This window comes from Rhodanobacter sp. A1T4, from assembly GCF_014207185.1.
Lineage (GTDB): Bacteria > Pseudomonadota > Gammaproteobacteria > Xanthomonadales > Rhodanobacteraceae > Rhodanobacter.
In genome coordinates this window covers 173,015-230,416 of record NZ_JACHCP010000009.1, presented here as the reverse complement: position 1 = coordinate 230,416, position 57,402 = coordinate 173,015, and the positions used below count along the sequence as shown (strand labels likewise).

The 57,402-nt window shown below is 60.4% G+C and carries 54 protein-coding genes, 2 tRNA genes and 1 other RNA gene (2 of these 57 only partly in view); 49 read left to right on the top strand and 8 right to left on the bottom strand.

The features are described from left to right. The 9 genes from folC to HDE80_RS18255 form a co-directional block, all read left to right on the top strand. On the top strand, positions 1–922 hold the 3' portion of the coding sequence (gene folC, locus HDE80_RS18295; protein ID WP_184673248.1) for a bifunctional tetrahydrofolate synthase/dihydrofolate synthase. It extends 407 nt beyond the left edge of the window; only the last 922 of its 1,329 coding nucleotides appear in the window; the start codon falls outside the window, past its left edge; its stop codon occupies positions 920–922. A 70-nt stretch (positions 923–992) separates the two neighbouring features. Next, on the top strand, positions 993–2,024 hold the full coding sequence (locus HDE80_RS18290) for an SPOR domain-containing protein (RefSeq protein WP_184673246.1): 1,032 nt from the start codon (positions 993–995) through the stop codon (positions 2,022–2,024). An 82-nt stretch (positions 2,025–2,106) separates the two neighbouring features. Next, on the top strand, positions 2,107–2,772 hold the full coding sequence (locus HDE80_RS18285) for a CvpA family protein (RefSeq protein ID WP_184673244.1): 666 nt from the start codon (positions 2,107–2,109) through the stop codon (positions 2,770–2,772). Positions 2,773–2,786: 14 nt separating this feature from the next. Next, entirely contained in the window at positions 2,787–4,262 is a 1,476-nt protein-coding gene (gene purF, locus HDE80_RS18280) for an amidophosphoribosyltransferase (protein WP_184673243.1), read from the top strand. Positions 4,263–4,311: 49 nt separating this feature from the next. Then, a complete protein-coding gene (locus tag HDE80_RS18275; RefSeq protein WP_184673241.1) occupies positions 4,312–5,121 on the top strand; it encodes a ferritin-like domain-containing protein in 810 nt (269 codons plus the stop codon). A gap of 97 nt (positions 5,122–5,218) precedes the next feature. Beyond that, entirely contained in the window at positions 5,219–6,010 is a 792-nt protein-coding gene (locus tag HDE80_RS22395; protein ID WP_345776477.1) for a sigma-70 family RNA polymerase sigma factor, read from the top strand. 2 nt (positions 6,011–6,012) lie between these two features. Beyond that, the gene (locus HDE80_RS18265; protein ID WP_184673237.1) at positions 6,013–7,017 is read left to right on the top strand and encodes a FecR domain-containing protein; all 1,005 of its coding nucleotides are present in this window, start codon (positions 6,013–6,015) and stop codon (positions 7,015–7,017) included. A 166-nt stretch (positions 7,018–7,183) separates the two neighbouring features. Next, entirely contained in the window at positions 7,184–10,468 is a 3,285-nt protein-coding gene (locus HDE80_RS18260) for a TonB-dependent receptor (RefSeq protein WP_221437695.1), read from the top strand. 231 nt (positions 10,469–10,699) lie between these two features. Further along, positions 10,700–11,176 (top strand): hypothetical protein, encoded by a 477-nt coding sequence (locus tag HDE80_RS18255; protein WP_184673235.1) that lies wholly within the window; start codon positions 10,700–10,702, stop codon positions 11,174–11,176. A 423-nt stretch (positions 11,177–11,599) separates the two neighbouring features. On the opposite strand, the gene HDE80_RS18250 is transcribed toward HDE80_RS18255, so the two are convergent. Next, positions 11,600–11,676 (bottom strand) — tRNA-Pro (locus HDE80_RS18250). A 171-nt stretch (positions 11,677–11,847) separates the two neighbouring features. Here HDE80_RS18250 and hisS point away from each other — a divergent pair. The 3 genes from hisS to HDE80_RS18235 all read left to right on the top strand — a co-directional run bounded on the left by hisS (position 11,848) and on the right by HDE80_RS18235 (position 15,665). After that, positions 11,848–13,230 (top strand): histidine--tRNA ligase, encoded by a 1,383-nt coding sequence (hisS, locus tag HDE80_RS18245; protein WP_184673234.1) that lies wholly within the window; start codon positions 11,848–11,850, stop codon positions 13,228–13,230. Between the two features lie 96 nt (positions 13,231–13,326). Then, complete coding sequence (locus tag HDE80_RS18240; protein WP_184673233.1) at positions 13,327–15,243, top strand: aromatic amino acid ammonia-lyase; 1,917 nt, start codon at positions 13,327–13,329, stop codon at positions 15,241–15,243. 23 nt (positions 15,244–15,266) lie between these two features. Next, entirely contained in the window at positions 15,267–15,665 is a 399-nt protein-coding gene (locus tag HDE80_RS18235) for a DUF6165 family protein (protein WP_184673232.1), read from the top strand. 9 nt (positions 15,666–15,674) lie between these two features. Here HDE80_RS18235 and HDE80_RS18230 read toward each other — a convergent pair whose 3' ends face one another. Further along, positions 15,675–16,718, bottom strand: a complete 1,044-nt coding sequence (locus HDE80_RS18230; RefSeq protein ID WP_184673231.1) for a glycosyltransferase family 9 protein — start codon at positions 16,716–16,718, stop codon at positions 15,675–15,677. Positions 16,719–16,794: 76 nt separating this feature from the next. Between HDE80_RS18230 and HDE80_RS18225 the strand changes: the two genes are divergently transcribed. From HDE80_RS18225 to HDE80_RS18190, 8 genes are all read left to right on the top strand, one after another. Next, entirely contained in the window at positions 16,795–17,520 is a 726-nt protein-coding gene (locus HDE80_RS18225; RefSeq protein WP_184673230.1) for a 3-deoxy-D-manno-octulosonic acid kinase, read from the top strand. Then, the gene (locus tag HDE80_RS18220) at positions 17,517–18,275 is read left to right on the top strand and encodes an MBL fold metallo-hydrolase (RefSeq protein ID WP_184673229.1); all 759 of its coding nucleotides are present in this window, start codon (positions 17,517–17,519) and stop codon (positions 18,273–18,275) included. The genes HDE80_RS18225 and HDE80_RS18220 overlap by 4 nt, the downstream gene beginning before the upstream one ends. A 90-nt stretch (positions 18,276–18,365) precedes the next feature. Continuing rightward, positions 18,366–18,455, top strand: a tRNA-Ser gene (locus HDE80_RS18215). An 87-nt stretch (positions 18,456–18,542) separates the two neighbouring features. Next, an RNA gene (gene ffs / locus HDE80_RS18210) (signal recognition particle sRNA small type) lies at positions 18,543–18,639 on the top strand. A gap of 134 nt (positions 18,640–18,773) precedes the next feature. Then, complete coding sequence (gene dnaX, locus HDE80_RS18205; RefSeq protein ID WP_184673227.1) at positions 18,774–20,480, top strand: DNA polymerase III subunit gamma/tau; 1,707 nt, start codon at positions 18,774–18,776, stop codon at positions 20,478–20,480. Positions 20,481–20,495: 15 nt separating this feature from the next. Further along, complete coding sequence (locus HDE80_RS18200) at positions 20,496–20,819, top strand: YbaB/EbfC family nucleoid-associated protein (RefSeq protein WP_184604788.1); 324 nt, start codon at positions 20,496–20,498, stop codon at positions 20,817–20,819. 75 nt (positions 20,820–20,894) lie between these two features. Then, a complete protein-coding gene (recR, locus tag HDE80_RS18195) occupies positions 20,895–21,488 on the top strand; it encodes a recombination mediator RecR (RefSeq protein ID WP_184673225.1) in 594 nt (197 codons plus the stop codon). 20 nt (positions 21,489–21,508) lie between these two features. Beyond that, positions 21,509–21,853 carry a histidine triad nucleotide-binding protein gene (locus HDE80_RS18190; RefSeq protein ID WP_184673224.1) on the top strand — a complete coding sequence of 115 codons (345 nt, stop codon included), beginning with the start codon at positions 21,509–21,511 and terminating at the stop codon, positions 21,851–21,853. 69 nt (positions 21,854–21,922) lie between these two features. Here HDE80_RS18190 and HDE80_RS18185 read toward each other — a convergent pair whose 3' ends face one another. From HDE80_RS18185 to HDE80_RS18160, 6 genes are all read right to left on the bottom strand, one after another. After that, positions 21,923–22,507, bottom strand: a complete 585-nt coding sequence (locus tag HDE80_RS18185; protein WP_184673222.1) for a Slp family lipoprotein — start codon at positions 22,505–22,507, stop codon at positions 21,923–21,925. Between the two features lie 46 nt (positions 22,508–22,553). Continuing rightward, positions 22,554–24,536 carry a DUF3488 and transglutaminase-like domain-containing protein gene (locus tag HDE80_RS18180; protein WP_184673220.1) on the bottom strand — a complete coding sequence of 661 codons (1,983 nt, stop codon included), beginning with the start codon at positions 24,534–24,536 and terminating at the stop codon, positions 22,554–22,556. Further along, on the bottom strand, positions 24,533–25,486 hold the full coding sequence (locus tag HDE80_RS18175) for a DUF58 domain-containing protein (RefSeq protein WP_184673218.1): 954 nt from the start codon (positions 25,484–25,486) through the stop codon (positions 24,533–24,535). Before HDE80_RS18175 ends, HDE80_RS18180 begins: the two co-directional genes overlap by 4 nt. After that, positions 25,486–26,427, bottom strand: a complete 942-nt coding sequence (locus tag HDE80_RS18170) for a MoxR family ATPase (protein ID WP_184673216.1) — start codon at positions 26,425–26,427, stop codon at positions 25,486–25,488. The genes HDE80_RS18175 and HDE80_RS18170 overlap by 1 nt, the downstream gene beginning before the upstream one ends. Before the next feature lie 186 nt (positions 26,428–26,613). Then, positions 26,614–27,213: a Maf family protein gene (locus HDE80_RS18165; protein ID WP_184673215.1), complete on the bottom strand. Its 600-nt coding sequence runs from the start codon at positions 27,211–27,213 to the stop codon at positions 26,614–26,616. Next, the gene (locus HDE80_RS18160; RefSeq protein WP_184673213.1) at positions 27,213–27,665 is read right to left on the bottom strand and encodes a hypothetical protein; all 453 of its coding nucleotides are present in this window, start codon (positions 27,663–27,665) and stop codon (positions 27,213–27,215) included. Before HDE80_RS18160 ends, HDE80_RS18165 begins: the two co-directional genes overlap by 1 nt. A 188-nt stretch (positions 27,666–27,853) precedes the next feature. Here HDE80_RS18160 and HDE80_RS18155 point away from each other — a divergent pair, with 188 nt between their 5' ends. The 29 genes from HDE80_RS18155 to nuoN all read left to right on the top strand — a co-directional run. Further along, positions 27,854–28,333: a YceD family protein gene (locus tag HDE80_RS18155; RefSeq protein WP_184673308.1), complete on the top strand. Its 480-nt coding sequence runs from the start codon at positions 27,854–27,856 to the stop codon at positions 28,331–28,333. A gap of 71 nt (positions 28,334–28,404) precedes the next feature. Next, positions 28,405–28,599: a 50S ribosomal protein L32 gene (rpmF, locus tag HDE80_RS18150; protein WP_077441856.1), complete on the top strand. Its 195-nt coding sequence runs from the start codon at positions 28,405–28,407 to the stop codon at positions 28,597–28,599. Between the two features lie 164 nt (positions 28,600–28,763). Beyond that, on the top strand, positions 28,764–29,738 hold the full coding sequence (locus tag HDE80_RS18145) for a beta-ketoacyl-ACP synthase III (RefSeq protein WP_184604773.1): 975 nt from the start codon (positions 28,764–28,766) through the stop codon (positions 29,736–29,738). Positions 29,739–29,884: 146 nt separating this feature from the next. Beyond that, positions 29,885–30,832, top strand: a complete 948-nt coding sequence (gene fabD, locus HDE80_RS18140; RefSeq protein ID WP_184673211.1) for an ACP S-malonyltransferase — start codon at positions 29,885–29,887, stop codon at positions 30,830–30,832. 49 nt (positions 30,833–30,881) lie between these two features. Beyond that, positions 30,882–31,625: a 3-oxoacyl-ACP reductase FabG gene (fabG, locus tag HDE80_RS18135; RefSeq protein WP_184673209.1), complete on the top strand. Its 744-nt coding sequence runs from the start codon at positions 30,882–30,884 to the stop codon at positions 31,623–31,625. Between the two features lie 195 nt (positions 31,626–31,820). Then, positions 31,821–32,060 carry an acyl carrier protein gene (acpP, locus tag HDE80_RS18130; RefSeq protein WP_007805185.1) on the top strand — a complete coding sequence of 80 codons (240 nt, stop codon included), beginning with the start codon at positions 31,821–31,823 and terminating at the stop codon, positions 32,058–32,060. Positions 32,061–32,286: 226 nt separating this feature from the next. Beyond that, positions 32,287–33,525: a beta-ketoacyl-ACP synthase II gene (fabF, locus tag HDE80_RS18125; protein WP_184673207.1), complete on the top strand. Its 1,239-nt coding sequence runs from the start codon at positions 32,287–32,289 to the stop codon at positions 33,523–33,525. A gap of 53 nt (positions 33,526–33,578) precedes the next feature. Continuing rightward, complete coding sequence (locus HDE80_RS18120) at positions 33,579–34,937, top strand: aminodeoxychorismate synthase component I (protein ID WP_184673306.1); 1,359 nt, start codon at positions 33,579–33,581, stop codon at positions 34,935–34,937. After that, positions 34,937–35,764: an aminodeoxychorismate lyase gene (pabC, locus tag HDE80_RS18115; protein WP_184673205.1), complete on the top strand. Its 828-nt coding sequence runs from the start codon at positions 34,937–34,939 to the stop codon at positions 35,762–35,764. Before HDE80_RS18120 ends, pabC begins: the two co-directional genes overlap by 1 nt. Next, the gene (gene mltG / locus HDE80_RS18110) at positions 35,761–36,798 is read left to right on the top strand and encodes an endolytic transglycosylase MltG (RefSeq protein ID WP_184673203.1); all 1,038 of its coding nucleotides are present in this window, start codon (positions 35,761–35,763) and stop codon (positions 36,796–36,798) included. The genes pabC and mltG overlap by 4 nt, the downstream gene beginning before the upstream one ends. Positions 36,799–36,809: 11 nt before the next feature. Then, positions 36,810–37,451 carry a dTMP kinase gene (gene tmk / locus HDE80_RS18105; protein ID WP_184673304.1) on the top strand — a complete coding sequence of 214 codons (642 nt, stop codon included), beginning with the start codon at positions 36,810–36,812 and terminating at the stop codon, positions 37,449–37,451. Next, positions 37,448–38,383 carry a DNA polymerase III subunit delta' gene (gene holB / locus HDE80_RS18100; protein ID WP_184673201.1) on the top strand — a complete coding sequence of 312 codons (936 nt, stop codon included), beginning with the start codon at positions 37,448–37,450 and terminating at the stop codon, positions 38,381–38,383. Before tmk ends, holB begins: the two co-directional genes overlap by 4 nt. Further along, positions 38,383–39,348, top strand: coding sequence for a PIG-L family deacetylase (locus tag HDE80_RS18095; RefSeq protein ID WP_184673199.1), 966 nt, complete (start codon positions 38,383–38,385; stop codon positions 39,346–39,348). Before holB ends, HDE80_RS18095 begins: the two co-directional genes overlap by 1 nt. 202 nt (positions 39,349–39,550) lie before the next feature. Beyond that, entirely contained in the window at positions 39,551–42,436 is a 2,886-nt protein-coding gene (locus tag HDE80_RS18090; protein ID WP_184673197.1) for an EAL domain-containing protein, read from the top strand. 157 nt (positions 42,437–42,593) lie between these two features. Next, a complete protein-coding gene (locus tag HDE80_RS18085; RefSeq protein WP_184604848.1) occupies positions 42,594–42,941 on the top strand; it encodes a PilZ domain-containing protein in 348 nt (115 codons plus the stop codon). Between the two features lie 259 nt (positions 42,942–43,200). Then, the gene (gene ndhC, locus HDE80_RS18080; protein WP_184604757.1) at positions 43,201–43,557 is read left to right on the top strand and encodes an NADH-quinone oxidoreductase subunit A; all 357 of its coding nucleotides are present in this window, start codon (positions 43,201–43,203) and stop codon (positions 43,555–43,557) included. Continuing rightward, complete coding sequence (locus HDE80_RS18075; protein WP_184604755.1) at positions 43,548–44,105, top strand: NADH-quinone oxidoreductase subunit B; 558 nt, start codon at positions 43,548–43,550, stop codon at positions 44,103–44,105. The genes ndhC and HDE80_RS18075 overlap by 10 nt, the downstream gene beginning before the upstream one ends. A gap of 10 nt (positions 44,106–44,115) precedes the next feature. Then, positions 44,116–44,844 carry an NADH-quinone oxidoreductase subunit C gene (locus HDE80_RS18070; protein ID WP_184673195.1) on the top strand — a complete coding sequence of 243 codons (729 nt, stop codon included), beginning with the start codon at positions 44,116–44,118 and terminating at the stop codon, positions 44,842–44,844. Positions 44,845–44,846: 2 nt separating this feature from the next. Beyond that, complete coding sequence (locus HDE80_RS18065; RefSeq protein ID WP_184673193.1) at positions 44,847–46,100, top strand: NADH-quinone oxidoreductase subunit D; 1,254 nt, start codon at positions 44,847–44,849, stop codon at positions 46,098–46,100. Positions 46,101–46,118: 18 nt separating this feature from the next. Continuing rightward, positions 46,119–46,646, top strand: coding sequence for an NADH-quinone oxidoreductase subunit NuoE (nuoE, locus tag HDE80_RS18060; protein ID WP_184604750.1), 528 nt, complete (start codon positions 46,119–46,121; stop codon positions 46,644–46,646). Positions 46,647–46,649: 3 nt separating this feature from the next. Further along, positions 46,650–47,975, top strand: coding sequence for an NADH-quinone oxidoreductase subunit NuoF (gene nuoF, locus HDE80_RS18055; protein WP_184673191.1), 1,326 nt, complete (start codon positions 46,650–46,652; stop codon positions 47,973–47,975). Further along, complete coding sequence (gene nuoG / locus HDE80_RS18050; RefSeq protein ID WP_184673189.1) at positions 47,972–50,299, top strand: NADH-quinone oxidoreductase subunit NuoG; 2,328 nt, start codon at positions 47,972–47,974, stop codon at positions 50,297–50,299. Before nuoF ends, nuoG begins: the two co-directional genes overlap by 4 nt. Positions 50,300–50,304: 5 nt before the next feature. Next, positions 50,305–51,333, top strand: a complete 1,029-nt coding sequence (gene nuoH, locus HDE80_RS18045; protein WP_184604744.1) for an NADH-quinone oxidoreductase subunit NuoH — start codon at positions 50,305–50,307, stop codon at positions 51,331–51,333. A gap of 8 nt (positions 51,334–51,341) precedes the next feature. Next, positions 51,342–51,833, top strand: a complete 492-nt coding sequence (nuoI, locus tag HDE80_RS18040) for an NADH-quinone oxidoreductase subunit NuoI (protein ID WP_184604743.1) — start codon at positions 51,342–51,344, stop codon at positions 51,831–51,833. 8 nt (positions 51,834–51,841) lie between these two features. Continuing rightward, on the top strand, positions 51,842–52,492 hold the full coding sequence (locus HDE80_RS18035) for an NADH-quinone oxidoreductase subunit J (protein WP_184673187.1): 651 nt from the start codon (positions 51,842–51,844) through the stop codon (positions 52,490–52,492). Further along, positions 52,489–52,794, top strand: a complete 306-nt coding sequence (nuoK, locus tag HDE80_RS18030) for an NADH-quinone oxidoreductase subunit NuoK (protein WP_179481613.1) — start codon at positions 52,489–52,491, stop codon at positions 52,792–52,794. Before HDE80_RS18035 ends, nuoK begins: the two co-directional genes overlap by 4 nt. A gap of 4 nt (positions 52,795–52,798) precedes the next feature. Beyond that, positions 52,799–54,841 (top strand): NADH-quinone oxidoreductase subunit L, encoded by a 2,043-nt coding sequence (nuoL, locus tag HDE80_RS18025; RefSeq protein ID WP_184673184.1) that lies wholly within the window; start codon positions 52,799–52,801, stop codon positions 54,839–54,841. Between the two features lie 15 nt (positions 54,842–54,856). Then, positions 54,857–56,365, top strand: a complete 1,509-nt coding sequence (locus HDE80_RS18020) for an NADH-quinone oxidoreductase subunit M (RefSeq protein ID WP_184673182.1) — start codon at positions 54,857–54,859, stop codon at positions 56,363–56,365. A gap of 12 nt (positions 56,366–56,377) precedes the next feature. Then, positions 56,378–57,402, top strand: partial view of an NADH-quinone oxidoreductase subunit NuoN gene (gene nuoN / locus HDE80_RS18015; RefSeq protein WP_184673180.1) — the 5' portion only. 430 nt of this gene lie beyond the right edge of the window; the window shows 1,025 of its 1,455 coding nt (coding positions 1–1,025); the start codon lies at positions 56,378–56,380; the stop codon falls past the right edge of the window.

Sequence of the window (57,402 nt, the reverse complement as noted above, 5' to 3'; positions counted from 1 at the left end):
GTTTGCCCGCGCCGATCTGGATGTGGCCATTCTTGAAGTGGGATTGGGCGGTCGGCTGGATGCAGTGAACATCATTGATGCCGACGTATCCGTCGTGACGACGGTGGATCTCGACCATATGGACTGGCTGGGATCGGATCGCGACAGCATCGGTCGCGAGAAAGCAGGTATCGCGCGGGCGGGGCGACCGGTCATCGTTGGAGAACTGGATCCACCTGTCGGATTGCTTGATGCATTGATCGCCAGTGGCGCCGAAATAAGGCGCGCGGGAATCGATTTCACCGTGGAGCGTCTAGGCCCCGGCTGGCGCTGGCAGCATCGCGACGGTTTGGCGATGGCGTTGCCTGATCCTGCGCTGGCAGCGCCAGTGCAGTATGCAAATGCGGCGACCGCTATCGCTGCGCTGCACGCGTTGTTTGCCGATGATGCATCGATAACGCCAAAAGATTTGTTCGCTGCGGCGAGCCTTGGTCTGCGATCCGTTCGCGTGCCCGCCCGGCTGCAGTCGCTCGGTGGCGATCCGGCAGTGATCGTGGACGTAGGCCACAACCCGCAGGCGGCCCGTGCGCTGGCCGAATGGCTGGATGCGCAACCCGGCAGCCGCGTGTATGCCGTGTATGGTGCGCTAAGCGACAAAGATGTGGCCGGCGTCATGGCCGCGCTCGGTTCGCGTATCGATCATTGGCATCTGGCTGGGCTGGATCGCGACACGCCGCGCGGCCTCACGGCGGCTTGGCTGGCGGAACGACTCGGTAAAACCTTGCCGCAGGCGTCGTTCGATGTGCATACCGACGTGGCAACCGCATTGGCTGCCGCCTGCGCTGCCGCTCATTCGGGCGAGCGTATCCTCGCGTTTGGCTCGTTTTTTGTGGCCAGCACTGTCATCGCTGAAGCGGCGAATAAACCGGCGTTACCGGATTGAGCGTGGTGGGGGACGCAGGCAGGTATAATCACCGCGTTACGTACCGCGTTTGCCGCTTTGGAGCCAAGTCTTGAAAACACGCCTGCTGGGTGCCGCCGTCCTGCTAGCACTGCTGGTTCTGTTTGTGCCGATGTTTTTTTCGAGCAAGCCACCGGCACCAGGCGGTGACCAGACCGTGAGTCTGGCGATCCCGCCAGCACCCGATCGCGATCTGCAAACCAAGACGATGAGCCTGAATCCGGATGCTGCCGTCGGTGCGGCGTCTTCAGCACAGCCGAATGCCGCGATGGTGATGCCGGGAACGAGTGGCCAGCTGGCCACGGTCGATATCGGTTCGAACCGTCCGCGTGATGTGGAAACCGATCCGCAAGCGGGCAAAAAGCCTGCAGTGACGACGGTTACCACCGGTTCGGGTGCGACCTCGGCCGAACCGGTCATCCCGATGCAGAACAAGGTTCCGGCAGCAAAGCCATCTGCCGCGATCAGCGCCGCACAGAGAACGCCAAAGGCATCCGCAGTGATGCCGGCGATCGATGCTGCGCCGGCAAGCGGTCACGGCAGCTACAAGGTCAACCTCAGTGCGTATGCCAGTGCAGCGGGTGCTGCCAGTTTGCAGCGACACGTGCAGGCGCTGGGTTATCCGGTGAGTAGCCATCCCATTACCCAGGGCGGTCAGCCGCGTACGGTTGTGGTCGCTGGGCCCTTCGAAACGCGCACCGCCGCCGAAGCGGCGCGGCTGAAGATCACCCAGTCGATTCCCGGTGTGCCCGCGCGGCTGCAGCAGGACGCTAGTGAAGAGAGTGCTTCGACGCTGGTGTCTGCAGCTCCCGCTACGGCAGCTACTCCTGCGGCGACCAAATCCAGGGCCGGCGGTTTTGCCGTGCAGCTGGCGGCGATGAGCAATCAAGGTGATGCCAATGCGTTGCGCGATAAATTGCGCGGTGCCGGCTTCGACGGTTTCGTGGATTCGGTGCAGGCTGGCGGCAAGCAGCTCTGGCGCGTCCGCGCCGGTCCGCAGACGCAACGTGCCGATGCGGAGCGTATTCGCGATCAGATCAAGGCCAAGCTGGGTGTTGCCGGCAATATCGTTCCGGTGCCCTGATTACGTGTGTCACAACTGCACGTGTCACGGTGTCGGTCAGGTCGTGCTATTCAAATAATGCGTCAGCAGCGCGGGTGAACGGATGAACTGGACTGACTGCATCATTCTTGGCGTACTGGCCCTATCGGTTCTGATCGGTCTGTTCCGTGGATTGGTTGCCGAAGTGCTGTCGTTGGTGATCTGGGTGGTTGCGTTCTGGGCGACGTGGGCGTTCGGCCCGATTGTATCCGCGCAGCTGGCGCATGCGATTACGTCGGTGCCGTTGCGAACTTTCGTCAGTTACGGCATCTGCTTTGTTCTGGTGCTGATACTGGGAGCGGTCATACGTTTCACGATCAGGCGGTTGATCTGGAGCAGCGGCTTGTCGGGCGTCGACCGCATGTTTGGCACGGTATTCGGCTTTGTGCGCGGTGTGCTGATCGTGGCGGTGTTGGTGTTTCTGGTCGGTCTTACCGGTTTCACGAAGGAATCGTGGTGGCGTGAATCGACGCTGGCACCGCAGTTTCAGGGCCTGGCGTCCTGGCTGGGGCAGGAGGTTCCAACAAGCATACCGGCCAACCTGCGCAATCAGGTTCATCCAGAGGCCCTGCTCGAGAAGATCCATCCGTCGGACATGCTTAACCATATGCCCAACTTGTCTACACTGCCGCACGTCCCCATGTTCGGCTCGCCGTTTGCACCTGCGGCATCACGCACAGCGTTACCGGCCCCCGCGACGAGCGTGGCCACACCCTCTACGAATAACTGAAGCAGGCTACGACCATGTGCGGAATCATCGGTATTGTCGGTACCACCGAAGTCGCGTCGGCCCTGTATGACGGGCTGACCGTGCTGCAGCATCGCGGTCAGGATGCGGCGGGCATCGCCACCGTGGACGGCGCGCGTTTGCGATTGCACAAGGGCAACGGGCTGGTACGCGATGTGTTCGGCCAGGCATCGATGAGCGAGCTGCGGGGCCGCATCGGTATCGGCCACTGTCGTTATCCGACCGCCGGCTCCGAAGGTTCGGCCGAGGCGCAGCCGTTCTACGTCAACTCACCGTACGGCATTGCTTTCGTGCACAACGGCAATCTGGTCAACACCGAATCGCTACGCCGCGAAATGTTCGAAGACGATCGCCGGCACATCAACACCGACTCGGATTCCGAAGTGCTGCTGAACGTGCTGGCGCACGAACTGCAGATCCAGGACCGGATGCAGTTGACGCCGGATCACATCTTCAAGGCGGTTGCCGGCGTGCACGCGCGCGCCAGCGGCGGTTATGCCTGCGTGGCGCTGGTACTGGGCTACGGACTGGTGGCGTTTCGTGACCCGCACGGCATCCGTCCGCTGGTGCTGGGCGAGCGTGTGACCGCGGTAGGCACCGAGTACGCGGTGGCTTCCGAATCGGTAGCGTTCGACGTGCTGGGCTTCAAACGCGTTCGCGACATCCTGCCGGGCGAGGCGATCATCATCACCGACGCTGGTCAGCTTTATTCGCGCCGCTGCTCCGAAGGTGCCGTGCACGCGCCGTGCATTTTCGAGTACGTCTATCTGGCCCGCCCCGATTCGATGATCGAAGACGTGTCGGTCTACAAGGCGCGGCTGCGCATGGGCGAGAAGCTGGCCGAAAAGATCATGCGCGAGCGGCCCGATCATGGCATCGACGCGGTGATCCCGATCCCCGATACCGCGCGTACTGCCGCCAGCGCACTGGCTGGCGCATTGGGCGTGCCGTTCCGCGAGGGCTTCGTCAAGAACCGCTACATCGGCCGCACCTTCATCATGCCGGGGCAGGGTGAGCGGGTGAAATCGGTGCGCCGCAAGCTCAACGCGATCGATCTGGAGTTCCGCAAGAAGAACGTGCTGCTGGTCGACGACTCGATCGTGCGCGGCACTACCTCCAAACAGATCATCCAGATGGCCCGCGACGCCGGTGCCAAGAACGTCTACTTCGCCTCGGCCGCGCCGCCGGTGCGCTATCCCAACGTGTATGGCATCGACATGCCATCCGTCTCCGAGTTGGTCGCTGCTGGCCGTACCGAGAAAGAAGTGGAGGCGACGCTCGGTGCTGACTGGCTGATCTACCAGAGTCTCGAGGATCTGATCTGGGCGGTGCAGGACGGCAACGAAGAACTCCAGCACTTCGATACCTCCTGTTTCTCCGGCGAATACGTCACCGGTTTGGACGATCGCTATCTGGAGCAGATTCAGATGCTGCGCTCGGACGACGCCAAGGCTGCTCGCCGCATCGCCTGATTCTGCTTCCTCTTAGGGGGAGGAATGAGGCGACTGCTAGCGAAACTCCATGACCGATCTTCATGCCGCCGCCAAGCGTTGCCTCGATGCGTCCGATCCGGCCGAAAAGCTCCGGCTGACGCGTGAAACCTGGGAGTCGCTTCTGGCAGGTGAGCTGCACGCCGAGCCATCATCACCGCCGCCGGAACCCATCGGTGCGCCCGGCCGCCCGGCTAAACCGATGCTGGTCAATGCACGACAGGTGCCGCAACGTGGACTCGGCAGCACCGAGGGGCGTGCGGCGCTGGTGCATGCCGTGGCGCATATCGAATTCAACGCCATCAATCTGGCATGGGATGCGGTCTACCGCTTTCGCGGCAAGCCTGACGAGTACTACCGTGACTGGGCCAGCTGCGCGAACGACGAGGCGCGGCACTTCGCCATGCTCTCTGCTCGCCTCACCGAGATGGGTCACGTCTACGGTGATTTCGATGCACACGATGGCCTGTGGGCAATGGCCGAGAAAACCGCCGATCACGACACCGCTCGCATGGCGCTGGTGCCGCGCGTGTTGGAAGCGCGCGGGCTGGATGTCACGCCCGGTATGATCGAACGGCTGCGCCATCTTGGTGATACGCGCACAGTGGCGATACTCGAAGTGATCCTGCGCGAAGAAGTGGCCCACGTCGCCGCAGGCACCCGTTGGTATCGCCACTGTTGCGAACGCGACGGACTCGATCCGGTCGATACCTTCTTCGAATTGCTGCACGAGTACATGGGCGTGAGCCTTCGCGGCCCGTTCAATCGGCCAGCGCGGATCGAGGCGGGGTTTGTCGAGGAAGAACTGGACCGACTGGCTTCGATGGCGTTGCTTGCCTGAGTTCGCGTGTGGCTTGCATCGATGCCGAGTCCGCATCGTTGCGACCGACCACGAAGAGGCCATCCGGCAACGGGGCCCCGTTGTCAGTCTGGCCGGCATGGTCGGATACGACCCGGCGGCTTCCGCGTGCGCACGTTCAGATTTCCGGCGCGCTTTGGTGCGGTGCAGATGTACTCGACGACAGAATCGGGCATTAATTAGATTAAGGATGATCGGTTGGGGCTTGTCAGGCGACCATGTTTCACGAGTGGCTGCCGTCATGCGGGATCGTCCCAGCCAATCCGCGATCCTCATGCGAGCGTCCATGCTTATCGGCTCCACCCGTATCCGATACCGACCCGAAGCTGTTGCTTCCGACCAGGCGTGTGGGGCTGACGAGGAATGCTTTGCCGGGCTGCTTCGAGAGTTGGAGCCTGGTCTGCGTCGCTACATGCGACGACAGTTGCACGACCGGAATGTGGCCGACGATGCGGTCCAGGAAACGCTTCTGCGCATGTTGCGCTATCGCCAGCGCAGCGACGCCGGCGAGGTGCGCGCGTTGTTTTTCCGGGTCGCTGCCAGTGTCGTGGCCGACCATTGTCGCCAGACGCGCACGAAGCAGCTGGATCGCCATTGCAGCATAGACGATGCGCAGATGGCGTCGTCCGAGCCGCAGCCTGACCGCATTCTCTCCGATCAGCAGAATCTGGCATGCATCAAGGAAGCGATTCGTCGCTTGCCATCGCGTTGTCGCCAGGTTTTCCTGCTGCATCGGTTCGAGAATTTGAGCTATCGTGAGATTGCTCGACAACTCAGCATTTCCGAGCGGACAGTCGAGAATCATATTGCCCACGCGCTGGCTGTATGTCGTTGCGCACTAGGGGAAAATCGCGGAAGAACGTTCAAGTAGTCATGCAACGCGAAGAAGACATCGAAGACATCGAGTCGATTTTCGACCAGGCTGAGCGCTGGTTTGTACGGCTTCGCGCGCAGAACTGTTCCATGACGGATCGCCAGGAATTTGACGCATGGCAGGCTGCAGATCCCGCGCATGCCGCGGCGTATGCCGAGACCAGCAGATTATGGGTCGGGCTGTCCTCTCTGGCCGACGATCAGGAAATTGCAACGTGGCGGCGCGAGGCTGTTGCTGCTCCACGTGGTGGCACACGGTTCAACCCGAGATGCGCATGGGGAAGACTCGCATGGGGCAGTGCCATCGCGGCATGCTTGTTCCTCGTCGCAGCTCTGGTCGGTTACCGCGTGCTGCGCAACCCGCCAGATACCGCTGTTACCCGTCACTACGCGACGGCGCATGGGGAAATCCGTCAGGTCGCTTTGCTGGATGGTTCCAGCGTTACCTTGAATGTGGACACCATGCTTGATGTGACCATCGGCCAGCATGCTCGCACCGTGCAACTGACCAAAGGTGAGGCCGTCTTCGAGGTAGCCCATGAGCCGCAACGGCCCTTCATCGTCCATGCCGCAGGCAACATTATTCAGGATATCGGCACGCGCTTCGACGTTAACCTCGCCGGTTCGCAAACCGACATCACTGTGGTGGAAGGCATCGTGCAGGTGACGCGGCAAGATCAGTCGGCCACCCTTACGCATGGCGATCGGCTCGTCGCTGGCAGCGGCGTCTGGCACCAGCGTCGTATTGCCCCCGAGGTCGCCATCGGCTGGACGCAGGGGAAGCTGGTGTTCCGCGAGACGCCGCTTGGCGAAGCGGTTGCCCAGGTCAACAGCCATGGTCCAGGCCATCTGGTCATCACCGACCCATCGCTGGAGAATCTGCCCATCAGCGGTGACTTCCGCATTGGGCAAACCGCATCGCTGGTTCGCGCGCTGCAAAGCACGTTTCCGATTCGCGCCCGTGTCGATAAGGTCAGTGGCGACATCCAGCTCAGCCGCCGCTGAAAGCACACCCTATAGCCGCCCAGGCCGTCCTAGCCAGGTCTGCGTTTGCCCGTGCCGTGCTGGGCTCCCTCCGAAAGAGCGAAAAGAGTTCTAGGGGTTTCTCCGAACTGCAACGTTCTTGTAGTCCGGCAGCCATCCGACTGCATTGGGGAAACAAGGGGAGCACATGCACGTACTTCGTCGTGGAGCACATCGCCACGGATGCTTGCGCCAGTCATTGCTGGCTGCGGCATTGAGTGTCGCCATCTTCGGCGGCTCGACCGCCATGGCGCAATCGCCGCCCGCCGCTAGCGGGGGCGTCGCCTTCCATATCGCTGCAGGTCCGCTGGATCAGGCGCTGCATCAATTCAATACGCAAAGTGGCTTGCAGGTGCTTTTCGATCCCGCCCTTGTAACGGGCCGAAAATCCGCTGGCGTCAACGCCACGGTCTCCACGCATGCTGCCCTTGACGATCTCCTCAAAGGCAGTGGCCTGAGCTATCAGTTCACTGATGGCCAAACCGTGGTCATCAAACGGGCGAGCAAGCCGACAGCAGCTAAACCCAAGTCCTCAACGCAGGCGAATGGACCCGATGCCAGTAACGCCACCCAACTCGACACCGTTACTGTAACGGCCGAGAAGAAAACTGAAAACATTCAAAAAGTGCCCATAGCGATCTCTGCGTTCAGCGGCCAGGATCTGGACGACAAGAAGATCGAGACCGGTGCCGATCTGGTTACGAGCACACCCAATGTGAGCTTTACCAAGACCAATTTCGCCAGCTACAACTTTCAGATTCGCGGTATTGGCACGCAGGCTTTATCGGTTACCACTGACCCGGCGGTAGCGGTGAGTTTCAATGACACGCCGCTGATCCGCAATCGACTGTTCGAGCAGGAATACTTTGACGTGGACAACGTAGAAGTACTGCGTGGGCCGCAAGGCACACTGTACGGGCGCAATGCCACAGCAGGCGTGGTCAACATGATTCCCAACCTGCCAAGCTTCGACGGCTTCGAATCCTGGGTCAAGACTGAAGTGGGTAACTACGATGGCCGGCGCTTCAGCGGCATGCTCAACGTGCCGGTATCCAGCACGCTGGCCTTTCGCCTTGCTGGCGCATGGACGGATCGCGATGGTTACGATTACAACAGCGTCACCAACAATAACGTCAACGGACGCAATTTGTGGAGCGGGCGCGCCAGCCTAGCTTGGAAGCCCAACGATGACATCAGTGCCAGCTTGGTGTGGGAACACTTCAGCGAACACGATGATCGCTCGCGCACCGGCAAACAGCTTTGTCACACCGATCCCGGGCCTACCGAGGTGGACGGGGTTGCGGTTACAAACCCTTTGGATCAGGCCACGCTCAGCCAAGGTTGTACGGACGGTTCGTTGTACGGCCAGAGCGCCTTTGGCGTGCCCAATGGCCTCAGCTTGCCGGAGGTGCTTACCGGCAATGCACTCACTGCGGTGGGCATTGCTCCCGATTTCAGTCGATTCTTGTCGCTATTGAACGGTAACCCCTATGCGGGCGTTACCCAGTCAACCAACCTGCGCACGATCGCCACTACCTTTGATCCCATCTTTAACGCCAAGAATGACGTGGTGCAGTTCAACTTTCAGGCCAACCTCAGTCCAGGTCTGAAGTTCGTCTCGCAGACACTGTTCACGCGCGACTCGTACTTCTCCGAGCAGGATTACGACCGCTTTCCATCCGTGTCGGTTTTCAGCAATACGCTTGGGGGTTTCGATACCTTTGGTAATCCGCTGTCCGAATCGACCTATCCCGGGCTAACGCCAAACGGTGTGTTCGTCGATCCCCAGCTCGGGGCCTCGACACAGATGCTAGCAGTGGACCGTAGCCAGTCATATAGCCACCAATGGTCGCAGGAATTCCGCCTGCAATCCGATTTCGATGGTCCGTTCAACTTCAATATCGGGGCTAATTTCCTCGACTTTCACATCAATGAAAACTACTACGTCTTCAACAACGTGTTCACCGCAATCGCGGAGGGACAATATAACCTAGGTAATGGGTTTCCGGGTCAACCTCCGCAGCCTTGCGCTCAGGGTTCGACCACTGGATGTATTTATATTGATCCCAATTCGCTCAACAATATCAATGGACAAGGACACAACTATTTTCGTAGCGACAATATTGCCAGCACGCTGTCCACAGCCATATTTGGCGAGACCTATTGGAAGTTGGCCAACGACCTGAAACTGACCGTAGGCTTGCGTCTAACGCAGGATCGCAAGAATACTACGCCCGTTCCTAGTCAGCTCTTGTTGGCTCCAAACGGCCCGGAGCAAATGATCGGGGCCGGCTATGTGAACTACGGCTACCCGGCGTCGTCAAATATCAACCAGGAATGGACCGAGCCCACCGGTCGTGTCGTATTGGACTGGACACCACGTTTGTCGTTCACCGATAGCACCTTGCTATATGCCTCATATTCGCGCGGTTATGTAGCCGGAGGCACTAATTCACCCGGTATCGGCAATGATCCGACGCTGTTGAGCATCACCCCAAATCCGACCACGTTCAAACCCGAATTCGTCAATGCCTACGAGTTCGGTACCAAGAACGTGTTGACTGGCGGCAAGTTCAGCCTGGATGCGGATGTTTTCTATTACGACTACCGCAACTACCAGGTGTCGCAAATCGACAACCGAGGCTCGCTCAACGAAAACTTCAACGCCAAGACCTGGGGCGCGGAGTTTCAGGCGGCCTGGCAGCTGACACGGAATTTTCGTGCCGACATGAATCTGGGTTTGCTCGGCACACGCATCAGCAGCCACCAGTATTCGATCGACCAGATGAACCTGACCGATGGCAATCCCGACTGGGTGACGGTAAAGCCATTCGTGCAGGCTGCGCAGTCTTGCATTGCCCCAGCCGCCGACGTAGCGCAGTTGCTACAAGTGCTGCCTGGGCTTATTGGACCTGGCAATAGCATATATGGCTATTTGGCCGGATTGTGTACCACCACCTCGCCAGTCATTCAAGGCGGATACCTGGCGGGTTCCCAATACTCGCAACAAACGGGCGTCGTCTACGATCCGCGAACCGCCCCCAACGGCGGTGCAGGCATTTCCACGAATGTTGGTGGCAATGAGTTGCCCAATGCGCCGCACAGTACCTTCAACCTTGGTGCGCAGTACACCTTTTTCCTGGGTAATTCTGATCTGGTCTTGCGTGCTGATTATTACCACCAGAGCTCGAGCTGGGCACGTGTCTATAACGACCCGATCGACTATATGCGGGGATGGAGCAATGCCAACATTTCACTGACCTACGAGCATCCGGAGAACGATCTGACTGTGCAGTTCTATGTCAAGAATCTGTTCGACAAAACGCCCATTACCGGAACATTCCTAAACAGTTCCGATAGCGGGTTGACGACCAATGTATTTACGTTGGATCCAAGGATTATCGGACTGTCCATTCGTAAGGGATTTTATTAATTCGTAGATGATTTGAAATTGATGGTGTTGGATAGGTCATGAATAGCGCTAAATACAAATTCACTTTTCCTGGCAAAGATTTTCACACCAGTGACATCGTGTGCGTCAGGATTGACGGCATCCCGCAAAAAGAGCGTGGGCTTGCCGCCGCGTAAGACCGCGGCATATATACGTCTGTATCGGTTATGCCGTATTCCCATGTTGATTGCTTACTTAATCACGGAGAAATTCATGAAAACGATTAAATCCTTGCTGTTAGGTTTGCTGGTCTTGGCAGGCACATTGGGCGCATCGTCAGCGTTCGCCCAATGGACCGTCGGAGGAAGTTCGAGCGGTACTAGCATTATTGGTGCCGGACCTACCAATCTCTCCTATCTAGGAGCTTCCTTTCCATGCACGAGCACGTTCACTGTAGTGGACACTGCAGGCAGTGCGAAGGTGACCGCTGCCAGTTTTACCGGCAGCGCAGTATGTACATCGATCAAGGCAAACAATTTGCCATGGCAGATCAGTGCCCCCGTAGGAAGCGGTCCATGGACGGGTACGGTGATGGGAGTCAATGTAACGGCTGCTGGCGTTTTCAATTGCTCGGGCAACGCAAGCATCTCGGTGACCAAGCCCGGTGGCGCCGTCACCCTCAGCGGCTCACTGGGAGTTTGCGCGATTTCCAGCGGTTCATTGCCGAGCAGCCCGGTCGTACAGGGTTAATCAAACCGGAAGCGGCAGCTCTTTACCGCCGCTAGCATTGAAATAAAAGGGCCATGTATCGAATGCGCCGTGACTGACAAAAGCGTATCGATACTGGCCATTCCTTTATCTTCTGTGAGGATCTTTTGTACGCACATAGAGCACCGCTTCTGCCTGCGCTCAGAGTGCGGAATCAATCTACTCGGCTATGTATGGCGGCTAGCTACGCCGCTGTGATTCGAATCGGTCACCTTGTTGTTCAAGCCCGTATTCATCAATGCGTTCGAGCTTGCCACCAAAATGTGGTTGCTGGCGGGAAGTTCAGTTTTGACGCCGATGTGTTCTTTGTACGATTAAAGCAATTGCCCTGTTCCGCAGATCATCAACCGCGAAGCCTACGTAGCCACAAAAAAGCCGGCGCTAGGCCGGCTTGATCATCGAATTTGGTCGGGGAGACAGGATTCGAACCTGCGACTTCTACGTCCCGAACGTAGCGCTCTACCAGGCTGAGCTACACCCCGTGGGAAGCCGCGTATCTTAATCGTCGTCCGCAGGCTTGGCAACAGCGGTGATGGCCGTGTCGCACCGAACGGCTACGGAACCGGACCGGCCTTCTGCTAATCTTTACGGCTGCCGCTGCGCGTGAAGTCGCGTGGCATGCGGTCCCATTGTCATAGTCAGCAGAGGATTTCATGGCGCTTACCCCGGCCCGCACCATGCCCGGCGTGCTCGAGCTGCTGCCGCTCGACCAGATCGCGTTTCAGCGCATGCTCGACGTGATCCGTCGCAATTACGAACGTTTCGGCTTTCTGCCGATCGAAACGCCAGTGATCGAATATTCCGACGTGCTGCTCACCAAGACCGGCGGCGAGACCGAGCGGCAGGTGTATTTCGTTCAGTCCACTGGCGCGCTGAATGCGGTCGAGAAGGAAGGCATGCCCGAGCTGGCGTTGCGCTTCGATCTCACCGTGCCGCTGGCGCGTTATGTGGCCGAGCACGAGCGCGAGCTGAGCTTTCCGTTTCGACGCTACCAGATGCAGCGTGTCTATCGCGGCGAGCGCGCGCAGCGCGGGCGTTTCCGCGAGTTCTATCAGTGCGATATCGATGTGATCGGCAAGGATGCGCTGTCGGTGCGCTACGATGCCGAGATTCCGGCGGTGATCTACAGCGTGTTCCGCGAGCTGAACATCGGTGCGTTTACCATCCAGCTCAATAACCGCAAGCTGATGCGTGGCTACTTCGAAAGCCTGGGCATTGTCGATGGCGAGCAGCAGATGCTGGTGCTCCGCGAAGTGGACAAGCTCGACAAACGCGGCGCGGATTATGTGCGCGATACGCTCACCGGCGAGGCGTTCAATCTCAGCGCCGATGTCGCGCAGAAAATTCTGGCTTTCGTGCAGATACGCTCGACCTCGTTGAAGAATGCGTTCGACCATCTCGATGCGCTGGGCGCCGGGCCGGAAGCAATGGAGCAGGGCCGCGCCGAACTGAAGGAAGTGCTGAACCTTATCCACGCGTTCGGCGTGCCGGAAACGCATTTCGTGCTGAACTTGTCGATTGCCCGCGGCCTCGATTACTACACCGGTACCGTCTACGAAACTACATTGAACGATCATCCACAGATTGGTTCGATCTGCTCGGGCGGTCGTTATGAAAATCTGGCGGGTCAGTACACCAAGTCGCATCTGCCGGGCGTCGGCATCTCGATCGGCCTGACGCGGCTTTACTGGCAGCTTCGCGACGCCGGTTTGATCAGCACGGCCAAGAGTACGGTCGACGTGCTGGTGACGCAGATGGACGAGGCGCAACTGCCGGCCTACCTCGCGCTAGCTGGTGAGCTACGCGCGGCTGGCGTCGCCACCGAGGTGGTGCTGGAGGGGGGCAAGCTCGGCAAGCAGTTCAAGTACGCCGATCGTGCCGGTATCCGCTTCGTCATCGTGCTGGGCGAGGATGAAATTGCCAAGGGCGTGGTGACGGTCAAGGATCTGCGTCGCGAGGATCAGTTCGAAGTGGCGCGTAGCGAACTGGTCAAGACGTTGCGGGTGGAGTTGGAGCAGGCTGCGGCGATGGGTTGATTCGGTCGTATTTCTTTCGCTGCAATCCGCCAGCATCATGCCGGTTTCCGCTACATCCGATCATCCCCGTTCGATCATCCGTTTTGCGAGGCACTCGTGGTCCAGTCCGACACCATTTTTCTCGATGGCAACCATCTCACCCGCGCACAGCTGGTTGCCGTCGCGCGTTCCGGCAACAAGGTTTCGCTTGATTCAGCAGGCCTGAAGCGCGTGCAGCGCGCCGCGGATTTTCTGGCCGAGAAGGTCAGCTGCGGTGAGCCGACCTACGGCGTGACTACCGGCTTCGGCAGCAACGCGGACAAGCTGCTTGGCGCGCATCGTCTGCGCGACGAATTGCCTGGAGCGGCTCTGACCAAACGCGGTCCACATGAAACCGAAGGCACGCTGCTGGAAGAGCTGCAGCACAACCTGATCATCACGCACGCGGTCTGTGTGGGCAAACCGTTCGGCGAAGATGTGGTGCGAGCCATGTTGCTGATCCGCATCAATACGTTGATGCGCGGCCATTCGGGCATACGTGTCAGCACGCTCGAAGCGCTGACCGCGATGCTCAATGCCGGTGTGGTACCGGTGGTGCCGGAGAAAGGTTCGGTTGGCGCCAGTGGCGACCTTGCGCCTTTGTCGCATCTGGCAATCGTCTTGCTGGGTGGTGGTGAGGCGTTCTATCAGGGCGAGCGCGTTTCCGGTGCGGAGGCGTTGAAGCGCGCGGGGCTCGAACCGATTCGCTTGTCGTTCAAAGAAGGTCTGGCGCTCAATAACGGTACGGCACAGATGCTGGCCACCGCCGCGCTGGCGCTGGATACGCTGGAACAATTGCTGGATACCGCCGACCTCGCGGCATCGATGACGCTCGATGCATTCGCCGGTCGCAGCGGCGCGCTGCGACCGGAAGTGCATGCGCTGCGTCCGCATCCGGGGCAGGTGGAAACCGCGACGAACGTACGCGACCTGCTTGTCGGTTCGACCTTGATCGATATTCCGTATCACCTGGTGCCGCGCTTCAAGTCGTGGAGCGCCGAGGCGTGGAGTGAGCCGGACGACCAGGCGCTGAGCTTCGATATTGGCTGGGAGTGGGTGCCTGCGAATCAGCGGCACGGTCGCGAAGCGTTCTACAGCCGCTTCCTGCCGTTCAAGGGCGGCAAGAAGCATCAACCGCAGGATGCCTATAGTCTGCGTTGCATGCCGCAGGTGCACGGCGCCGTGCGCGATGCCTGGGCACAGGCGTGTCGCGTGATCGACATCGAGCTGAATTCGGTCACCGACAATCCGCTGATCTTTCCCGACGCCGAAGATGCGCAGTTCATCGAGGAGCAGGTGATCTCGGCCGGCCACTTTCACGGCATGCCGCTGGCGCTGGCAATGAGCTACATCAAAGCGGCGATTCCGGTATTGGCATCGATTTCCGAACGGCGCCTCAACAAGCTGGTCGACCCGGCGACGAATGACGGCTTGCCGGCATTTCTCACGGGAAATGAGGACGGCACCGATTCCGGTTTCATGATCGTGCAGTACACCGCTGCCGCCTTGGTCAACGACCTGGCCACGCGTGCGCATCCAGCCAGCGTTTACTCGGTACCCACCAGTGCCAACGCCGAAGATCATGTCTCGATGGGCGCCAACGAAGCGCGCCACGTGCTGGAGATGACCGAAGACCTCAGTCATGTGCTGGCGCTGGAAATCTACACTGCCGCGCAGGCGCTCGATTTCCGCCAGGCCATGTTGAACGCCGCACGCCGGCTGGCAGCGCGCGCGGGCTGGCAGGCCATTGCCGACAAGATCACCAACGCACCGCGCGAGGATCACCCGCATTACGCGCAATTCGTCAACGAGGTGAAGCAGCTTACGGCGGCGTTGGCCGAGACCGGTGATTTCCATGCGGGCACGCGTGTGCGCGATGCCCATGCAGTATTGCGTCAGCACATCGATTTCATGCATCGCGATCGCGCGATGGATGGCGAGGTGCGCACGGTGTGTGAGCTGGTCCAGCAGGGCACGTTTCGTCGGTCGCACTGATTTCTTTTTTCGCGGAGTTACCCATGAGCCTTATTCAGACCCCGGTGTCCTACGGCGAATTGATCGACAAGATCACCATTCTCGAAATCAAGTCACGCCGTATCACTGATGACGCCAAACTTGCCAACGTACGCAACGAGTTGGACATGCTCAACGCTACCTGGGCCAACGACGCGGCCTCACACACGGACATCGCCGATGAGCGCGAGCGTTTGCATGCCGTCAACGAAACGCTGTGGGACATCGAAGATGCGATCCGTGTGAAGGAGCGCGCACAGGCGTTCGATCAGGAGTTCATCGAGCTGGCGCGTGCGGTGTATTTCCGCAATGACGAGCGCGCCGCATTCAAGCGCGAGATCAACCTCAAGCTTGGCTCGGAGCTGGTCGAGGAAAAATCGTACCAGGACTACCGCGCGGTTTGATTCGGGCGATCAGGCCAGGCCAAGATCGAGCGCGGCGGCTTCGAAGCGCTCGATCACGTCGTCCACGCTGATCAGATCCATCACGCCAGGCCGCTCGATTTTGCTGCCCCACGCGAGTTCGCTCGCGGGTTTACCGAAGTATTTTTGCGCCGCCTCGTCGTACTTGTTGACGCACCAGCGGCGGTCCGAATACGGGCCGGAGCGGTCCGGATTGCTGGCCGCATGCAGGCCGAGTACTTTCGTGCCGACGGCGTTGGCCATATGCATCGGGCCGGAATCCGGCGTCAGCACCAGCTGTGCACGACCGAGCATGGCCATCAGGCGTTTGAGCGTGTCCTTGCCGGTAAGGTCGAGCGGTGCGTGTTTGCAGGCGGTCAGTACGGCGTCAGCCATCGCGCGTTCGCCTGGCGATGGGCCGCCGATCAGCACCACACGCCAGCCGCGTGCAGCGGCATGATCCATGGCGGCGGCATAGCGCTCGGGCCGCCAGTTGCGCAGCGCGTGGCTGGAGGTCGGACTGACCAGCAGGGTCGGTGTATCGCCAGATAATGTGTCGGCAGCCCAAGCTAGGGCCTCATCGGGAACGGGAATATCCCAGCGCACCTGTGTCTGTTTCAGACCCAGCGGTTCGATAAAACTGCCCAGCGCATCAAGTACGTGCTCGCCGCTGCGCGCTGGAATGCGCCGGTTGATCACCAGACCATGCAGATCCTTCGAGCGTGCCGCGTCGTAACCGATCCGCTGTCTGGCCTTGATGCCCAGGCTCAACAGATTGGAGCGCATCGCCACCTGCATTTGCAGCAGCGCATCGAAGCGCTGCGCACGCAGTGCCTTGTGGACTTCGCGCATGCCGGCCCAGCCGGTACTCTTGTCGAAGGTGACGAACTCGACACCGGGTAGGTCGCCGACCAGCTTGCGCTCGAGCTTGCCGACGATCCATGTCAAAGAGGCTTGCGGCCACGCCTGTTGAAGCGTGCGCACCAAAGGCACCACGTGGGTCACGTCACCAATGGCGGAAGTGCGCAGCAGGCAGATCGAGTCGGGGGCTGTCATGAGGCTTGGGCTAGAATCGTCGTGTTGAATCGGCGAACGTGAAGGGCGCCGAGATCAGGCGCCTCCAGGCAGGATGATGCAGGAACGAACGCACAAAGATACAACCGATGTGATCCTGTTCGATGCGGATGCGTCGTCAGATGTCGCCAATGACTGGTTCTCATTCGATTACTGGCGTTCGCGCGACGCCTTGCGTGTGCAAAGTGGCGGTCGCGGCGGTGTAGCAGTGATCAGCACGCCTGCCGGCGAATGCGTGCTGCGGCATTATCGCCGCGGCGGCATGGTGGCGACGTTGATGGGTGATCGTTATCTCTGGACCGGTGCCGATCGAACGCGCGCTTTTGCGGAGTTTCGGCTGCTCGGTGAAATCGCCCGCCTTGGGCTACCGGGTCCGCAGGTCGTTGCCGCGCGGTATTGCCGGCATGGCGTCTACTACACCGCTGACCTGATTACTCGGTGCATTCCCGATGCGTCGACGCTCGCCGAGCGTCTGGCCGCCGGACAATTCGATGCCAAGCTCGCCGAAGACGTAGGCATGCTGGTCGCACGATTCCACCATGCTGGCATCTGGCATGCAGACTTGAATGCACACAATATCCTGGTGACTCCAGGGCAACTTTATGTGATCGACTTTGACCGGTGCGAGTTGCGCCAGCCGGCAGAGGCGTGGCGGCTTTCCAACCTGCAGAGGCTGCGTCGTTCGCTGGTGAAACTCGGCGCGGCAGCGTACGGTGATGCGGCATTCGAGCAAGCCGTCTGGCAGCCCCTTCTTCATGCTTATCAGCGTACATTCGACGCATGAACTGGCATCTGCATTTTCTTGGCGTGGGCGCAGCGCACGCAGTCGAATTGGGTTCGTCTGCCGCTGTGTTCGAACGCGATGGTGAGCCGCTGCTGTTAATCGACTGCGGCCCCGATACGCTCGATCGCTATCAGGCCGCTTACGGTGCACCGCCCCGTGCGCTATTCATTACGCATACGCATATGGATCATGTGGCGGGACTGGAGCGGCTGTTCTTTCGCTTATGGTTCGACGAGCACCTGCGCGGCCATACGAAGGTTTTTTTGCACGCGACGCTGTTGCCCTGGTTGCAGGCACGCGTCGCAGATTATCCCGGTGCACTGGCCGAAGGCGGTGTCAATTACTGGGAGGCGTTTCGGTTGGTGCCTTGTACGCGAGGATTCTGGCTGGATGGGCTGTGGTTCGACGTTTTTGCTACGCGCCATCACGCGCCGGGCACATCCTACGGTCTCGCGCTGGACGGCAGTTTTGTCTATACCGGCGACACGCGGCCGATCCCCGAGGTTCTTGCCCGATATGCCGGTGGTCCGGAGCTGATTGCGCATGATTGCGGGCTGGTGGGCAACCCGTCGCATACTGGCGTGGACGATATCGAGCGCGAATACGACGATTCCCTGCGGGCGCAATGTCTGCTGTATCACTACGGCAGCGCCGCCGATGGCGCCGCGCTTGCGGCCCGCGGATTCCGTATTATCGGTACCGATGAGCGTGTGCTGGTGGCCAGGCCAGCCACTCCAAGGGCTGATGCGGGTTGAGTTGAGCAACGCTTGCTTGCCTGTATAACGCCCTGACGCTATCCTTCCGCTTCTTTGTCGGGCCGGATTGCCTGACGGAAGAGGTTGCATGGAGAGGTGTCCGAGTGGTTGAAGGAGCACGCCTGGAAAGTGTGTATACGGTCAAACGTATCGCGGGTTCGAATCCCGCTCTCTCCGCCAAATTTGAGCAATAAGTGCGACAGCCAACCGGCTTGGCGCATTGAAACAAGCAAGCTGGACAAAACAGCTTGACGTCTATGGTGGCCCCGTCGGTCCCCCCGCGACGATAGTTCGCAAACTCCGCCAGGTCCGGAAGGAAGCAACGGTAGCGAATGATTCGGGTGCCGGGGTGTGGCTGGCGGGGCCGCCGCCTTTTGGGTGCTGCCTCGCAACCCTTGCGACAGTCCTGGCGCAAAATGGCCGGTATCGCGCGGCGCCGTCTACTGACTTGCCATCGCCGACTTGGCACAATCGTTCTTTGCCCTCATGTTGGTAGCCATGTCCTATCAGGTACTCGCACGCAAATGGCGGCCACGCAAGTTTTCCGAGCTGGTCGGGCAGGAGCACGTGGTGCGCGCGCTCACCAATGCGCTCGACACCGGGCGCATGCACCACGCCTATCTGTTCACTGGCACGCGCGGCGTCGGCAAGACGACCATCGCCCGAATTTTCGCCAAGTCGCTGAACTGCGAGCGCGGGCAGTCGGCGGATCCCTGTGGTGAGTGTTCGGTCTGCACCTCGGTGGATGAGGGTCGCTTTGTCGACCTGCTGGAAATCGATGCGGCCAGCAATACCGGTGTCGACGACGTGCGCGAAGTGATCGAGAACGCGCAGTACGCACCGTCACGCGGACGCTTCAAGGTGTACCTGGTCGACGAGGTGCACATGCTCTCGCGCAACGCGTTCAACGCGCTGCTGAAGACGCTGGAAGAGCCGCCGCCGCACGTGAAGTTTCTGCTCGCCACCACCGACCCGCAGAAGTTGCCGGTGACGGTGCTGTCGCGCTGCCTGAAGTTCAATCTGAAGCGGCTGCTGCCGGAGCAGATTTCCGGCCAGATGCGGCACATCCTCGGTGCTGAGAATATTGCGTACGAAGACAGCGCAATCGGCGAGCTGGCGCGCGCGGCCGACGGCTCGCTGCGCGACGGCCTGTCGCTGCTCGATCAGGCGATTGCCTACGGCGGCGGCTCACTGCATGCCGACGATGTGCGTACCATGCTGGGTAGCGTGGCGCGCGGTCAGGTGCTTGGCGTACTCGAGGCCCTGGCAGCCGGAGATGGCGAAAGGCTACTGGCCGAGTGCACACAGATCGCCTCGTACTCACCGGATTTCGGCGGCGTGCTGGATGATCTGGCCAGCGTGCTGCATAGGCTGCAGTTGATCCAGCTGATCCCGGGTTACAAGCCCGAAGAGGGCAGTGACGACGACAGTACACTGGTAACGCTGGCCGAGCGTATGACGCCGGAAGACGTGCAGCTGTATTACCAGATTGCTACCTCGGGTCGACGCGATCTGGCCATTGCACCGGACGCCCGCACCGGTTTCGAGATGGCGATGCTGCGCATGTTGGCGTTTCGGCCGGATGATGGCGCGCCGGCGGCACGTGCCGCCCAGCGACCTGCTGGCACCAGCCAACCGGCGGCAGCGCCACGTACCAATGCCGCTGCGCCTGAGCGTGCTCCTGCTGCCGCGGCAATGCATCAGCCGATGGATGTGGTACCGCCCAGGCAGGCGCCTGCGGCGCGTGTGGATGCGCCAGTTGCTGTGGCGCCGACGCCGGTTATCGCCGCTCTGGCTCTGGACGAAAAAGGCCTGCCGCATTGGGAAAGCCTGATCGAACGTGCAAACTTGCGTGGCCCATTCGGCCTGTTGGCGCAGAACGCACTGCTACGCGAACGCGACGGCAATACACTGGTACTCGCTCTGCAGCCGGCGCATATGAGTCTTGCCGTCGAGCCGATGGTCAGCCAGATGGAAGAACGCATTGGCCAGGCGCTTGGCGAACGCATCCGTTTGCGCTTTGTCAGCATCACGTCAAGCGCCGTCGCGGAAACGCCGGCAGCCCGTGCGGCGCAGGCGCGCGATACGGCGCAGTCCGCCGCCGAGGAGTCGATCGAGGGCGATCCGCTAGTGCAATCCCTCAAGCGTGAATTCGGCGCGCGCGTGGTACCCCAATCCATCAAACCCTTTAACCAAAATCTTTAGTAGCGGAGTCATGCGATGAAAGGACAGATCGGTCAATTGATGCAACAAGCGCAGCGCATGCAGGAAGACATGAAACGCGCGCAGGACGAGATTGCCAAACTCGAAGTGACCGGCAGTGCCGGTGGCGGCCTGGTCAGCGTCGTGATGACGGGGGTGCATGAAGTGCGCCGCGTGCAGATCGATCGGCAGACGTTTGCCGATGATCCGGAGATGGCCGAGGATCTGGTGGCTGCAGCGATCAACGATGCGGTGAACAAAGTAGCGGAAGTAAGCAAGAACAAGCTCGGCGGCGTCACCGCCGGCATGAATCTGCCGGCCGGTTTCAAGATGCCGTTTTGATCTTTTCGGCACGTTGATTTTCTACCGGGCTCCGGTCGTCCGAGCCCCAACTTATCCCCTTGACCGCGCGGATTCATGAGCAAGCTGCTGAGTGATCTGATCGAAGCCTTGCGTTGCCTGCCGGGCGTGGGCAACAAAAGCGCGCAGCGGATGGCCTTCCATCTGCTCGAGCGCGAGCGCGAGCGTGGGCTGAGGCTGGCGGCAACGTTGGAGCAGGCGATGCGGCGCATCGGCCGCTGTACGCAGTGCCGCAACTTCAGTGAAGATCCTTTGTGTGCGCTCTGCGCCAGCACTAGTCGTGATCGTCAGGTGCTCTGCATCGTGGAATCGCCGACCGATCTGGCCGCGATCGAGCAGGCTACTGGCTATCGCGGCCAATATTTCGTGTTGATGGGGCGGCTTTCGCCGCTGGATGGTCTAGGGCCGGAAGAGCTGGGTCTGCCTCAGCTTACACAGCGCCTCGGCGAAGGCGAGATCGAAGAGATGATCATCGCCACTAATCCCACCGTCGAAGGCGAGGCAACCGCACATTACCTCGCTCAACTGGCCCGCGCCGGCGGCGTACGGCCTACCCGATTGGCCCATGGCGTGCCGCTCGGTGGTGAGCTGGAATACGTCGACCGCGGCACGCTGGCGCATGCCTTCGGCAGCCGACAGTTACTGGATTGATTCACATAAGGAACCTGGCCATGAGCGACACCATTTTCAGCAAAATCATTCGCCGCGAAATTCCCGCGGATATCGTCTTCGAGGATGATGACTTGCTGGCTTTCCGCGACGTGAACCCGCAGGCGCCGGTGCACGTGCTGTTTATTCCCAAAAAGCCGTTCGCCACGCTAAGCGACGTGCCCGCATCGGAGTCCGATTTGCTGGGCAAGTTGCTGCTCGCTGCGGCGGCCTATGCGAAGCAGGAAGGCTTTGCCGAGCAGGGTTATCGCACGGTGATCAACTGCAACAAGGATGGCGGGCAGACGGTGTTTCATCTGCACGTGCATTTGCTGGCCGGGCGTCATCTCAATTGGCCGCCAGGCTGATATGGCTGATTGAAATGAGTGCCATAAAAAACGCCGGCATAGTGCCGGCGTTTTTGTCTGCCAATGCGCTTAGCGATGAACTGGCTGCACCACGATCACGCGTGGCCCGCCCCAACCATAGCCACCCCAACCGCCGCCCCAGTAACCGCCGTAGTAACCCGGTCCCCAAGGGCCGCCCCAGTAGGGGTCGTAGTAGCCGGGATAACCGTAATTGGCCACGCGCTTGGGCCACAGATAGACAACATTTGCTTCGACGCGTGGGTAGGCATAGTCAAAGTCGCCAACTTTCTGCGACACGGTACCGTGTAGCGTACCGGTGACGGTCAGCTCGCGGCCGCGGGTAAAGACTTCCGGGTCATAGAAACCGGTGTGGCAGGCGACAAAGCGCCCCTGGTTTTCGCCTTCGCTGCCACGAATCGGACGCGCCTCGCTATCCAGTGGCCGCGAAAGTACATAGAAGCAGGTCCCCTGCTGACCGGGTTCTGTCTTGATGATCTCGCCGCCCCAACGCACATGGGTGCCGCCGGCGCCGCCTTGCTGGGCGCTGGCGGTGGTGACATTGGTGTAGGTGCCTTGAAGCGGTTGCGGTACCGTCACGCAACCACCCAGCAAGGCGATGGCAGCAGCGAGGGTGAGCGGGCGATACAGTGACATGGCGGCATCTCCGGAAGGTACGACGGCGCATGCCGTCGGATTGCTGTTATTTGACCACGCTGGTGACTCGGAATTCCCTTGCTGCACGTTGAAATGTGCGTAGCGGTTCAGGTGCCGGCATGTTATTTGCATAGCGCAGTTCCAGGTAACTCTTCATCAGCGTCGCAAGTTCATCACGTTGGTTCGGCAAGGCACGTGCGGCGCGGCTCAAATAATGCTGCGGGCCTTCACTGGATCGTCGCACGATTCCCGCGCGCGCCAACTTCCTTTCAAGCTCACGCAGTGCTGTTCTCAGACCATCGCGCGGCTGCTTTCGCAATAGCGCCCAGCCCAGCCCGATGGCAATAAACAGCACGCTCCCTATGGCGAGTAACACGCCTAGCGTTGCTGTATCGATATCGCGCACCCCAAACGGTGTAAGCAGGCCGCGCTGACGCAACGAGTCAAACCCGATAACGCCTTGAGCCCACCAGCGGTTGACGATGTCCCAGCGATTGCGCATGCCTTGCAGCCAGTCGGTGCGATACCAGGACAGCTGGTCGCCGGCTGCGGCCGATGCGCCGAGCGATACCCGCTCGGGACGAACGGCGCCGGTAGGATCGACGCGTATCCAGCCGCGCCCGGCCAACCACACTTCGCTCCACGCGTGGGCGTCGGAGTTGCGCACCAGCAGATAGTTGCCGAACTTGTTCCAGTAGCCGCCCTGATAGCCAGTGACTACGCGCGCAGGGATGCCGGCGTCACGCATCAGCAGCGTAAAAGCCGACGAGTAGTGCTCGCAAAAACCTTCATGAGTCGAGAACAGAAAATCATCGACCGCATCGCGACCCAGCGGTGCCGGCGCCAGGGTGTAGCGAAAGCCGCCATCGTGAAACAGTGACAGGGCAGCCTGCACGATCGCCGCGTCGTTGTTGCCGAAGCGCTGCCGCCACTGGGTTGCCAACGTGAGCGTACGTGGATTGAAACCGATCGGCCGCTGCAGACCAAGCCGCCGCGCGCGATCGTCCAGGTCGGGCTGCAGTCGATAGCCCAGTGCCGAACGCAGCGTGTAGTTGAGTGGATCGTTCACCGGCTTGTCGGCCAGTATTTCGTGATCCGGCTGCATCCGCGCCTCGGCGGGCACGCTCAACGGCACGTCGAGCGCAGGCAACACGCGCTGGTGCGTAGGCACCAGGCTGACGCTGTAGTTGATCGTGGTGCCGGCTTCGATCGGTGCCGGCACTTGCATCTCGTCATGCCGGACAAACGCGCGTCGCCAGCTACGGCCATCGTAATTCCACATCACATAGGCGCGGAAATAACGTTGGTCTGGCGGCGGTGGCGCACCATCAAACGTGACGCGCATCGCCGGGCTATCGTCGATCAGCAGATCGGTGAAGTTGCCTGGTGACATGCTGTCGCTGAGGCCGATACGTGCCTCGTCGGGCGTGGGCGCTCCCCACAATGGCTCGCTGAGACGAGGCACCAGCAGGAACGCCAGCAGTGCCATCGGTATCGCGGCGGCAAGCAATACCAATCCGGGTAGCAGTGTGCGTGGTAGGCTCATGGGCACTTGCGCCGGTTCCAGCGCGCGCAGGGTTGCCAGTGCCGGCAACAGACCAAGTGCCACAACAACCGTAGCGACCAGCCCTTGATCGATCAGCAGCGCGCTCATCAGGGCGAAGCAGGCAAAACCGACACCGACGCGCACATCACGAGCCGTTTCAGTCTCGAGCAGCTTCAGTATCAGCAATCCAACGGCCAGGGCTGTGCCGGGTTCACGGCCAAAAATATTGCCGTAGCTGACGACGACGGCCAGCGTCAACAAGGCGAGCAGCGGTATTTTCAGCCATGCCGGCACGCGACCTGTGTGCCGCCGCCGCTGCCACCAGCGCCAGCCAAGCGTCAACGCCAGCGCGATGCTCAGCCACCAGAGCAGATGTGGCGCATGCACCAGCAGAACCAGCGTCACCGTGATGCTGAGCAGGTCGAATACGCGGTTGTCGATGGCCGGTTCTACCGGTTTTTTGCGGCGTGCCCAGAATGTCACGGCAGCTGTGCCAACATGTTCATGCAGTGCGCGTAATGCAGTGGACCGCTGCTCGCGGCGATCTCGCTATTGGGCAACCACAGGCTATAGCTGCGCCGCTGCGCCTGCGCTTCGCCAACCCAGCGTGCCAGTCGTGCGATGCGTGACTCGTTGTCCATGCTACGCAACTGGCGCCAGTCCAGCTGCCACTGCGGATGGCTTTGCGGCTGCTCGAAATCCTTCACCAGCAAATTGTCGTGATGGGCGCTGGCCTTCCAGGCGATGTGACGCTGCGGATCGCCAGCACGATAATCACGCAGCGCGGCCAGCTCATCACCCCGATACAGGCGCATGTGGCGCGCATCGTCGGCCGGCGCGCGCGGCGGTGGACCCGCCGATTCAGGCCGTGGCCACACCAGCACGGACTGATCCGGATACAGCCAGCTCCACGCACGGAACAGGCCCAGCGGCCAGGTGGTCCACAATCTGATGCGCGGTAGCGGCTGCCATCCCCGATAGGTGGTGGCTAGAATCATCTTCACCGTTGTTGTCCCGTCTGCTTCGATCGCGAACGCAGTGAACGCGTCATCGAGATCGACGCGTATCGAACTGCGTGCCCGCACGGTTTCGAAAACCAGCGTCAGTTCGATCGGCTGCCCCGCAACGGCATGCCCTGCGCGAATGTGACTAAGGCGCAAGCCATCGAGGGTGCGAAACCCAACCAGCATGCTGGTAGAGCTGGCGGCGCCGAGCAGGCAGGTCAGCAGCAGTGCGGCGTTGTTGGAATAGTTGAGCGCGCCGACCATCATCACCAGCAGCAGGATCGAGAAGCCGAGGCCGAACATCGTCGGTACGATGTAGATGCGCCGGCGATGCAGTTCGATCGGCAGGGTTTCCGAACGACGGTAACGGGTGAGCGCGGGCAGGCGGTGCTCGGCCCAGGTTTGCAGTCGCTGCAGCAAGTCGCGCATCAATCCACCGCGACCTCGGCCAGCAGTTGGCGAGCCAGTAGATCGCCATTGGCGCCGCGTGCCGGCAGCAGGCGGTGCGCAGCCAGTGGGACGAACAGGGCCTGGATATCTTCTGGCAGCACATGCGAACGACCGCTCAGCAAAGCCCATGCACGTGCAGCACCAAGCAGGGCCAGGCCAGCACGTGGCGACAGGCCTACGCGAATTTCCGCGTGCCGGCGGCTGGCGGTGAGCAGGGCTTGCAGGTAATCGAGCAGGGCGGTACTGGCGGTAATCACCAGCGACTGCTGGTGCAGCGCGAGTAGTCCCGCTCCATCGAGCTGCGGTGTCAGCTGTGCCAGCAGGTCACGGCGATCACTGCCGGTAAGCAGCGCGCGCTCGGCGTTTGCATCGGGATAATCCAGCGACAGCCGCAGCATGAAACGATCGAGCTGCGAGTCAGGTAGTGGAAACGTACCGTTGAGATCGAGCGGGTTCTGCGTGGCGACGACGAAGAACGGCTGTGCCAGCACATGCGTCTGGCCGTCCACCGTCACCTGATTTTCGGCCATCGCTTCCAGCAATGCACTTTGCGTTTTCGGGCTGGCGCGATTGATTTCGTCGGCCAGCAGAAGGCCGGTGAAGATCGGGCCGGGATGGAAGCGGAACGTGGCGGTTTCGCGCTCGTAAATGCTGACGCCGATGATGTCCGAAGGCAGCAGGTCACTGGTGAACTGCACACGCTGAAAGTCGAGCGCGAAGGTTGCGGCCAGTGCGTGGGCGAGGGTCGTCTTGCCTACGCCCGGCACGTCCTCCAGCAAGAGATGTCCACCGGCGATCAGGCAGGTAAAGGCGAGCTTCACCTGCCTTGGCTTGCCGAGCAACACATGGTTGACCTGGGCTATCGCGGCTTCAAGATGCTTCTGCAGAGTCTCGTCGCGCGGCTGAATGTTGGCGGCCATGGTTCTTCTGGGGAGGTAACAAGTGGACGGAACGCCATCAGTGGCGCAGTTGAGCCAGTGTAGCGTTCGCCTTCGCGTGTTGGCGATGGTTCGCCATGAGCGGTCTGCGGGTGCGACGAAATGCGCGGCAACTGACAATCTTCAGCCAGTTGGAGAGGCGTTGATCGCGCTCTTTTCGCCGCTTGCTTATGGAATCGCGATTCCGCATTCGCGCAGCAGCCGCGCGAGGGCAATCAGAGGTAGTCCGATCAATGCAGTGGGGTCCTGGTTGTCGATGCGCTCGAACAGGCTGATACCCAGGCCTTCGCATTTGAAACTGCCCGCGCAATCGAGCGGTTTTTCGCATTCGACATAGCGCTCGATAGCGGCAGTGTCGAGTTGGCGGAAGTGCACATGGGTGTGATCGACATGCGTTAGCTGACGGCCATTTCGGGTATCCAGCAGGCACAGCGCCGTATGAAACTGCACGGTGCGGCCAGAGCTGGCCGCCAATTGATGGCGTGCGTTTTCAGCGGTGCCGGGCTTGTCGAGAACCTGCCCGTCGAGTTCGGCGACCTGATCCGAGCCGATCACCAGTACGTTGTGCAATCCACTGGCGACAGCCTCGGCCTTGGCAATCGCCAGTCGCAGCGCGCGCGTTTCAGGTGGTTCACTGGTGAGTGCCGTTTCATCAGTACCTGGCGCACGTTGTTCGAAATCCGCAACCAGTCGGCGCAGAAGTTCTGCCCGATAGCGAGAGGTGGAGCCGAGCACGATGCGCACGTCACCGCGGTGCTGCGCAGTCATCATGCTTCGGGTTCGCGGCGAATGTGCTCACGCATGGCACTGTTGAGGTCGCGCTGTGCCTGGGTCAACGCTTGCAGTAGCGGCTGCAGGCGATCACGAGCGGTGCGCATCGACAGTGCGGCTTCATCCAGCTCGCGCTGGCTGGCCTGCGGCGAGCGGTCGCGGATCCATAGACGTTGTTGGAGCAGGGCTCGCAAACCGGCGTCGATCGCGTTTTGCGCATCCTGCTCGCTGGCGGCTGGCAGATCGGGATTGAGTGACATCACGGCATGGGCCTGCTCCAAGCCAGCCCGGCAGGTTTTCAGATCAATTTCGAGCCGATCGGCGAGGTCGAGCAGATACTGGAGGCTTGATGTTCGTTTGGCCTGGCGTCGGCGTAACAGGATCAGCCAAGTCGCAACAGCGATAACAAGTAATGCGAGTGCGGCTATGCCGAGCGTCAAATTAGGCATTCACGAAACTCGGCTCGGGCTGCAATGGCATGCAGTTTGCCGCATTGGAACCTCGTAGGGCAAAATAAGCGGCCGTTTCAGTCGATTAACGCCGCCTTTTAACGGTATCGGTTGACTTAAGTGCGCCAGAAACCTAACATTTACAGATTATGTCCGTGACACTGCCAGAGTCCGTGGACGCTTGGCGCATGGTTTCGGCGCGGCGTTCGTTCGAGGGAATGCTACCCATCGCCGCACTGGCACGCCTGTGCGACATGCTGGCAGCCAGCGAAGGTGTAGTCGAATACGCGCTGGATTTCGGTCGTGACAGCCTTGGCATCAGCTATGTTGATGTGCGTGCCCAGGCGTTGTTGACCGTTATCTGTCAACGCTCGCTTGAACCGTTTGCGCTGCCGGTTGTGGTGAATACGCGACTGGGTTTGATCAAGCAGGAGCGCGATGAGGCTGGTTTGCCGCCTGAGTGCGAACCGCTGCTGGTTGCTGAAGATGGTCGGTTGAACCCGGCCGATGTGATTGAAGATGAATTGCTGTTGGCGCTGCCGCTGGTGCCGGTAAATCCGGATAGCAGCCTGCCCGACGACGTAACAGGCCACGAGATGGAAGAGGAATTTTCCAGCGAGGGGCGTTCCGAGAATCCGTTTGCGGTGTTGCGCGAACTGAAGAAGTAGCCACCGACCTGATTCATCCGATCCAGGTCACGTTGATTTAGTCCACTAAAAGTTTTCGCTGGAGAAATACCATGGCAGTTGCCAAGAGCCGCCGTACCCCGTCCACCCGCGGCATGCGTCGTTCGCACGACGCGCTGAAGACCGTGCAGCTGTCCACCGATCCGACCAGTGGCGAAGTGCATCTGCGCCATCACGTCACCAAGGATGGCTACTACCGCGGCAAGAAAGTGATCGAGACCAAGGGCGCGGTGTCGGTCGAAGATTGATGGGTTTTGCGGGAATCTTCTCTGATCCCCGCTGATCATCGGATCATGCGAGACGGCGCGGTGACGCGCCGTTTTGCGTTTCTGTCCGGTGGAAAGTAACGTGGCGTGGTTTATATCGACGTGGCGATACCACTCGACACCCTGTTTTCGTTGATGGATAGGTAATGACCCAGATCTACTCCCGCATCATCGCTACCGGCAGCGCACTGCCTGAGCGCGTGGTAACCAACGCTGATCTGGAAAAGATTGTCGACACCAGTGACGAATGGATTCGCACCCGCACCGGTATTCGTCAGCGTCATATAGCGGCGGACGGCCAGACCACCGGTGACCTGGCTTTCGAAGCGGCGCAGCGCGCACTGGAAGCGGCTGGCGTCAAGGCGTCCGAGCTGGATCTGATCGTGTTGGGTACCACCACGCCCGACATCATTTTTCCGTCCACGGCGTGCCTTGTTCAGCATCGTCTCGGCGCTAACGGTTGCGCCGCGTTTGACGTCAACGCAGCCTGCTCGGGCTTTGTCTATGCGCTGGGTGTTGCCGACAAATTCATCAAGAGCGGCGCATCCAAGAAAGTGCTGGTGATCGGTGCCGAAACATTGACCCGCATGGTCGACTGGACGGAGCGCGAAACCTGCGTGCTGTTTGGCGATGGCGCGGGCGCGGTGGTGCTGGAAGCGTCCAGCGAGCCAGGTATATATGCTACCTGCCTGCATGCCGATGGCGGGCACAAGAATCTGCTGTACAACCCGGTTGGCGTGTCGGCCGGTTTTACCGACGAGCCCAACCACGGCGTGCGTATCCGCATGGCTGGCCGTGAAGTGTTCAAGGTCGCCGTCAAGACGCTCGACTCGCTGGTGGGTGAAACCCTGCAGGCGGCTGGCATGGAGGAATCGGATATCGACTGGCTGATTCCGCACCAGGCCAATCTGCGCATCATCGAGGCCACGGCCAAGCGCTTGAAGATGTCGATGGATCGTGTGGTAGTGACGGTCGACAAACATGCCAATACCTCGGCGGGATCGGTACCGCTGGCGCTCGATTACGCCGTGCGATCAGGCAAGGTACAGCGTGGCCAGAACCTTCTGCTGGAAGCGTTTGGCGGCGGCTTTACTTGGGCGTCGGCCTTGCTGCGCTATTGATACCTGTTCGATCTAACTCGATAGTTGCCCAACGATGCCGCCTAGTGCGGCATCGTGCTTTTTATCACGTGAAATGTGGGATACAGCTGCGTATGGCTCGTGATGCTGGCACCATGGCGGTTTTCCCGCACGGAATCTGCGCATCCATGAGTTCAACACCTGCGTCGCTTGCTTTTGTTTTCCCCGGTCAAGGTTCGCAATCGATTGGCATGCTGGCCGAGCTGGCCGCCGTGCATCCCGAAGTACGGGCGACCTTTGAAGAGGCGTCGCAAGGAGCAGGTCTTGATCTGTGGAACCTGGCCTCGCAGGGACCCGAAGAGCAGCTCAATCGCACCGAAAATACCCAGCCGGCATTGTTGGCAGCCAGTGTGGCGGTGTGGCGCGTATGGCAGAAGCTCGGCGGTGCGAAACCCGCCCAATTGTCTGGCCACAGCCTTGGCGAATACAGCGCCCTGGTCTGTGCGGGCGCGCTGTCGCTACACGACGCAGCGTCGCTGGTGGCCGAGCGCGGACGCCTGATGCAGGCGGCGGTGCCGGCTGGGGTTGGCGCCATGGCGGCAATCCTTGGCGGTGATGATGCGCAGATTGCGGCTGTGTGCGAGGAGGTGGCGCAAGGCCAGGTGGTTGCACCGGCCAATTTCAACTCGCCCGGCCAGCTGGTGATCGCAGGCAACGCGGAAGCGGTGGATCGAGCGCTGGCGCGGCTGGCCGAGTTGGGTGTGAAGAAGGCGATCAAGCTTGCCGTTTCCGTGCCTTCGCATTGTGCATTGATGCGGGATGCCGCCGATCGGCTGGGTGAGCGCATGGCTTCCATAGCGTGGCAGTTGCCATCGATTCCGGTCGTGCAGAACGCTGAGGCGCGTTCTTACGGTGTGATTGACGATATTCGCTTCGCACTGCAGCGTCAGCTTTACCTGCCCGTGCGCTGGACTGAGTGCGTGCAGGCGCTGGCCGGTGCTGGCGCCTCGCGCATCGTTGAATGCGGCCCAGGCAAGGTGCTGACGGGTCTGATCAAGCGCATCGACAAGACGATCGAAGCGCGCGCTGTCGGTATGCCGGCGGATATCGATGCGGCGGTTGCCGAATGGGTCTGACCGCCAGCGTGATCTTTTTTCAAACATTGAACTCCAGGAATCCCTCTCGATGAGCAAGACACTGCAAGGTGAAATCGCGCTGGTTACCGGCGCCAGTCGCGGCATTGGCGCGGCGATTGCCGATGAACTGGCCGCCATGGGCGCCATGGTGGTCGGCACGGCGACTAGTGAAACTGGTGCCGCCGCCATCGGCGAGCGGCTGGCTGCGCACGGCGGCCATGGCCGTCTGCTGAATGTCACCGATGGCGCGGCGGTTGAAGCGTTGATCGATGGCATTGGCAAGGAGTTCGGCGCGATCTCGATTCTGGTCAATAACGCCGGCATCACCCGCGACCAGTTGCTGATGCGCATGCGCGAGGAAGACTGGAATGTCATCCTCGATACCAATCTCAGTTCGGTCTACCGTACTTCCAAGGCGGTGATGCGTGGCATGATGAAGGCGCGCAAGGGACGCATCATCTCGATCGCCTCGGTGATCGGACTTACCGGCAACCCGGGCCAGTCCAACTATGCCGCCGCGAAGGCCGGCATCATTGCGTTCTCCAAGTCGCTGGCGCGCGAGATCGGTTCGCGCGGCATCACGGTCAACGTGGTGGCACCCGGTTTCATCGATACCGACATGACCAAGTCTCTACCGGAGGAGTCAAAACAGGCTTTGCTGGGGCAAATCGCGCTGGCACGCCTTGGAGAGGTGGCCGATATCGCCAAGGCGGTGGGTTTTCTGGCCTCGCCCGCGGCGGCCTACATCACCGGCGAAACCCTTCATGTCAACGGCGGCATGTATATGCCATAAGGCCTGCGAGCCTAGTTGTCGCCAGCGGGCACGTTTTAGGCGACAATTACTCTTTCGCGTGGGCGCTGGTCGCCTTCGCTTGGTATCACCGGCGTATCGTGGCGGCTTTGCAACGAAGCCACTACAATGCCGCCGGGCCTGTGCAGGCAGTCGCCTGCACAGACAAACAATTACTCCTTGAGAGGTATGGGCAACATGAGCACCATCGAAGAGCGCGTCAAGAAAATCGTCATCGAACAGCTCGGCGTAAAGGAAGATGAAGTCACGGCGAACGCTTCGTTCGTGGACGACCTGGGCGCCGATTCGCTCGATACGGTGGAACTGGTCATGGCACTCGAGGAAGAGTTCGAGACCGAGATTCCTGACGAAGACGCCGAGAAGATCACCACCGTGCAGCAGGCTGTTGACTACATCAAGGCCCACTCCAAGGATTGATCGATACGACATCGGGCAGACTCGGACCAGGCATTGATGTTGCCTCGCCACCGATCTGACCAGATCGAACACTGCGCCTCCCGGCGCAGTTTTCATTTCTGCAATTTGTAACGTCCGATCCCGTATGGTGTGCGCCGTGCGTCTGCGCGATGACCGAAGACGTATCTACCGTTGCACGGTAAACCGTAGACCTGCGTAGATTGACGGATTGACTAAGGAACACAGCATGAGCAAGCGTCGAGTTGTAGTGACTGGCATGGGCATTATTTCCCCGGTTGGCAACGACCTCGTCAGTGCATGGGATCGCGTCGTCAAAGGTGTCAGCGGCGTTGGTCTGGTGACCCACTTCGATGCATCGGCCTACGCTACCCGTATTGCAGGCCAGGTCAGCGACTTCGATCCGGGGCAGTGGATGGCGGCAAAAGACATCAAGAAGATGGATCCGTTCATTCACTACGGTGTTGCTGCGGGTACCCAGGCACTGCGTGATTCCGGGCTGGAAATTACCGAAGAAAACGCACCGCGCATAGGTGTAGCTGTCGGTGCTGGTATCGGCGGCCTGTACACCATCGAGGCCACCACGCTAGAGCTGGCCGCAAAGGGGCCGCGCCGGGTGTCGCCGTTCTACGTGCCCAGCTCGATCATCAATATGGTGGCCGGCCAGCTGTCGATCATGTTCGGCCTGAAGGGACCGAATATCGCCTGCGTCACCGCCTGCACCACCGGCGCGCACAACATTGGCTTGGCGGCGCGAATGATCCAGTACGGTGATGCCGACGCGATGATTGCCGGCGGTACCGAGTTTGCGACCACGGGTACCGCGATGGCCGGTTTCTGCTCGGCCAAGGCCATGTCCACCCGCAACGACGAGCCGACAAAGGCCAGTCGGCCATGGGACAAGGATCGTGATGGCTTCGTGCTGTCCGATGGCGCCGGTGTATTGATGCTGGAAGAATACGAACACGCCAAGGCGCGCGGCGCACGCATCTACGCCGAGCTGGTCGGCTTTGGCATGAGTGGCGATGCTTTCCACATGACGGCACCCAGCGAAGGCGGCGAAGGTGCGGCACGCTGTATGCAGACCGCGCTTAACGATGCCAGCCTCAATCCGTCCGACGTGCAGTACGTGAATGCGCACGGCACCTCGACACCGCCGGGCGACCTGAGCGAAGTGATGGCGGCGAAGTCGGTCTTCGGCGAGCACGCCTACAAACTGGCGATGAGTTCGACCAAGTCGACCACCGGGCATCTGCTCGGTGCCGCGGGTGGTGTCGAGGCAATCTTCACGATTCTCGCATTGCGTGACCAGGTGCTGCCGCCGACCATCAATCTCGACGAACCCAGCGAGGGCTGCGATCTGGATTTCGTGCCAAACACCGCGCGCGAAGCAAAAATCGACGTGGCGATTTCCAACTCGTTCGGCTTCGGCGGTACCAATGGCACACTGGCATTTCGCCGCGTCTGAGCGTGAGTGACCCTCGATCGGCGTTCAATCGGCCAGCTTTCGATCGGCCGGCCATCGATCGACCGGCCCTTAATCGACGTACTCTCAGCGGCCGGCGCGATCTACTTGCGCCGGCCGCTGCGTTTCCAGCACGTTATCCATGCCTGCTCGAAAGTGTGGTGCGCGGCACGGCGCAGTCCCGCTACGACATTCTGTTCGCGTTTCCGCGGGATGCGCTGACGCTGGATGCCGATGGTATTTTGCGCGACGGAACGGGGCAGGTCCTGAATGGCCGTTTCCTCGATGCGCTGGATCTGGCGTGGAAGGCCGAAAGTCTGCCGCATGGCGAAGATGATGGCCTGCCGTTTCATGGCGGCTGGGTACTGCTACTGGCTTACGAGCTCGCTGGCGAAATCGAACCACGGCTGCGGCTGCGTCCGCCGTCTACATTGCCAGTCGCGCTGGCGTTGCGGTGTCCTGCCGCTGTCATCGTCGATCATCTGCACGATTGCACGATCCTGATTGCCGAAGAGGGCGATGAAAACCTGCTCGATCAGCTGGAAGCAGATCTCGCTGCAGTGCCGCGGATCCCGCCATTGCCATCGCTGAAAGACTGGCAGGAAGATGCGGCCGAGTCTTTTCTCGACGGCGTGGAACGCGTTCACGAACATCTCCAGGCGGGCGATATTTTTCAGGTGAACCTCTCGCGTGCGTGGCGTGCGCAATACGCTGAAGCGCCACCGCCAGCGTCGCTTTACCGTGCGTTGCGCCAAGCCAATCCCGCGCCGTTTGCCGGTTTGCTGCAGCAACCGGATTGGGCAGTGGCGAGTTCGTCGCCAGAGCGCCTGGTTGAAGTACGTGGAGGCGTGGCGCAGACCCGGCCGATCGCCGGTACACGTGCACGACTGCCTGGCGATGATGAGCTGGCGCGCATCCGCGAACTGAGTGCGCATCCGAAAGAGCGCGCCGAACATGTAATGCTGATCGATCTGGAGCGCAACGATCTTGGCCGCGTTTGCATTCCCGGCACGGTCGAAGTCGACGAATTGATGGTGGTGGAGAGTTATGCTCATGTTCACCATATCGTCTCCAATGTACGAGGACAGCTGCGCGGCGACGTGACGCCTGGTGAAGTGATCGCTGCCACGTTTCCAGGCGGCACGATCACCGGTTGTCCGAAAGTGCGTTGCATGGAAATCATCGCCGAGCTGGAAGACGTACCGCGCGGCGCCTACACCGGCGCGCTGGGCTATCTCGATCGCAACGGTGACCTCGATTTGAACATCTTGATCCGCACCCTGACGCTGACCGGCAATGAAGTGAGCCTGCGCGCGGGTGCCGGCATCGTTGCCGATTCGGTGGCGGAACTCGAACTGGATGAGACCCGCGCCAAGGCTCGCGGGTTGCTGCGTGCACTGGGAGTGCCGGATTGATGGCGCCCATGATGCTCATCAATGGATCGGCGCGAGGCGTGGTATCGCCATTGGACCGTGGACTTGCGTATGGCGACGGTCTGTTCGAAAGCATCCGTTTCGTCGGGGCCGAGGCTCCGCTGTGGTCCAGGCACATGCAGCGGCTCGAAGAGGGCTGTCGGCGTTTGCGGATGCCACTACCGGACAACGAACAGCTGTGGCACGAGGCATGCGAAGCCAGCCACGATTTGCCGCAATCGGTGGTGCGCATCACGCTGACCCGTGGTGTGGGTGACCGCGGTTATGCACCGGCTGCATCGCCTTTGTTGACACGGATCGTTGCGGCTTTCGCGCCACCGTCTGTGAACACGGAAAGCTATTCTCGCGGCGTGCGCATGCGTATCTGCGAACTGCGTCTGGCGGCGCAGCCGCTGCTCGCCGGCATCAAGCATCTCAATCGCCTGGAGCAGGTGTTGGCACGCGGTGAGTGGAGCGATCCGGCGATCGCCGAAGGCCTGCTCCGTGATGTCGACGGATCGGTTATTTCGGCCACCATGGCCAACCTGTTTGCCGTCATCGATGGCGAGCTTCGTACCCCAGTGCTCGATCGGTGCGGCGTCGCTGGTGTCGCCCGCGCCGAAGTGCTGGCAGCTTGTCCGCAAACGCAGATTGGCCAGATCAGCATGAAAGCATTGCTGGAGGCGGAGGAAATCTTTCTCACCTCAAGCGTGCGCGGGATTCTGCCGGTACAGTCACTGGTTGATCGTAACTATGCACCGGGTACCATCACCCGCAAACTCCAACAACACTGGCACAACCTGGGATTTTCGATGGAGCAGGCGGGATGAGCCGCAAGATGATGCAAGGCGGCGTGTTTGTGCGCGTGCTGGTGATGATCGTGCTGCTGATCATTGTTGGCGGGCTGGCCTACGGCGTGTACGACTTCAATCGCTTCAGCCGCACACCGCTGCATGTCACGGCACAGGGCGACAGCATCGATATTGCGCGTGGAACCAGTTTCAGAAACATCGTGACGGATCTGCAGCAGCGCGATTTGAGCGAGGCCAACGGGCTCTATTGGCGTTTGCTCGCCGAGCAGATGCGTGTGGCCGGCAAGCTGCACGCTGGTGAGTACGCGATCGAGATGGGTCTGACGCCGCGCCAGCTGCTGGCCAACATGGCCGCCGGCAAAGTGATGCAGCGCAATTTCACGATCGTGGACGGCTGGACTTTCACCGGATTGCGCCAGGCTCTGGCCGCAGCCGACAAGCTCAAGCACGAAAGCGCCGGTCTCGACGACGCGACCCTTATGCAGAAAATCGGCGCTGGCGGAGAGACGCCGGAAGGGCGCTTCCTGCCTGAAACCTATGCTTATGTGAAAGGCGACAGCGATCTGGATGTGCTCAAGCGCGCTCATAGTGCGATGGCCAAGACACTCGATGCGCTATGGCCGCTGCGTGACAAAGATTTGCCGCTGGCTACACCGTACGATGCGCTGATTCTCGCCTCGATCGTGGAAAAGGAAACCGGGCGTGCCGACGAGCGTGCGCGGATTGCCGGTGTGTTTGTGCGACGCCTGGAGGCCCACATGCTGCTGCAGACCGATCCCAGTGTGATTTATGGCATGGGCGCGCAGTACACCGGCAATATCCACAAGACCGATCTCACCACGGATACGCCGTACAACACGTATACCCGGGCGGGTCTGCCGCCCACGCCGATCGCGCTGCCGGGCAAGCCCGCGCTGGAAGCTGCCCTGCACCCCGCCGCCGGCAACGAGCTTTATTTTGTCGCCCGCGGTGATGGCGGGCATGTGTTTGCCAGCACGCTCGAGGAGCACAATCGCAACGTCGATTGTTACCAACGGAAGCATTGCCAGTGAGTGCGTCACCGATCCATCCACGGCGAGGAAAATTCATCAGCCTCGAAGGCGGCGAGGGTGCCGGCAAAAGCACCTTGCTGGCCGGGCTGCGTTCGAGCATCGAGCAGCGTGGCATCACGCTGGTGCAGACGCGCGAACCCGGCGGTACGCAGCTGGGTGAGGCCGCGCGCAGTATCGTGCTTGATCCCGCACAGCGCGGTCTGACGGCGGAAGCTGAGCTGCTGCTGATGTTTGCCTCGCGTGCCCAACTGGTGCGCGAGGTGATTGCACCGGCACTGGATGCCGGGCAGTGGGTACTCTGCGATCGCTTTGCCGATGCCAGCTATGCCTATCAAGGCGGCGGCCGCGGTCAGCCGGTCGAGCGCATCGCGGAACTGGAGCGTTGGGCCTGCGCCGGGCTGAAACCTGACCTGACCTTGCTGCTCGATTTGCCGGTAGCGACCGGGCGCGCCCGTGCTGCCGGTCGCGGCGAGGCGGATCGTATCGAGATCGAAGCTGACGCTTTTTTCGAACGCATTCGATCCACCTATCGTGACCGTGCCGCTGCCGAGCCGAGCCGCTTTCGGGTACTTGATGCCAGTCAGTCACCTGCGGATGTACTCAGTGCGGCCACTCAGGCGATCGCCGAATTATTCGAAGGTCTGGCTGCATGAGTGCATTGTCCTGGCATGTGGAACACTGGTCGCGGCTGCAGTCGCGCCGTCAGCGCGATGCGTTGCCGCACGCGCTGCTCGTTTGCGGTGCCGCGGGTTTGGGCAAGCGCGAATTCGTGCAGCGTTTCGTCAAAGGTTTGCTTTGCGAACAGCCGGTCGATGGCGAAGCCTGCGGTCATTGCCGTCGTTGCCTGTTGCTGGCGGCTGGTACGCACCCAGATCTGATCGAGCTGAGCTTTGGTCTGCGCAAGGACGGCGTGCAGCGCAGCGAGATTGTGGTTGATCAGATCCGCGATCTGTCGGTGCGGCTGGCGATGAGCAGCCAATTCGGTGGTTGGCAGGTTGCACTGATCGATCCGGCCGACGCGATGAATGCGGCTGCCGGCAATGCGCTGCTGAAAACACTCGAGGAACCCGCCGCGCAGACCATGCTGATTTTGCTCGCCGACGCGCCGTGGCGCCTGCCGCAGACCATTCGCAGCCGGTGCCAGCGGATCGAATTTCATCTGCCCGACGCTGCCGCTGCTTTGACATGGCTGCAGGATGAGGGTGTTGGCGATGCGCCGGCGGCACTTGCCGCTGCCGGTGGCAATCCCGGTCTGGCGAGTGCGTGGGCAAAAGAGGGCGCGCTTGATCGTCGACTGGAAGTGAGGAAGGATCTCGCCGCACTGGCTGCCGGTCGCGGTCAGCCGATGGAAGTGGTCAAGCGCTGGCTGGATAACGAGCCGGCGCAGTGTTTGTGGTTTGCCGCTCAGGCTGCCGCCGATGAGATCAAATCAAAGGTCACCGAGAAAACCGGGCCGCTCGCCAGTGCATTGAACGCCGAGGCATTGGACCATTGGTACAACGCGGTCAACCGCACTAGGGAGAGTCTGCGCGGACCGCTGCGTGCCGATCTGCTGCTGCTCGAACTGCTGGCGCAATGGCGTTGATGGCAACCGCCGTCAACGCGCTCCCATCGTCGCCCACCCCGTTGGAGCTGCCAGAGTTTTCTGCGCAGACGCGCCTGCTGGTGATCGCACCGCATCCAGACGACGAAACCATTGCGACGGGTTTGCTGATCCAGCGGGTGCGTGCAGCAGGTGGCGAGGTAAAAATCCTGCTGCTGACCGCAGGCGACAACAATCCCTGGCCGCAGCGCTGGCTCGAACGAAGAGTGCGTATTGGCGCTGCCGAGCGCGCACGCTGGGGACAGCGTCGCCATGCCGAATTGGAGCAGGCATTGCGGCGGCTCGATGTGCCATCGCAGTCGCTGCAAAAGCTGGGTTGGCCGGACATGGGGGTTACCGACGTTCTGTTGCAAACGGGCCGTCAAGCGATAGCCACACTGTCTGCGGCTATCGGCACGTTTCGCCCCAGCATCATTGCCATGCCGTCGATCGATGATCGTCATCCCGATCACGGCGCCGCGCATGTGCTCATGCGTCTGGCATTGGCGGAGCAGAACGGTGCGCCAATGCAACTGGCCTATCTGATTCATGGTCACGCGACGCATGACCGCTTCGTTGAAGTCGCGGGAACAGCCGCGCAATCGATCAACAAGCGGGAGGCATTGACGGCACACCACAGCCAGATGGCCTTGAGCGGACGACGCATGCACCGACTTGCTGGTCGGTCGGAGCGTTATTCAGAGGTGCCGTCGACGCGGCAGGCATCAGCGACCGCGCTGCCCTGGCAACCGCCGACATGGTTGCAGCCGCGGTTGCGGCTTAGCGTGGCCGATCGGTCGGAGACGCAGGTCTGGCGTTGGTCACAGGCACCGTTGCAGCGTGATAGTGATGGTACGTATCACCTTGCGCTCTCGGCCAAAAACCACGAGGGCCTGCGCTTTGCCAAGCTGACTTGCGATCTTCCGTCTTTGTGGATATTCGATTACTGGGGCTGGTGCGAGCTCTAGCCCAGGTCCTTCGCCGCCAGCTGGCCCTTGCATCGGTTGCGTGGGAGAGCTAGCTTCGGCGGAGGGGAATGACTATGCCGACTTGGGGATTGGCGCACTGAGGCGCTGGCGGCGTTTTCGATACCGACAAGAACGCTGTCGAATGGCACGCCGTTATGGGCGCTGCGATTGGGCGGATCCCGTTTACCGGCTGGCCACATGCATGCGCACCCCGGATCAGAATCCGCGACTGGTTAGCCCTGAGCTGAAGCCTCGGACCGTGTCCGGCGAAAGCCTCTACGCGGCGCTTTCCGATCTGAGTCAGTTGTTATTGAACTCGCTCGATCCTGTCGTTCTCTACGAGGCCGTGATCGAGGTGCTTGAGCGACGGATCGGTGCACGTCTTGTCATGATTGGCGAGGTTGATCGCGCCAGTGGTTGGTTTCGACGCATCGCACCGGCTCACGTCCCGCTGGGCATGGAAGATATCTATCCTGAGCAATTGCCGTTTGCTGTGGCACAACCGTCGTTCTGGCATGGCACACCGCAGCTGGAAGCCGATATTGCGCATACGTCTGGCATGGAAATGTTTCGTCAGGCTTTTATGCGCCACGGCATCACGTCATCGATTGCGGTACCGGTGCTGACGTTTGGCGAAGTGCATGCAGGTCTGGTGATACGGTCTTCCGACGTCGATTTTTTTTCCCCGGCGATGATCGAGTTGCTGCAGCAGGCTGCGGCAAATATCGGTTTGGGGCTTGAGGCCCACCAACAGCGGATGCTGCTGCTGAAGTCGGTTCAACACGAAGCGCGCCAGCGTCGCGCGCTGCGGTTGCTCAGCGAGATGATTAAAGTGGTCTCGCACGCCAGGGAAGAGCCTCTTTTGCTGATTGAAGCCTGCCATGTGGCCAGACACATTGGTGACTACAGCCTCGCCTGGATAGGACTGATCCAGGGTGCTGCCGAACCGATCCTGCGCTGGCAGGTGCGCGATGGTTCCATCGATGGCGACGAGGTGGCTAGTGAAAGTCTTGCGGTGGTTGACGGCTACGTCAACGATGTCGCTTTGCTCGCGATGCAGACCGGCGAGCCGCAGGTCTGGTATCCATCGCTTACCGACCTGAATGAGTTTTCGTCTGGCGATGAGGCGATGCATCTGCGCGCGCTGCTGGCGCTGCCATTGCGGGCGGACGAGATGGTGATCGGTGCTTTTGTCATCGGCACGGTGGATATCGAGGCGTTTACCGCGATCGAAATTCAGGTTTTTTCGGAAATGGCGATCGAGCTGGGGCTCAGCATACAGATTCAGCGTGCGCGTGCTGCACGGCTCAATGCCGAGCGTGATCTGCGCTTTAATCTGCAGCATTTCCGCACCATTCTCTCGCACCAGCATTCAGGCATTTTGGTGATATCCGAAGAAGGGCGGGTGAAGTTTGCCAACGAGGCTTTTTGCAAATTGTATGGTTTCGAGATGACGCCAGCCGAACTGGAAAATCAGCCATCGAGCATGATTTTTTCCCGGTTGACCGATGCGTACAAGGATCCCGACAAGGAGTTTCTCCGGCTGAATGAAATTCTGTTGAGAGGCGAGGTGGTCAGGGATGAGGAGGTCCTGATGAGGGATGGGCGCACTCTGTTGCGCGATTTCACGCCGATCTATATCGATGGAGTCCGCTGTGGACGCATCTGGAATCAGCGCGATGTCACCTCTCAGAAGATGCACGAGGCCAGTGTCCATCGGCTGGCGTTTTACGACGTGGTCACCGGATTGCCGAATCGTCGCCTGCTGTTCGATCTGCTCGAAAAAACGCGCGTCAGCGCGGTGAAGGATCACTCCCTGCTGGCGATTGGTGTGCTCGACCTCGATCGGTTCAAGAGCGTCAACGATACGATCGGCCACGGCGGCGGCGATCAGGTATTGGTCGAAGCCTCTTCTCGCATACTCGGCATTTTGCGCAAGGCCGACGTGCTGGCCCGGTTCGGTGGTGATGAATTTGCTCTGATTATTTCCGGTCTGGACAGCAACGAGCAGCTCGACGTGATCAGCCGCTGCATCCTGCAGGTGTTGCGGGTGCCGTTCCAGTACATGGGAGAGCAACTGCATCTGTCGGCCAGCATCGGCTGGACGGTGTTTCCACTCGATCCGTCCGATGCCGAGGGGCTGGTGCGCCACGCGGATCTCGCCATGTATGCGGCAAAACAGGAGGGCAAGGACCGCGGGGCTTTGTACGAGCCTGCGATGGAACTGGAGCAACTGCGGCTGCAGGCGATGCGTGAGCGCATCGCCCAGGCGTTGGTGCAGTCGCGCCTGCGGCTGCTGTTTCAGCCGATCGTCTATATCGACGGTTTGCCGGGGCTGCACGGTGTCGCGGGTATGGAGGCGCTGATCCGTCTGCATGATGACGAGCTGGGCTTGATCGAGCCCGCCAATTTCACCCACGCACTGGATGACCCGCAGCTGGCACGACCGATCGGCCGTTTCGTGTTGAACGAGGCATTCAAGCAATGCCAGGAGTGGCTGCAGTATGGCGTCTCCATCCCCGTATCGGTAAATATCAGCACGCGGCATCTGCTGCATCCGGGTTTCTTCAGCGACATCGATGTGGCGCTCGACGCGTATCCCCGGGTGATGGATGTGGGTTTCGGCATTGAGATCACCGAGACCGGGCCAACGATGGATCACGCGCAGGCGACCCTGGTTATCGAGGAATGCCGCCGTCGGGGCATTCGCGTGGGCCTGGATGATTTCGGTACCGGCAGCGCATCACTGAGTCATATACAGCGGCTCGATATCGAGCACATCAAACTCGATCAGAGTTTTGTGCGAGGCATTCTCAGCGATGATCGCAACATGGCCATCGCGGCAGGCGTGATCACCACGGCACGCATGCTGGCCAAGTCGGTGATTGCCGAAGGCGTCGAGTCGCTGGAGGAGGGTGACGTGCTGGCGTCGCTTGGTTGCCATCAGCTGCAGGGATTCTCCATTTCGCGACCCATGACTGGCGAGGCGGTGCCGCAATGGGTCACCGGCTGGATACCGCCACCCTCGTGGAGTCATCTTGCCAGCGAGCGCCAGTTACTTGTGGATGGGCGACAAGTGAATGTATGAGGGCGGTTTTGAGAATCGGCGTTCATTGGTAGGGCCCGTACGGTCGATACGGTCATCGTCGGCGTCGCCATTGTGGTGCGGTGTCAGCGCAGCCTTTATGATCAGGCCATAATCGGTCGATGCGTTCGTCCGGCAGGAGTCAAGCATGAAACCCGTGGTGGCAGCCGCCCGACAGGGCATTATTTCGTTGAAGATCAAGGACGCGCCTTCGCTCTATAACGCTTATATGCCGTTCCTCAAGAATGGCGGGCTGTTCGCGCCAACGGCGCAACATTATGCGCTGGGCGACGAGGTGGTCTTGCTGGTGACGTTGGCCGAGGAAACCGAGCGTTTGTCGGTCGTTGGCAAAGTGGTATGGATCAGCCCGCTGGGTGCACAGGGCAACCGCATTGCCGGCATCGGCGTCCACTTCAACGAATCGGGTGACGCGGAAGCGGCCCGCAGCCGCATCGAGAACATCCTCGCCGGCACGCTGAGTTCGGATCGTGCGACGCATACCATGTAATGGCGACGTCACATAGATCGTCTTGATGTGTGGTCAATCCGCACATTGGGATCATTAGAGCTTGTCGTAGTACCCGTACGCGCTGGTACAATAACGGGGTTCGCGGACCCGTTCTTCGCGAAACGTCGCATGCTTCGGGCTGAGTGCCTGCAAGTGTGGCCAAGCAGCTTACGGCTGTGCCGGCCTGACGAACCAAAAGTCGCCAGACCGTTTCCCCGCGGTCACTGATGCGCCGCTTGGCGCGGAGGTAAATTGCATCGTGATTGCCGAATACTGGCCCGTTTTGTTGTTCATCGGTGTTGCCATCGGTCTGGGTCTGGCGCTTCTCGCCATCGGCCTGCTGGTGGGTCCGAGCCGTCCCGGTGCCGAAAAGCTGGCGCCCTACGAGTGCGGCTTCGAGGCATTTGAAGATGCCCGCATGCAGTTCGACGTGCGCTACTACCTGCTGGCTATCCTGTTCATCATTTTCGATCTGGAAATAGCCTTCCTGTTTCCGTGGGCGGTGGTGTTCCAGAAGATCGGTGCCACGGCGCTGATCGAGATGGCCTTGTTCCTGCTCTTGCTGGTTATCGGTTTCGCCTACGTCTGGAAGAAAGGGGCACTGGAATGGGAGTGAGCAATTCCATCAGCCGGGTAATGCACAACCCGGAGCCGCTGAATCTGGTCGACGATATCCTGCGTCCGGCCGGCGATAATCCAATCGTTCAGCGCGGCTTCGCCACCACCAGCGTTGATGCGTTGATGAACTGGGCGCGTACCGGTTCGATGTGGCCGATGACGTTTGGTCTGGCCTGCTGCGCAGTGGAGATGATGCACGCCGGCGCCGCCCGTCTGGATCTGGATCGCTATGGCGTGATCTTCCGCCCCAGCCCGCGCCAGTCCGACGTGATGATCGTGGCCGGCACCCTGGTCAACAAGATGGCCCCGGCGCTGCGCAAGGTCTACGACCAGATGCCCGAGCCGAAATGGGTAATCTCGATGGGTAGCTGCGCCAATGGCGGCGGCTATTACCACTATTCGTATTCGGTGGTGCGCGGCTGCGATCGCATCGTGCCGGTCGACATCTACGTGCCCGGCTGTCCGCCGACGGCCGAGGCGTTGATCCACGGCATCCTGCAGCTGCAGAAAAAAATCCGCCGCACCAGCACCATCGCGCGTTCGTAAGAGGCTCTTTATGTCCGACCAACATTCGAGCGCGCTGGCCGAAAGTCTCGCTGCGCGATTCGGCGAAACATTGACCCTCAGCACGGTTCGCAACGAAACCACGGCCGAGCTGGCCGCTGCCGACTTGATCGCCGTGGCCACTGCCCTGCGCGACGAGCCCGAGTTTCGCTTCAGCGAGCTGGTCGATCTTTGCGGCATTGATTATCTCGGTCATGGCCAAACCGAGTGGGATACCGAATCCATTTCCAGCACGGGCTTTTCGCGCGGCGTGGAAGGGCAGGCGATGGGCCGCTTCAACTGGGCTGAGCGTCCGCGCGGCAATAATGAGCCACGCCGTTTTGCCGCGGTGATCCATCTACTGTCGATCGCGCACAACCGCCGCCTGCGCCTGCGCGTGTTCTGCGACGATGACACGTTGCCGGTGGTGCCGTCGCTGACCTTGATCTGGCCCGGTGTGAACTGGTTCGAGCGCGAGGCATTCGATCTGTACGGCATCATCTTCGATGGCCATCCTGATCTGCGCCGCATTCTTACCGACTATGGTTTTGTGGGTCACCCGTTCCGCAAGGATTTTCCGCTGATCGGCAACGTCGAAGTACGTTACGACCCCGAGCAGAAGCGCGTGATCTACGAGCCGGTCTCCATCGAGCCACGTATCCTGGTACCGCGCACCATCCGCAACGACGCCGACCTCATGCAGGCCGAAGCCGAAGCCGCCGATCACTGGCGGGAGAATTGAGCATGCAGGAAATTCGCAATTACACGATGAACTTCGGCCCGCAGCATCCGGCCGCTCACGGCGTGCTGCGCCTGATCATGGAGATGGACGGTGAAACCATCGTCCGTGCTGATCCGCATATCGGGCTGCTGCATCGTGGTACCGAGAAGCTGGCCGAGTCCAAGCCGTTCAATCAGTCGATCGGCTACATGGATCGGCTCGATTACGTCTCGATGATGTGCAACGAGCATGCTTACGTCAAAGCGATCGAAACCCTGCTGGGCATCGAGGCGCCGGAGCGTGCGCAGTACATCCGCACCATGTTCGACGAGATCACCCGTATCCTCAATCATCTGATGTGGGTCGGTTCGAACGCGCTCGATCTGGGTGCGATGGCGGTGTTTCTGTACGCCTTCCGCGAGCGCGAAGAGCTGATGGACTGCTATGAGGCGGTCTCCGGCGCGCGCATGCATGCCACCTATTACCGTCCCGGTGGTGTGTACCGCGACCTGCCTTCGCAGATGCCGCAGTACCGCGAATCACCGTGGCACAAGGGTAACGACCTCAAGCGCATCAACAGCTGGCGCGAAGGCTCGATGCTCGATTACCTCGAAGCGTTTACCAACGATTTCCCGAGCAAGGTCGATGAGTACGAAGAGCTGCTCACCGGCAATCGCATCTGGAAGCAGCGCACCGTCGGTATCGGCGTCATCAGCCCGGAACTGGCCCAGCAATGGGGCATGACCGGCGCGATGCTGCGTGGCTCGGGCGTGGAATGGGATCTGCGCAAGAAGCAGCCGTACGCGAAATACGCCGAGGTGGATTTCGATATCCCGGTCGGCGTCAACGGCGATTGCTACGACCGTTACCTGGTGCGCGTGGAGGAGATGCGCCAGTCCAATCGGATCATCCAGCAATGCGTGAAGTGGTTGAAGGCGAATCCCGGTCCGGTGATGGTGAAGAACTTCAAGGTCGCGCCGCCCACGCGCTTTGAAATGAAGGAGGACATGGAAGCCATGATCCACCACTTCAAGCTGTTCACCGAAGGCTATTGCGTACCGGCCGGCGAAACCTATTGTGCGGTCGAAGCGCCCAAGGGTGAGTTCGGTTGCTATCTGGTTTCCGATGGCGCCAACAAGCCGTTCCGCGTGCATCTGCGCGCGCCGGGCTTTGCCCACCTCTCGTCCATGGACACCATCGTGCGCGGCCATATGCTCGCCGACGTGGTTGCCATGATCGGCACCTACGATCTCGTGTTCGGCGAAGTCGATCGCTGAGTCCGAAGGAAAGAATCTATGAAAGTTACCGGACATTTCGATCAGGTCAGGAACGTCGATCCACTCGTCGTTCTCACTGAGCACACACGCCATCACATCGACGCATGGGTGGCAAAGTTTCCGCCGGATCGAAAGCGCTCAGCGCTGATCCAGTCGCTATTCGCGGCGCAGGAGCAGAACCAGGGCTTTCTCAGCGATGATCTCATCGCTGCGGTGGCGAAATATCTCGATCTGCCCACGGTATGGGCGTACGAGGTGGCCAGCTTCTATTCGATGCTGGAGACCAAGCCGGTTGGCCGCAACAATGTGGCGATCTGTACCAATATCTCGTGCTGGCTCAACGGCGCGGACGACTTGGTGCGTCACTGCGAGAAAAAGCTGGGCATCAAGCTCGGTGAAAGTACCGCCGATGGCCGCGTCTATCTGAAAAGCGAAGAAGAGTGCATCGCTGCTTGCGTGCGCGCACCGGCGATGACCGTCAACGGCCACTATCACGAGCATCTGGACATCGAGAAGCTCGACAAAATTCTGGACGGGTTGGAGTAGATCATGGCAGTCGGACCCGCACCCAAAGAACATCAGGTCGTCTTGACCACGCTGCATTTCGACAAACCGTGGGCGATGGACAGCTACGAGCAAATGGACGGCTACAAGGCGTGGCGGAAGATCCTCGCCGAAAAGCCCGACCCGGCGACGCTGATCGAAGAGGTAAAGAAGAGTGCGCTTCGCGGTCGCGGTGGCGCCGGCTTTCCGACGGGTCTGAAATGGTCGTTCATGCCAAAAGGGACGATGCAAAAATACATGCTGTGCAACTCCGACGAATCGGAACCCGGCACATCGCACGATCGTGACATCCTGCGTTACAACCCGCACGCGGTCATCGAAGGACTGGCCATCGGCTGCTACTGCACCGGCTCCACGGTGGCATACAACTATCTGCGCGGCGAGTTTCATCACGAGCCGTTCGAGCATTTTGAAGAAGCATTGAAAGAAGCCTACGCCGCGGGCCTGCTAGGCAAGGACATCCAAGGCAGTGGTCTGGATGTAGACATTTATGCCGCGCTCGGCGCCGGCGCCTACATCTGCGGTGAAGAAACCGCGCTGATGGAATCGCTCGAGGGCAAGAAAGGTCAGCCGCGCTTCAAGCCCCCGTTTCCGGCCAACTTTGGGCTGTACGGCAAGCCGACGACCATCAACAACACCGAGACATATGCCTCGATCCCGGCGATCATGCGCAACGGGGCGGACTGGTTCCTCAACATCGGCAAGCCGAACAACGGCGGGCCAAAAGTTTTCTCGGTATCGGGCCACGTCGCCAAGCCGGGTAATTTCGAAATTGCCCTTGGCACGTCGTTCAAGGATCTGCTCGAAATGGCCGGCGGCATGCGGCCGGGCCGTAAGCTCAAAGCTGTGATCCCCGGCGGTGCCTCGATGAAGGTGCTTCCCGCGGACATCATGATGGAGATGACGATGGACTTCGATGCCCTGCAGAAGGCCGGTTCCGGCCTAGGCTCGGGCGCGGTCATCGTGATGGACGACACCACCTGTATGGTCAAGATGTGCCATCGCATTTCGCGCTTCTATTTCGCGGAGTCTTGCGGTCAGTGCACACCGTGCCGCGAAGGTACCGGCTGGATGTATCGCGTGCTGTCGCGCATCGTCGACGGCAAGGGCGTGCCGGACGATCTGCATCGTCTGAAGGCCGTCGCTGGCCAGATCGAAGGACACACGATCTGCGCGTTTGGTGAAGCCGCGGCGTGGCCGGTGCAGGGTTTCCTCGGACGCTTCTGGCATGAATTCGAATACTACGTTGAGCATGGCCGTTCCATGACTGAAGACCAGATGGCCGAAGCGAGCCGCGGAGTTGCCGCATGAGCGCGCAACCCGCCAACAATGCCGCCCCCGATTTGCTGAATATCGAGGTCGATGGCAAGCCTACGCAGATCCGCAAGGGCGCGATGATCATCGAGGCCGCCGATGCCATTGGTGTTGCCATTCCACGTTTCTGTTATCACCGCAAACTGCCGATCGCCGCCAACTGCCGCATGTGTCTGGTCGATGTGGAGATGGGCGGCAAGATGATGCCCAAACCGCAGCCGGCCTGCGCCACCCCGGTGGCCGAAGGCATGAAGGTCACCACACGTTCGGATAAGGCGCTGAAATTCCAGAAAGACGTAATGGAATTTCTGCTGATCAATCATCCGCTTGACTGCCCGATCTGCGATCAGGGCGGTGAGTGCGAGCTGCAGGACGTGGCACTCGGTTACGGCCGCAGCGTATCGCGCTACACCGAGCGCAAGCGCACCATCACCGACGAGAATCTCGGACCGTTGGTCGCCACCGAAATGACCCGCTGCATCCAGTGCACGCGCTGCGTTCGCTTCACCAGCGAAATTGCCGGCACCTATGAGTTGGGTGGCATGAGCCGCGGCGAGAACCTGCAGATCGGCACGTATATCGGCAAGACGCTGGAGACCGAGCTGTCGGGCAACATCATCGACGTCTGCCCGGTCGGTGCGTTGACCAACAAGCCTTACCAGTTCCAGGCGCGCGCCTGGGAGCTGATTGCCAAGCCCTCCATCGGCTATCACGACGCGCTGGGTTCCAACCTGTGGCTGCACACGCGTCGCGGTGACGTGCTGCGCACCGTGCCGCGCGACAACGAAGCGGTGAACGAATGCTGGCTGTCCGATCGCGATCGCTACAGCTACCAGGGCATGTACGCGCCCGATCGCATCAGCGCGCCGGAAGTGAAGCGCAATGGTCAGTGGCAGGTGACGACGTGGGAAGACGCGTTGAAGTTCGCTGGCGACGCCTTGAAGAAAGAGCAGGGCAGTGAGTTGGGTATCCTGGTTCACCCAGCCACCTCGAACGAAGAGGGTGATCTGCTGATGCGTCTGGCTCGTGGCCTGGGCAGTGCGCACATCGATCACCGTCTGCGTCAGCTCGATTTTGCCGACAACGCCTCGGCGCAACCCTTCGGACTGCCGGTTGCCGAGATCGACAAAGTGAGGGCAGCGTTGCTGGTCGGCTCCGACCTGCGCCACGAAATGCCGCTGGTCAACCATCGTCTGCACCAGGCGACCAAGAAGGGTGCCAAGGTCTATCTCGTCAATCCTGCGCTATTTGAATTCAATTACCAGCTGGCAGGGCAGGCCATTGTGGCGCCGCAGGCCATGGTCGATACGCTGCTATCTGTAGCGAAGGCTGCCGTCGGTGCGGGTGCATCTGCGCCGACTGCATTGAGCGAAGCGATCAACGGTGCGCAGAGCGACGACGGTGACAACGACGTTATCAGCGCACTGAAGTCTGGTAAGGCCGTGGTGATTCTTGGCGAAGCCGCGGTAACACACCCGCAGGCATCCTGGCTCCGCGCTATTGCGCGTTTCATTGCCGATGCCACTGGTGCGGGTTACAACGAGCTGCCGATCGGCGCCAATGCACTTGGTCTGGCAAAGGTCGGCGTGTCGCCGGGCAATGGCGGTCTGGATGCGCAGGCGATGCTCGCACAGGCACGCAAAAGTTACGTGTTGTATGGCGTCGAGCCGCCGCACGATTTCGCCGATGGCGGGGCTGCGTTGAAAGCGCTGCATGCCGCCGAGCAGGTCGTTGCATTCAGCGCTTATGCCAGCGCTGCATTGCGCGAGGTTGCCGATGTGATCCTGCCGATCGCATTGCTGCCGGAAATCGACGCCACGCTGGTCAACGTCGATGGTTTGGCACAGAGTGTCAGCGCCGGTGCCAAGGCAACTGGACAGACGCGCGCCGGCTGGAAGGTGTTGCGCGCCTTGGGTGGTTCGTTGCAGTTGGCAGGTTTCGAATTTGACGATCTTGCCGGTCTGCGCGATGGCATCAGCGAGCGTGCATCGACATCGGTTAGCGGTTTTGCCAAGCGTGCCGAAGTCACCGGCCTCACGCGTCTTGCAACCTGGCCGATCTATCGCAGCGATGCGGTATTGCGCCGAGCCACGGCGTTGCAGGCTCACCCACTCAATCGTGCGCCTGCCGTGCGTCTGAATGCGGATGAAGCCGGGCGGCGGGGTCTGACCGAGGGCAGTCAGGTTCGCCTGGCCGAATCAACCTTGCCGCTAGTGATCGATAAATCCGTACCCGATGGCACGGCATGGATCGAAGCTGGCCAGGACGTCACCGCCACACTGCCGCCTTACGGCGCAGCCATCAACTTGAGCAAGGCATAAGCATCATGATTGATCAACTCATCAATCATCTCGTGTGGCCGATCGTCTACATCCTGTGCATCACGATCCCATTGATCCTCGCCGTGGCAATGTTCGTGTACTGGGAACGCAAGGTCATCGGCTGGATGCACGTTCGCATGGGGCCGAACAAGATCGGCCCGTTCGGCTTGCTGCAGGCGTTTGCCGACGTGGTGAAGCTGCTGATCAAGGAAGTGATCCTGCCGACTACGGCGAATCGGTTCCTCTATTACCTCGCGCCGTTGCTGACCCTGGTCCCCGCGTTGGCGGCGTGGGCTGTCGTTCCGTTCAGCAGCAAGATGGTGCTGTCCAATGCCAATGCTGGCGTGCTGTATCTGTTGGCGATGACCTCGATGGGCGTCTACGGCATCATCCTCGCCGGTTGGGCGTCCAATTCGCGCTATGCATTGCTCGGTGCCATGCGCTCGGCGGCGCAGGTGATTTCGTACGAGCTGGCGATGGGTCTTTGCCTGGTCTGCGTGCTTGTGCTGGCCGGTAGCCTCAACCTCACCGACATCGTCAATGCGCAGGCTGGTCATAAGGGCATCCTCGACTGGTTCTGGCTGCCGTTGCTGCCGGTTTTCGTGATCTATTTCATCTCTGGCGTGGCCGAGACCAACCGAGCACCATTCGACGTGGCCGAGGGCGAGTCGGAAATCGTGGCCGGTTTCCATGTGGAATATTCCGGTTCGGCGTTTGCGATCTTCTTCCTGGCCGAATACGCCAACATGATCCTGGTCAGCTTCCTGGCCGCGGTGCTGTTTATGGGTGGCTGGTTGTCGCCGTTCCCATCGTCGTGGGGTTTCATCGGGCAGGGCGGTTTTCCGTGGCTGCTTATAAAGGCTTTCCTGTTCTCGTTCCTGTTCCTCTGGTTTCGCGCCAGCTTCCCGCGCTACCGCTATGACCAGATCATGCGGCTGGGTTGGAAGGTATTCATTCCCATCGCCATTGTGTGGGTCCTCGTCGCCGGCTGCCTGAAATATTTCGGCTGGGTCACCATCGGCACGGGGGTCTGAAGAAAGCCATGTCCCGCATTACCCACTATTTCAAAAGTCTGCTGCTGATCGAGCTGTTCCGCGGCATGGCGCTGACCATTCGCTACATGTTCAAGCCGAAATACACCGTGCGCTACCCGATGGAGCACATCCCCAAGTCGAACCGCTTCCGCGGTCTGCATGCGTTGCGCCGCTACGCCAATGGCGAAGAGCGCTGCATCGCCTGCAAGCTGTGCGAGGCGGTGTGTCCGGCACTGGCGATCACGATCGACTCGGCGCCGCGCGAATCGGACGGCCAGCGCCGCACCACGCGCTACGACATCGACCTGTTCAAGTGCATCTTCTGCGGCTTCTGCGAAGAGAGCTGCCCGGTGGATTCGATCGTCGAGACCAGCATCCACGAGTACCACTTCGAGCATCGCGGCGAGAACGTGGTGAACAAGCTGCAGCTGCTCGCTATCGGCGATCGCTTCGAAAAGCAGATTGCCGCCGACCGCACGCAAGACGCGGCATATCGCTGAGGCTGACGATGAACCCCCAATTGTTCCAACTCATCTGTTTCTACGGTTTCGGTTTCATCACCGTGGTCGCTGCACTGTCAGTGATTACGCTGAAAAACACCGTGCATGCCGTGCTATCGCTCGTGCTCACATTCTTCAGTATGGCCTGTCTCTGGATGCTGGCCGACGCCGAATTTCTGGCGCTGGCATTGATCGTGGTCTACGTCGGCGCGGTGATGGTGCTGTTCCTGTTCGTGGTGATGATGCTCGATATCGACCAGGAAAAGATTCGCGAGGGCTTCGTCAAATTCCTGCCGATCGGCTTGATCGTGGCTGTGGCGATGCTGGTCGAGATGCTCGGGTTGATTGGCGTCAAGGCGATGCACGCGCAGGTGATGGGCCCCGATCCGGCCGCAGCGGCAGGCGTATCCAACACTGCATGGCTGGGGCAGGCGCTCTACACGAAATATCTGCTGCCTTTCGAAGTAGCTGCCCTGATTCTTACCGTCGGTGTGGTGGCGGCTGTGGCGCTGACCTTGCGCCAGCGTGTCGGTGTACGTCACGAGTCGGCTAACGAACAGGTGCGGGTCAATCCGCGTGATCGCATACGCATCGTGAAAATGGACGCCGTGCGTCCCGCCCAGCCGACGCCCGTGCCGCCCCAGGAGCCAAGTTCATGATTACGCTATCGCACTACATCGTGCTCGGCGCCATTCTGTTCTGCATCGCCGTTGCCGGCCTGTTTATCAATCGCAAGAACGTCATCGTGTTGTTGATGTCGATCGAGCTGATGCTGTTGGCGGTGAACACCAACTTCGTGGCGTTCTCGCGCTTTCTCGGCGATGTGTCTGGTCAGGTGTTCGTGTTTTTCATTCTTACCGTGGCCGCGGCGGAAGCCGCCATCGGTCTGGCGATATTGGTGCTGCTGTTCCGCAATCGCAGCACGATCAATATTTCCGATATCGACAGCATGAAGGGTTGAACACATGGGTCTCTCCACATCCCTCCTGCTGACGATCGCGCTAGCTCCGCTGGTCGGCTGCCTGCTCGCCGGTTTTCTCGGCAAGTTCATCGGCCGCGCCGGTTCGCATACCGTCACGATCCTCGGCGTGGCGATCTCGTGTGCGCTGGCGTTCTACGTGCTTTACCAGCTTACGCTCGGTGGTGCGCCGGTCTATAACCAGAACCTCTACACTTGGTTCCAGATCGGTCACTTCAATGCCAGCGTCGGCTTCATGGTCGACCGCTTGACCGCGATGATGCTGGTCGTGGTGAGCTTCGTGTCGCTGCTGGTGCATCTGTACACCATCGGTTACATGAGCGACGACCCAGGCTACAAGCGCTTCTTTGCCTACATCTCGCTGTTCACCTTCTCGATGTTCATGTTGGTGATGAGCAACAACTTCATGCAGCTGTTCTTCGGCTGGGAAGCGGTGGGCCTCGTGTCGTACCTGCTGATCGGCTTCTGGTACAAGAAGCCGACCGCGATCTTCGCCAATCTCAAGGCCTTCCTGGTCAACCGCGTGGGCGATTTCGGCTTTTTGCTGGGCATTGCCGGCGTGCTGTATTTCCTCGGTACGATGGACTACAACACCGCCTTCGCCGCCGCACCGAGCCTGGTCGGCAAGACGCTGCAAATCACAGCCAATACGCACTGGGATGCGGCGACGGTGATCTGCATCTGCTTGTTCATCGGCGCGATGGGCAAGTCCGCTCAAGTGCCGCTGCATGTGTGGTTGCCTGACTCGATGGAAGGTCCGACGCCGATCTCCGCGCTGATCCATGCGGCGACGATGGTGACGGCCGGCATCTTCATGGTGGCGCGCATGTCGCCGCTGTTCGAGCTGTCGCAGACGGCGCTCAGCTTCATCATGGTGATAGGCGCGACGACGGCGCTGTTCACCGGCATGATCGGCATCGTGCAGAACGACATCAAGCGGGTGATCGCGTATTCCACGCTGTCGCAGCTGGGTTACATGACGGTGGCGCTGGGCGTATCTGCCTATACCGGTGCGGTGTACCACCTGATGACTCATGCGTTCTTCAAGGCGCTGCTGTTCCTCGGCGCCGGTTCGGTCATCATCGCGATGCACCATGAGCAGGACATGCGTTACATGGGCGGCCTGCGCAAGTACATGCCGATTACCTGGATCACCATGTGGATCGGTTCGCTGGCGTTGTGTGGCGTGCCGTTCTTCTCGGGTTTCTACTCAAAGGACGCGATCATCGAGGCGGTCGGTCAATCGCATCGCTGGGGCGCGGGCTACGCTTACTTCTGCGTGATGGCGGGCGCAATGGTGACGGGCTTGTACACCTTCCGCCAGATGTATCTAACCTTCCATGGCAAGGAGCGCTTCACCGTGGTCGAGCATCACGGTCACGCGCATCTGGATGATCACCACGATCATCACGAGCAGGGCGTGCTGGAGCATGCGCCGCACGAGTCGCCCTGGGTGGTGACCCTGCCGCTGATGCTGCTGGCAATTCCCTCATTGTTCGTTGGTTTCTTCACCGTGGGCCCGATGTTGTTCGGCAACTGGTTCGGCAACGCGATCCATATCGACGAGGCCAACAACGTGTTGGCGGAAGTCGGCAAGGAATTCCACGGCGCGCTTGACATGGCGTTGCACGGGTTCTCGCCGTTCGGCCCGTTTGGCCTGGTACTGCTGGCTTTCGCCATCCAGACCTACATCTACCTGTTCAACCCGGCGATGGCCGGCAAGATCAAGAGCGCACTGAAGCCGCTCTGGACCGTGCTGGACAACAAGTACTGGGTCGACAACGTCTACTTTGCGGTATTCGCTCGTGGCGGCGTGAAGATGGGGCAGGGTTTCTGGAAGGTTGCCGATGCCGGGCTGATCGATGGCGTGATGGTCAACGGTTCGGTGAGCGTGGTTCACCGCATTGCGGCTACGGTGCGCCGTCTGCAGTCGGGTTATCTCTATCACTACGCGTTCGCGATGATTCTGGGCCTGATCGTGCTGCTCGGCGGGTATTTATTGATTGGCACCGGCGTGGCCGGGCAATAAGGGAAGCAGGCACACATGTTCAATCACTTGCTTAGCCTGCTGATCTGGCTACCCGTCGCCGGTGCGATTCCGGTGCTGCTGGCTGGCTCACGCCGGCCCAACCTTGCGCGCTGGCTGTCGCTGATCGTCGCCGTGCTGACCTTTGTCGTCAGCCTGTTCCTGCTCGTGCAGTACCAACCCGATGCCGGCGGCATGCAGCTGTCCGAAAACTACCTCTGGATCGCTTCCTGGGGCGTCCATTACGCCTTGGCGGTGGATGGCATTTCGGTCGCATTGATCCTGATGACGACGTTCGTCAGCATCCTTGTGATTGCTGGTGCGTGGGAGGTCATCCAGGACAAGCCGCACCAGTACATGGCCGCGATGTTGGTGCTCGAGGGGCTGCTGATCGGCGTGTTCTGTGCCACCGATGCGCTGCTGTTCTATGCGCTGTTCGAGGCGATCCTGATCCCGATGTTCATCCTGATCGGTATCTGGGGTGGTCCGCGCCGCGTGTATGCGACGCTGAAGTTCTTCATTTACACGTTCTTCGGCTCGGTCTTCATGCTGATCGCGCTGCTGTATCTGTACCAGAAGGCTGGTACGTTCGATATGGCCACGCTGGCGGCGCTGCCGCTGACGATGAAGGAGCAGACCTGGATCTTCTTTGCGTTCCTGATTGCCTTTGCGATCAAGGTGCCGATGGTGCCGGTGCATACCTGGTTGCCTGATGCGCACGTCGAGGCGCCGACCGGCGGCTCGGTGGTGCTGGCCGCGGTGATGCTGAAGGTCGGTACTTACGGCTTCCTGCGCTTCATCCTGCCGATTACACCTGACGCCGGCTCGCATTACGCGTGGCTGGTGATCGTGCTGAGCCTCATCGCGATCGTGTATATCGGCTATGTCGCGCTGGTGCAGGAGGACATGAAGAAGCTGGTAGCGTATTCGTCGGTAGCGCACATGGGCTTCGTGACGCTGGGCATCTTCATCGCGTTTCTGCTGATGCGCGATCCAGCCAGTGTCGACATGGCGCGTCTGGGCATGCAGGGTGCGATGGTGCAGATGATTTCGCACGGCTTCGTTTCCGGCGCCATGTTCAGCTGCATAGGCGTGATGTATGACCGCATGCACACGCGCCAGATCAAGGACTACGGCGGCGTGATCAACGTGATGCCGTGGTTCGGCTTCTTCTATGTCTTTTTTGCCATGGCCAACTGCGGCCTGCCGGGCACCAGCGGTTTCGTCGGCGAGTTCATGGTGATCCTGGCCAGCTTCAGTGCCAATCCGTGGATTGCGCTCTTTGCCGCGTTCACCTTGATCATCGGTGCGGCTTACACGCTGTGGATGGTCAAGCGGGTGTTGTGGGGCGATATCACGAATCCGCACGTGGGCGAGATGAAGGAGATCAACGGTCGCGAAACCTTCGTGCTGGTTGCTTTTGCCGCCGCCGTGCTGGCGCTCGGCGTCTGGCCGCAGCCGCTGATCCACTTGATGGACACTTCGGTGTCGCATCTGGTGCAGCAGCTTGCCATCCACAAGATCTGATCGGGACCGACCATGCCGAATTTGAATGACATCCTGATCATGCTGCCGGAGCTCTACCTGGTAGTGGCAGCGTGCTTGTTGTTGCTGCTTGATGCTTTTATGGCGCTGAAAGAGCGTCCATGGCTGCACTGGATTTCGATCGCAGTACTGCTGGTAGCGATTTATCTGGTAATAGTGGGTCAGCCTGCGCAGTCAGTAACGGCGTTTGGTGGCATGTTCGTGCGCGATGGCGTGTCGGAGATCCTCAAGGTATTCGCCTTGCTCACCACGGCGATCGTGTTCGTTTATGCACGTCCGTATCTGATCGATCGCAAGCTGGTGACCGGTGAGTTCTATACGCTGATGATCTTTGCCGTGATCGGCATCATGCTGCTGGTTTCGGCTGGCAGTCTGATCACGGTTTATCTGGGACTGGAGCTGTTGTCGTTGTCGTCGTATGCGTTGGTGGCGTTGAACCGCGATGCGAAGCTGCCGTCCGAAGCGGCAATCAAGTATTTCGTACTCGGTGCGCTGGCCTCGGGCATGCTTTTGTACGGCATGTCGATGGTCTATGGCGCTTCGGGCATGGGCGGTACGCCAACGCTGGATCTGGCGCAATTGCATCACGTGTCGTCGTACACCACGGCACCGAAACTGCTGCTGTTCGGACTGATCTTCATGATCGTCGGCATCGGTTTCAAGCTCGGTGCCGCGCCGTTCCACATGTGGATTCCTGACGTGTATCAAGGTGCGCCGACCCCGGTCACCACGTTTATCGCGTCGGGTTCCAAGCTGGCTGCGTTCGGCATGGCGTACCGTCTGCTTGATGCGGGTATGGGTGATCTGTCGCATCAATGGCAGCTGATGCTGGCCGTGCTGGCTGTGTTGTCGCTGGCGATCGGTAACCTGGTCGCGATCGTTCAGACCAACCTCAAGCGTCTATTGGCCTATTCGACCATTTCGCACATGGGTTACCTGCTGCTGGGTCTGTCGGCGGCCAGCCCGGAAGGCTATGCCGCGGCGATGTTCTACGCGATCTGCTATGCGCTGATGAGTGT

What these genes read in the sequence shown, in the direction of transcription:
- HDE80_RS18285 (WP_184673244.1), top strand. Translation starts at nt 2,107, where the DNA reads ATGAACTGGACTGACTGCATCATTCTTGGCGTACTGGCCCTATCGGTT.
- purF (WP_184673243.1), top strand. Translation starts at nt 2,787, where the DNA reads ATGTGCGGAATCATCGGTATTGTCGGTACCACCGAAGTCGCGTCGGCC.
- HDE80_RS18275 (WP_184673241.1), top strand. Translation starts at nt 4,312, where the DNA reads ATGACCGATCTTCATGCCGCCGCCAAGCGTTGCCTCGATGCGTCCGAT.
- HDE80_RS22395 (WP_345776477.1), top strand. Translation starts at nt 5,219, where the DNA reads ATGGTCGGATACGACCCGGCGGCTTCCGCGTGCGCACGTTCAGATTTC.
- HDE80_RS18265 (WP_184673237.1), top strand. Translation starts at nt 6,013, where the DNA reads ATGCAACGCGAAGAAGACATCGAAGACATCGAGTCGATTTTCGACCAG.
- HDE80_RS18260 (WP_221437695.1), top strand. Translation starts at nt 7,184, where the DNA reads ATGCACGTACTTCGTCGTGGAGCACATCGCCACGGATGCTTGCGCCAG.
- HDE80_RS18255 (WP_184673235.1), top strand. Translation starts at nt 10,700, where the DNA reads ATGAAAACGATTAAATCCTTGCTGTTAGGTTTGCTGGTCTTGGCAGGC.
- hisS (WP_184673234.1), top strand. Translation starts at nt 11,848, where the DNA reads ATGGCGCTTACCCCGGCCCGCACCATGCCCGGCGTGCTCGAGCTGCTG.
- HDE80_RS18235 (WP_184673232.1), top strand. Translation starts at nt 15,267, where the DNA reads ATGAGCCTTATTCAGACCCCGGTGTCCTACGGCGAATTGATCGACAAG.
- HDE80_RS18230 (WP_184673231.1), bottom strand. Translation starts at nt 16,718, where the DNA reads ATGACAGCCCCCGACTCGATCTGCCTGCTGCGCACTTCCGCCATTGGT.
- HDE80_RS18225 (WP_184673230.1), top strand. Translation starts at nt 16,795, where the DNA reads ATGCAGGAACGAACGCACAAAGATACAACCGATGTGATCCTGTTCGAT.
- HDE80_RS18220 (WP_184673229.1), top strand. Translation starts at nt 17,517, where the DNA reads ATGAACTGGCATCTGCATTTTCTTGGCGTGGGCGCAGCGCACGCAGTC.
- dnaX (WP_184673227.1), top strand. Translation starts at nt 18,774, where the DNA reads ATGTCCTATCAGGTACTCGCACGCAAATGGCGGCCACGCAAGTTTTCC.
- HDE80_RS18200 (WP_184604788.1), top strand. Translation starts at nt 20,496, where the DNA reads ATGAAAGGACAGATCGGTCAATTGATGCAACAAGCGCAGCGCATGCAG.
- recR (WP_184673225.1), top strand. Translation starts at nt 20,895, where the DNA reads ATGAGCAAGCTGCTGAGTGATCTGATCGAAGCCTTGCGTTGCCTGCCG.
- HDE80_RS18190 (WP_184673224.1), top strand. Translation starts at nt 21,509, where the DNA reads ATGAGCGACACCATTTTCAGCAAAATCATTCGCCGCGAAATTCCCGCG.
- HDE80_RS18185 (WP_184673222.1), bottom strand. Translation starts at nt 22,507, where the DNA reads ATGTCACTGTATCGCCCGCTCACCCTCGCTGCTGCCATCGCCTTGCTG.
- HDE80_RS18175 (WP_184673218.1), bottom strand. Translation starts at nt 25,486, where the DNA reads ATGCGCGACTTGCTGCAGCGACTGCAAACCTGGGCCGAGCACCGCCTG.
- HDE80_RS18170 (WP_184673216.1), bottom strand. Translation starts at nt 26,427, where the DNA reads ATGGCCGCCAACATTCAGCCGCGCGACGAGACTCTGCAGAAGCATCTT.
- HDE80_RS18165 (WP_184673215.1), bottom strand. Translation starts at nt 27,213, where the DNA reads ATGACTGCGCAGCACCGCGGTGACGTGCGCATCGTGCTCGGCTCCACC.
- HDE80_RS18160 (WP_184673213.1), bottom strand. Translation starts at nt 27,665, where the DNA reads ATGCCTAATTTGACGCTCGGCATAGCCGCACTCGCATTACTTGTTATC.
- HDE80_RS18155 (WP_184673308.1), top strand. Translation starts at nt 27,854, where the DNA reads ATGGTTTCGGCGCGGCGTTCGTTCGAGGGAATGCTACCCATCGCCGCA.
- rpmF (WP_077441856.1), top strand. Translation starts at nt 28,405, where the DNA reads ATGGCAGTTGCCAAGAGCCGCCGTACCCCGTCCACCCGCGGCATGCGT.
- HDE80_RS18145 (WP_184604773.1), top strand. Translation starts at nt 28,764, where the DNA reads ATGACCCAGATCTACTCCCGCATCATCGCTACCGGCAGCGCACTGCCT.
- fabD (WP_184673211.1), top strand. Translation starts at nt 29,885, where the DNA reads ATGAGTTCAACACCTGCGTCGCTTGCTTTTGTTTTCCCCGGTCAAGGT.
- fabG (WP_184673209.1), top strand. Translation starts at nt 30,882, where the DNA reads ATGAGCAAGACACTGCAAGGTGAAATCGCGCTGGTTACCGGCGCCAGT.
- acpP (WP_007805185.1), top strand. Translation starts at nt 31,821, where the DNA reads ATGAGCACCATCGAAGAGCGCGTCAAGAAAATCGTCATCGAACAGCTC.
- fabF (WP_184673207.1), top strand. Translation starts at nt 32,287, where the DNA reads ATGAGCAAGCGTCGAGTTGTAGTGACTGGCATGGGCATTATTTCCCCG.
- pabC (WP_184673205.1), top strand. Translation starts at nt 34,937, where the DNA reads ATGGCGCCCATGATGCTCATCAATGGATCGGCGCGAGGCGTGGTATCG.
- mltG (WP_184673203.1), top strand. Translation starts at nt 35,761, where the DNA reads ATGAGCCGCAAGATGATGCAAGGCGGCGTGTTTGTGCGCGTGCTGGTG.
- holB (WP_184673201.1), top strand. Translation starts at nt 37,448, where the DNA reads ATGAGTGCATTGTCCTGGCATGTGGAACACTGGTCGCGGCTGCAGTCG.
- HDE80_RS18095 (WP_184673199.1), top strand. Translation starts at nt 38,383, where the DNA reads ATGGCAACCGCCGTCAACGCGCTCCCATCGTCGCCCACCCCGTTGGAG.
- HDE80_RS18090 (WP_184673197.1), top strand. Translation starts at nt 39,551, where the DNA reads ATGCGCACCCCGGATCAGAATCCGCGACTGGTTAGCCCTGAGCTGAAG.
- HDE80_RS18075 (WP_184604755.1), top strand. Translation starts at nt 43,548, where the DNA reads ATGGGAGTGAGCAATTCCATCAGCCGGGTAATGCACAACCCGGAGCCG.
- HDE80_RS18070 (WP_184673195.1), top strand. Translation starts at nt 44,116, where the DNA reads ATGTCCGACCAACATTCGAGCGCGCTGGCCGAAAGTCTCGCTGCGCGA.
- HDE80_RS18065 (WP_184673193.1), top strand. Translation starts at nt 44,847, where the DNA reads ATGCAGGAAATTCGCAATTACACGATGAACTTCGGCCCGCAGCATCCG.
- nuoE (WP_184604750.1), top strand. Translation starts at nt 46,119, where the DNA reads ATGAAAGTTACCGGACATTTCGATCAGGTCAGGAACGTCGATCCACTC.
- nuoF (WP_184673191.1), top strand. Translation starts at nt 46,650, where the DNA reads ATGGCAGTCGGACCCGCACCCAAAGAACATCAGGTCGTCTTGACCACG.
- nuoG (WP_184673189.1), top strand. Translation starts at nt 47,972, where the DNA reads ATGAGCGCGCAACCCGCCAACAATGCCGCCCCCGATTTGCTGAATATC.
- nuoH (WP_184604744.1), top strand. Translation starts at nt 50,305, where the DNA reads ATGATTGATCAACTCATCAATCATCTCGTGTGGCCGATCGTCTACATC.
- nuoI (WP_184604743.1), top strand. Translation starts at nt 51,342, where the DNA reads ATGTCCCGCATTACCCACTATTTCAAAAGTCTGCTGCTGATCGAGCTG.
- HDE80_RS18035 (WP_184673187.1), top strand. Translation starts at nt 51,842, where the DNA reads ATGAACCCCCAATTGTTCCAACTCATCTGTTTCTACGGTTTCGGTTTC.
- nuoK (WP_179481613.1), top strand. Translation starts at nt 52,489, where the DNA reads ATGATTACGCTATCGCACTACATCGTGCTCGGCGCCATTCTGTTCTGC.
- nuoL (WP_184673184.1), top strand. Translation starts at nt 52,799, where the DNA reads ATGGGTCTCTCCACATCCCTCCTGCTGACGATCGCGCTAGCTCCGCTG.
- HDE80_RS18020 (WP_184673182.1), top strand. Translation starts at nt 54,857, where the DNA reads ATGTTCAATCACTTGCTTAGCCTGCTGATCTGGCTACCCGTCGCCGGT.